Source organism: Stenotrophomonas nitritireducens, assembly GCF_050984405.1.
In the GTDB taxonomy this organism is placed as follows: Bacteria; Pseudomonadota; Gammaproteobacteria; order Xanthomonadales; family Xanthomonadaceae; genus Stenotrophomonas; species Stenotrophomonas nitritireducens_B.
Genome location: NZ_CP158790.1, coordinates 226,380 through 283,287, shown reverse-complemented (window position 1 = coordinate 283,287; position 56,908 = coordinate 226,380). Strand labels below are relative to the sequence as shown.

The 56,908-nt window shown below is 70.1% G+C and carries 47 protein-coding genes (2 of these 47 only partly in view); 33 read left to right on the top strand and 14 right to left on the bottom strand.

Annotated elements, in window-relative coordinates:
* The 3 genes in view from ABTV91_RS01260 to ABTV91_RS01250 are tightly spaced (each overlapping or abutting the next) and all read left to right on the top strand, a layout consistent with a single transcriptional unit that may run on beyond the window.
* Window positions 1–825, top strand: the 3' portion of a protein-coding gene (locus ABTV91_RS01260) for a CaiB/BaiF CoA transferase family protein (RefSeq protein WP_433852839.1). Its footprint begins 432 nt before the window's first position; only the last 825 of its 1,257 coding nucleotides appear in the window; its start codon lies beyond the left edge, outside the window; the stop codon is at window positions 823–825.
* Window positions 822–1,580, top strand: coding sequence for a hypothetical protein (locus ABTV91_RS01255; RefSeq protein ID WP_433852838.1), 759 nt, complete (start codon window positions 822–824; stop codon window positions 1,578–1,580). The genes ABTV91_RS01260 and ABTV91_RS01255 overlap by 4 nt, the downstream gene beginning before the upstream one ends.
* The gene (locus tag ABTV91_RS01250) at window positions 1,567–2,895 is read left to right on the top strand and encodes an MFS transporter (protein WP_433852837.1); all 1,329 of its coding nucleotides are present in this window, start codon (window positions 1,567–1,569) and stop codon (window positions 2,893–2,895) included. Before ABTV91_RS01255 ends, ABTV91_RS01250 begins: the two co-directional genes overlap by 14 nt.
* A 92-nt stretch (window positions 2,896–2,987) precedes the next feature.
* Here the strand turns inward: ABTV91_RS01250 and ABTV91_RS01245 are convergent, their stop codons facing one another.
* From ABTV91_RS01245 to ABTV91_RS01235, 3 genes are all read right to left on the bottom strand, one after another.
* The gene (locus ABTV91_RS01245) at window positions 2,988–3,458 is read right to left on the bottom strand and encodes a hypothetical protein (protein ID WP_433852836.1); all 471 of its coding nucleotides are present in this window, start codon (window positions 3,456–3,458) and stop codon (window positions 2,988–2,990) included.
* Window positions 3,459–3,541: 83 nt separating this feature from the next.
* A complete protein-coding gene (locus ABTV91_RS01240; protein ID WP_433852835.1) occupies window positions 3,542–4,021 on the bottom strand; it encodes a tRNA (cytidine(34)-2'-O)-methyltransferase in 480 nt (159 codons plus the stop codon).
* Window positions 4,022–4,135: 114 nt separating this feature from the next.
* Window positions 4,136–4,531 (bottom strand): hypothetical protein, encoded by a 396-nt coding sequence (locus ABTV91_RS01235; protein ID WP_433852834.1) that lies wholly within the window; start codon window positions 4,529–4,531, stop codon window positions 4,136–4,138.
* A gap of 467 nt (window positions 4,532–4,998) precedes the next feature.
* Between ABTV91_RS01235 and ABTV91_RS01230 the strand changes: the two genes are divergently transcribed.
* The 4 genes from ABTV91_RS01230 (at window position 4,999) to ABTV91_RS01215 (ending at window position 10,891) form a co-directional block, all read left to right on the top strand.
* The gene (locus tag ABTV91_RS01230) at window positions 4,999–7,857 is read left to right on the top strand and encodes a M16 family metallopeptidase (protein WP_433852833.1); all 2,859 of its coding nucleotides are present in this window, start codon (window positions 4,999–5,001) and stop codon (window positions 7,855–7,857) included.
* A gap of 98 nt (window positions 7,858–7,955) precedes the next feature.
* Complete coding sequence (locus ABTV91_RS01225) at window positions 7,956–8,267, top strand: DUF4156 domain-containing protein (RefSeq protein ID WP_433852832.1); 312 nt, start codon at window positions 7,956–7,958, stop codon at window positions 8,265–8,267.
* Between the two features lie 332 nt (window positions 8,268–8,599).
* Window positions 8,600–9,616 carry a 3-oxoacyl-ACP synthase III gene (locus tag ABTV91_RS01220; RefSeq protein ID WP_433852831.1) on the top strand — a complete coding sequence of 339 codons (1,017 nt, stop codon included), beginning with the start codon at window positions 8,600–8,602 and terminating at the stop codon, window positions 9,614–9,616.
* Between the two features lie 180 nt (window positions 9,617–9,796).
* The gene (locus ABTV91_RS01215; RefSeq protein WP_433852830.1) at window positions 9,797–10,891 is read left to right on the top strand and encodes a Fic family protein; all 1,095 of its coding nucleotides are present in this window, start codon (window positions 9,797–9,799) and stop codon (window positions 10,889–10,891) included.
* A gap of 177 nt (window positions 10,892–11,068) precedes the next feature.
* Here the strand turns inward: ABTV91_RS01215 and ABTV91_RS01210 are convergent, their stop codons facing one another.
* Together ABTV91_RS01210 and ABTV91_RS01205 are read right to left on the bottom strand one after the other, a co-directional pair.
* A complete protein-coding gene (locus tag ABTV91_RS01210; RefSeq protein ID WP_433852829.1) occupies window positions 11,069–11,797 on the bottom strand; it encodes a UPF0149 family protein in 729 nt (242 codons plus the stop codon).
* A gap of 154 nt (window positions 11,798–11,951) precedes the next feature.
* Window positions 11,952–12,539 (bottom strand): uracil-DNA glycosylase family protein, encoded by a 588-nt coding sequence (locus tag ABTV91_RS01205; RefSeq protein WP_433852828.1) that lies wholly within the window; start codon window positions 12,537–12,539, stop codon window positions 11,952–11,954.
* Window positions 12,540–12,655: 116 nt separating this feature from the next.
* Between ABTV91_RS01205 and ABTV91_RS01200 the strand changes: the two genes are divergently transcribed.
* Together ABTV91_RS01200 and ABTV91_RS01195 are read left to right on the top strand one after the other, a co-directional pair.
* Window positions 12,656–13,366: a hypothetical protein gene (locus ABTV91_RS01200; RefSeq protein ID WP_433852827.1), complete on the top strand. Its 711-nt coding sequence runs from the start codon at window positions 12,656–12,658 to the stop codon at window positions 13,364–13,366.
* A gap of 130 nt (window positions 13,367–13,496) precedes the next feature.
* Window positions 13,497–14,387, top strand: a complete 891-nt coding sequence (locus tag ABTV91_RS01195; protein WP_433852826.1) for an alpha/beta fold hydrolase — start codon at window positions 13,497–13,499, stop codon at window positions 14,385–14,387.
* A gap of 154 nt (window positions 14,388–14,541) precedes the next feature.
* Here ABTV91_RS01195 and ABTV91_RS01190 read toward each other — a convergent pair whose 3' ends face one another.
* On the bottom strand, window positions 14,542–14,973 hold the full coding sequence (locus ABTV91_RS01190; RefSeq protein ID WP_433852825.1) for a YkgJ family cysteine cluster protein: 432 nt from the start codon (window positions 14,971–14,973) through the stop codon (window positions 14,542–14,544).
* A gap of 101 nt (window positions 14,974–15,074) precedes the next feature.
* Here ABTV91_RS01190 and oleC point away from each other — a divergent pair, with 101 nt between their 5' ends.
* The 4 genes from oleC to ABTV91_RS01170 all read left to right on the top strand — a co-directional run bounded on the left by oleC (window position 15,075) and on the right by ABTV91_RS01170 (window position 18,600).
* A complete protein-coding gene (gene oleC, locus ABTV91_RS01185) occupies window positions 15,075–16,715 on the top strand; it encodes an olefin beta-lactone synthetase (protein ID WP_433852824.1) in 1,641 nt (546 codons plus the stop codon).
* 165 nt (window positions 16,716–16,880) lie between these two features.
* Entirely contained in the window at window positions 16,881–17,420 is a 540-nt protein-coding gene (locus tag ABTV91_RS01180) for an endonuclease domain-containing protein (protein ID WP_433852823.1), read from the top strand.
* The gene (gene oleD / locus ABTV91_RS01175; RefSeq protein ID WP_433852822.1) at window positions 17,344–18,342 is read left to right on the top strand and encodes a 2-alkyl-3-oxoalkanoate reductase; all 999 of its coding nucleotides are present in this window, start codon (window positions 17,344–17,346) and stop codon (window positions 18,340–18,342) included. The genes ABTV91_RS01180 and oleD overlap by 77 nt, the downstream gene beginning before the upstream one ends.
* A gap of 102 nt (window positions 18,343–18,444) precedes the next feature.
* Entirely contained in the window at window positions 18,445–18,600 is a 156-nt protein-coding gene (locus tag ABTV91_RS01170; protein ID WP_082443529.1) for a DUF1328 domain-containing protein, read from the top strand.
* A 60-nt stretch (window positions 18,601–18,660) separates the two neighbouring features.
* Here the strand turns inward: ABTV91_RS01170 and ddlA are convergent, their stop codons facing one another.
* Window positions 18,661–19,764: a D-alanine--D-alanine ligase gene (gene ddlA / locus ABTV91_RS01165; protein WP_433852821.1), complete on the bottom strand. Its 1,104-nt coding sequence runs from the start codon at window positions 19,762–19,764 to the stop codon at window positions 18,661–18,663.
* A 208-nt stretch (window positions 19,765–19,972) separates the two neighbouring features.
* Between ddlA and ABTV91_RS01160 the strand changes: the two genes are divergently transcribed.
* The 4 genes from ABTV91_RS01160 to ABTV91_RS01145 all read left to right on the top strand — a co-directional run bounded on the left by ABTV91_RS01160 (window position 19,973) and on the right by ABTV91_RS01145 (window position 23,816).
* Window positions 19,973–20,620 carry a ubiquinone biosynthesis accessory factor UbiJ gene (locus tag ABTV91_RS01160; protein WP_433852820.1) on the top strand — a complete coding sequence of 216 codons (648 nt, stop codon included), beginning with the start codon at window positions 19,973–19,975 and terminating at the stop codon, window positions 20,618–20,620.
* Window positions 20,617–22,284 (top strand): ubiquinone biosynthesis regulatory protein kinase UbiB, encoded by a 1,668-nt coding sequence (gene ubiB / locus ABTV91_RS01155; RefSeq protein WP_433852819.1) that lies wholly within the window; start codon window positions 20,617–20,619, stop codon window positions 22,282–22,284. Before ABTV91_RS01160 ends, ubiB begins: the two co-directional genes overlap by 4 nt.
* On the top strand, window positions 22,281–22,955 hold the full coding sequence (locus ABTV91_RS01150; RefSeq protein ID WP_433852818.1) for a Qnr family pentapeptide repeat protein: 675 nt from the start codon (window positions 22,281–22,283) through the stop codon (window positions 22,953–22,955). Before ubiB ends, ABTV91_RS01150 begins: the two co-directional genes overlap by 4 nt.
* Before the next feature lie 84 nt (window positions 22,956–23,039).
* Complete coding sequence (locus tag ABTV91_RS01145) at window positions 23,040–23,816, top strand: pseudouridine synthase (protein WP_433852817.1); 777 nt, start codon at window positions 23,040–23,042, stop codon at window positions 23,814–23,816.
* A 24-nt stretch (window positions 23,817–23,840) separates the two neighbouring features.
* On the opposite strand, the gene ABTV91_RS01140 is transcribed toward ABTV91_RS01145, so the two are convergent.
* On the bottom strand, window positions 23,841–25,853 hold the full coding sequence (locus tag ABTV91_RS01140; protein WP_433852816.1) for a winged helix-turn-helix domain-containing protein: 2,013 nt from the start codon (window positions 25,851–25,853) through the stop codon (window positions 23,841–23,843).
* 210 nt (window positions 25,854–26,063) lie between these two features.
* Between ABTV91_RS01140 and ABTV91_RS01135 the strand changes: the two genes are divergently transcribed.
* Window positions 26,064–27,860, top strand: a complete 1,797-nt coding sequence (locus tag ABTV91_RS01135) for a hypothetical protein (protein ID WP_433852815.1) — start codon at window positions 26,064–26,066, stop codon at window positions 27,858–27,860.
* Window positions 27,861–28,050: 190 nt separating this feature from the next.
* Here the strand turns inward: ABTV91_RS01135 and ABTV91_RS01130 are convergent, their stop codons facing one another.
* Complete coding sequence (locus ABTV91_RS01130) at window positions 28,051–28,440, bottom strand: MAPEG family protein (protein ID WP_433852814.1); 390 nt, start codon at window positions 28,438–28,440, stop codon at window positions 28,051–28,053.
* A 113-nt stretch (window positions 28,441–28,553) separates the two neighbouring features.
* Here ABTV91_RS01130 and arfB point away from each other — a divergent pair, with 113 nt between their 5' ends.
* The 10 genes from arfB to ABTV91_RS01080 all read left to right on the top strand — a co-directional run bounded on the left by arfB (window position 28,554) and on the right by ABTV91_RS01080 (window position 42,509).
* A complete protein-coding gene (arfB, locus tag ABTV91_RS01125; RefSeq protein WP_433852813.1) occupies window positions 28,554–28,985 on the top strand; it encodes an alternative ribosome rescue aminoacyl-tRNA hydrolase ArfB in 432 nt (143 codons plus the stop codon).
* 3 nt (window positions 28,986–28,988) lie between these two features.
* The gene (locus tag ABTV91_RS01120; RefSeq protein WP_433852812.1) at window positions 28,989–29,591 is read left to right on the top strand and encodes a 1-acyl-sn-glycerol-3-phosphate acyltransferase; all 603 of its coding nucleotides are present in this window, start codon (window positions 28,989–28,991) and stop codon (window positions 29,589–29,591) included.
* 3 nt (window positions 29,592–29,594) lie between these two features.
* Window positions 29,595–31,031 (top strand): cryptochrome/photolyase family protein, encoded by a 1,437-nt coding sequence (locus tag ABTV91_RS01115; RefSeq protein WP_433852811.1) that lies wholly within the window; start codon window positions 29,595–29,597, stop codon window positions 31,029–31,031.
* Between the two features lie 111 nt (window positions 31,032–31,142).
* On the top strand, window positions 31,143–33,299 hold the full coding sequence (gene dcp / locus ABTV91_RS01110; protein WP_433852810.1) for a peptidyl-dipeptidase Dcp: 2,157 nt from the start codon (window positions 31,143–31,145) through the stop codon (window positions 33,297–33,299).
* 331 nt (window positions 33,300–33,630) lie between these two features.
* Window positions 33,631–34,251, top strand: a complete 621-nt coding sequence (lepB, locus tag ABTV91_RS01105) for a signal peptidase I (RefSeq protein WP_433852809.1) — start codon at window positions 33,631–33,633, stop codon at window positions 34,249–34,251.
* Between the two features lie 224 nt (window positions 34,252–34,475).
* Complete coding sequence (gene lldP / locus ABTV91_RS01100; protein WP_433852808.1) at window positions 34,476–36,131, top strand: L-lactate permease; 1,656 nt, start codon at window positions 34,476–34,478, stop codon at window positions 36,129–36,131.
* Window positions 36,116–36,913, top strand: coding sequence for a transcriptional regulator LldR (gene lldR, locus ABTV91_RS01095; protein ID WP_433852807.1), 798 nt, complete (start codon window positions 36,116–36,118; stop codon window positions 36,911–36,913). Before lldP ends, lldR begins: the two co-directional genes overlap by 16 nt.
* A complete protein-coding gene (lldD, locus tag ABTV91_RS01090; RefSeq protein WP_433852806.1) occupies window positions 36,910–38,052 on the top strand; it encodes an FMN-dependent L-lactate dehydrogenase LldD in 1,143 nt (380 codons plus the stop codon). The genes lldR and lldD overlap by 4 nt, the downstream gene beginning before the upstream one ends.
* A gap of 130 nt (window positions 38,053–38,182) precedes the next feature.
* The gene (gene dld / locus ABTV91_RS01085) at window positions 38,183–39,898 is read left to right on the top strand and encodes a D-lactate dehydrogenase (RefSeq protein ID WP_433852805.1); all 1,716 of its coding nucleotides are present in this window, start codon (window positions 38,183–38,185) and stop codon (window positions 39,896–39,898) included.
* 136 nt (window positions 39,899–40,034) lie between these two features.
* Window positions 40,035–42,509: a putative bifunctional diguanylate cyclase/phosphodiesterase gene (locus tag ABTV91_RS01080; protein WP_433852804.1), complete on the top strand. Its 2,475-nt coding sequence runs from the start codon at window positions 40,035–40,037 to the stop codon at window positions 42,507–42,509.
* 82 nt (window positions 42,510–42,591) lie between these two features.
* On the opposite strand, the gene ABTV91_RS01075 is transcribed toward ABTV91_RS01080, so the two are convergent.
* Window positions 42,592–43,560, bottom strand: a complete 969-nt coding sequence (locus ABTV91_RS01075; protein ID WP_433852803.1) for a LysR family transcriptional regulator — start codon at window positions 43,558–43,560, stop codon at window positions 42,592–42,594.
* Window positions 43,561–43,668: 108 nt separating this feature from the next.
* Between ABTV91_RS01075 and aceB the strand changes: the two genes are divergently transcribed.
* From aceB to ABTV91_RS01055, 4 genes are all read left to right on the top strand, one after another.
* Window positions 43,669–45,306: a malate synthase A gene (aceB, locus tag ABTV91_RS01070; RefSeq protein ID WP_433852802.1), complete on the top strand. Its 1,638-nt coding sequence runs from the start codon at window positions 43,669–43,671 to the stop codon at window positions 45,304–45,306.
* 137 nt (window positions 45,307–45,443) lie between these two features.
* Entirely contained in the window at window positions 45,444–46,775 is a 1,332-nt protein-coding gene (gene aceA, locus ABTV91_RS01065) for an isocitrate lyase (RefSeq protein ID WP_433852801.1), read from the top strand.
* Window positions 46,776–46,956: 181 nt separating this feature from the next.
* Window positions 46,957–48,003, top strand: a complete 1,047-nt coding sequence (locus ABTV91_RS01060; protein WP_433852800.1) for a diguanylate cyclase domain-containing protein — start codon at window positions 46,957–46,959, stop codon at window positions 48,001–48,003.
* 1 nt (window position 48,004) lies between these two features.
* Window positions 48,005–50,578 (top strand): putative peptide modification system cyclase, encoded by a 2,574-nt coding sequence (locus ABTV91_RS01055; RefSeq protein ID WP_433852799.1) that lies wholly within the window; start codon window positions 48,005–48,007, stop codon window positions 50,576–50,578.
* Here ABTV91_RS01055 and ABTV91_RS01050 read toward each other — a convergent pair.
* The gene (locus ABTV91_RS01050; protein ID WP_433852798.1) at window positions 50,519–50,824 is read right to left on the bottom strand and encodes an NHLP-related RiPP peptide; all 306 of its coding nucleotides are present in this window, start codon (window positions 50,822–50,824) and stop codon (window positions 50,519–50,521) included. The two genes, ABTV91_RS01055 and ABTV91_RS01050, sit on opposite strands and share 60 nt — an antisense overlap.
* A 251-nt stretch (window positions 50,825–51,075) precedes the next feature.
* On the opposite strand from ABTV91_RS01050, the gene ABTV91_RS01045 reads away from it, so the two are divergent.
* Complete coding sequence (locus tag ABTV91_RS01045) at window positions 51,076–52,260, top strand: putative peptide maturation dehydrogenase (protein WP_433852797.1); 1,185 nt, start codon at window positions 51,076–51,078, stop codon at window positions 52,258–52,260.
* 28 nt (window positions 52,261–52,288) lie between these two features.
* Here ABTV91_RS01045 and ABTV91_RS01040 read toward each other — a convergent pair whose 3' ends face one another.
* The 3 genes from ABTV91_RS01040 to ABTV91_RS01030 form a co-directional block, all read right to left on the bottom strand.
* The gene (locus ABTV91_RS01040; protein WP_433852796.1) at window positions 52,289–54,262 is read right to left on the bottom strand and encodes an acetyl/propionyl/methylcrotonyl-CoA carboxylase subunit alpha; all 1,974 of its coding nucleotides are present in this window, start codon (window positions 54,260–54,262) and stop codon (window positions 52,289–52,291) included.
* A gap of 355 nt (window positions 54,263–54,617) precedes the next feature.
* On the bottom strand, window positions 54,618–56,228 hold the full coding sequence (locus ABTV91_RS01035) for a carboxyl transferase domain-containing protein (protein ID WP_433852795.1): 1,611 nt from the start codon (window positions 56,226–56,228) through the stop codon (window positions 54,618–54,620).
* A 157-nt stretch (window positions 56,229–56,385) separates the two neighbouring features.
* Window positions 56,386–56,908 carry the 3' portion of an isovaleryl-CoA dehydrogenase gene (locus tag ABTV91_RS01030; protein WP_433852794.1) on the bottom strand. The gene runs 641 nt beyond the window's last position, so 523 of the gene's 1,164 nt are visible here — the last part of the coding sequence; its start codon lies off the right edge, out of view; its stop codon occupies window positions 56,386–56,388.

The following is a 56,908-nucleotide window of genomic DNA, read 5'->3' as shown; positions in this document are numbered from 1 at the left end:
TACGATGCGGCGATCCAGGCCATCGGCGGCCTGATGAGCGTGACCGGTGAGCCGGACGACGCGCCCGGCGGTGGACCGCAGAAGGTAGGCGTGGCCGCCACCGACCTGATGACGGGCATGTACGCGGCCACCGCGATCCTGGCCGCGCTGCGCCATGCCGAGCGCAGCGGACAAGGCCAGCACATCGACCTGGCGCTGCTCGACACGCAGGTGGCCTGGCTGGCCAACCAGGCCTCGAACTGGCTGGTCGGCGGCGTCGTGCCGGAGCGGCAGGGCACCGCGCATCCGAACATCGTGCCGTACCAGGTGATGCCGGCGGCCGACGGGTATTTCATGCTGGCGGTCGGCAACGACGCACAGTTCGCGCGTTTGTGCGGGGTGATCGGCGAGCCGCAGCTGGCGGCCGATCCGCGTTATGCGACCAACGCCGCGCGCGTGGCGCATCGCGCCGAGCTGGTGCCGCTGCTGCAGCAGCGCCTGCGTACGCGCCCGGCCGCGCACTGGCTGGCCGCGCTGGAACAGGTGGGGGTGCCGGCCAACCCGGTCAATCGCATCGACCAGGTATTCGACGATGCACAGGTGCAGGCGCGCGGCCTGCGCATCGAACTGCCGCACGCCAGCGGCGGCACCGTGGCGATGGTGCGCAACCCGCTGAAGTTCTCGGCCACGCCGCTGCGCTACGGGCAGGCGGCGCCGGTGCTGGGGCAGCACACCGCGCAGGTGCTGGAAGAAATGCTGGACATCGATGGCGGCCGGTTGGCCGCGTTGCAGGCCGGGGGCGTGGTGCAGACCGTCCATCCATCCAACGAGGGAGAGACCGAATGAAGCGCATCCTGTTGCCGTTGTTCGCCGTGCTGTGCGCGATGTCGCCATTGGCCGGCGCCGTTGACGAACCGCTCGATGCCCGCCGGATCGTGCAGATGGCCCACGCCGCCGCGGGCGGCGACAGCTGGAAGCGCCCCCGCACCCTGCACCTGACCGGCACGGCCGTGCTGTACGCCGACGGCACCGCCGCCAGTCGCAGGGAGGTGTCGCATTACGAGATGTGGCGCGAGTTCCCGGCCTGGAACCGGGCCGCGCACGGCGCCAACGGCAGGTTCCGGCTCGATGCGCGCAACGGCGATGCCACGCTGTACCAGATCAGCTACGACGGCAAGGACACCTGGAACGACAAGGGCAGGGTGGAGCAGGCCGAGGCCTCGCGCGAATGGAGCGAGAACTTCGGCTTCGGCATCATCCGCTTCGCGCTCGACGACGGTTTCGTGTTGACGCGCATGGCCGACGACCAGGTGGAAGGCCGCGCGGCATGGACGGTCCGCGTCGCCGATCCGGGCGGCGCCACCACGATGTTCTGGATCGACCAGGCCGACCACACCGTGCGCAAGGTCGGCTTCGCCACGCCGCGCGGCTGGCACGAGCGCATCTACAGCGATTTCTACATGGTGCCGCAGCCCCGCTTCCAGCAGCCGGGGCGGGTGCGGCTGTACTACGGCGGCGCGCTGGTCAGCGACATCCGCTGGACGCGCGCGGTGGTGGACGCGCCGATCGCGCACGAGATCTTCGTGCTTGGCGGGCGCTGAGACGGTGACGGCGGGCACCGCACCACGGCAGGGCGCGCGCGCCATCGCCGCGGCGGTGGCCGGCACCGTGTTCGAGTGGTTCGATTTCTTCCTGTACGGCTCGCTGGCGGTGGTGTTCGGCCGCCAGTTCTTTCCGCCGGGACATGAGACGGCAGGGCTGCTGTCCGCCCTGGCGGTGTTCGGTGCCGGCTGGGTGGTGCGGCCGCTGGGTGCGCTGATCTTCGGTCGCCTGGGGGATCGCATCGGCCGCCGCCGCACCTTCCTGGTCACCATCGTGCTGATGGGCATCGCCACGGTCGGCATCGGCGCCTTGCCCACCCATGAAACAGCCGGCCTGCTGGCGCCGGTGCTGCTGGTGGCGTTGCGGCTGTTGCAGGGCATCGCCGTCGGCGGCGAGTTCGGCGGCGCGGCGACCTACGTCGCCGAGCATTCCACGCCGGCGCGGCGCGGGCTCAACACCTCGCTGGTGATGGGCACCGGCACCCTGGGACTGCTGCTGGCGCTGGGCACCATCACGGTCTGCCGCGGGGTGCTGGGCGAGGCCGCATTCGAGCAATGGGGCTGGCGGCTGCCGTTCCTGGCCTCGGTGCTGCTGCTGGCGCTGTCGGTGTACATGCGCCTGCACCTGGCCGAATCGCCGGCGTTCGAAAAGCTGCAGCGTGAGGGCCGGGTGGCGGCCTCGCCGCTGAAGGAGGCCTTCGGCGACCGCAGGCATGTGAAGGCCATGCTGCTGGCGCTGGCGACCATGACCGCGGCGCAGGGCGTGGTCTGGAACGCGGGCCAGTATTTCCCGCTGGTGTTCCTGCAGAAGCCGCTGGGGCTGGACGTGGGCACGGCCGGCGGGCTGATGATGGTCGCGCTGCTGCTGGCGGCGCCGCTGTTTCCACTGGCCGGCTGGCTGTCCGACCGCCTGGGCCGGCGCCCGGTCATCATCACCGGTTTCCTGTTGGCCGCTTCGACGCTGCTGCCGGCGTTCCGCCTGCTCGCTGCCAGCGTGCGGCCGGAGCTGGCCTGGCTGCCCGCGCTCGCGGTGCTGTGGTGGCTGTCGTTGCCGGTGGCGCTGGTCTGCGGCCCGGCTTCTGCCTATCTGGTGGAACTGTTCCCCACCCGCATCCGCTACAGCGCCATCGGCCTGCCCTATCACCTGGGCAACGGCTGGTTCGGCGGCTTCATGCCGTTCGCGACCGCGGCGGTAAGCGCCCACTACCACAGCGATTTCGCCGGGCTGGTCTATCCGACTGCGATGGCGCTGATCTGCGGCCTGCTGGCGTTGTGGCTGATGCCGGAAACGCGGCTGTGGGATATCGACCGATAGCGGCGTCCGGAGAACCGGACCCGGGCCAAGGCGGTACGCCGCATGTCGCCGCCGGGGCAAGCCCGGCGGTGTGGCAGCATCCCGTCGGCGGATCAGGGCCGGTTTTCGGGTTGGCTCAGGCCGGTCTTGCGCATGGCTTCCATGCTCCGCTCGCGCGCGGCGGCGCGTTCGGCCACGGTCATGCAGACGGTCTGGGTGCGGTTGCTGCCGGTCAGCTGCTCGCGACGGCACACCAGGCGGCTGTCCGCGCGTGCCTTGGCGAGCAGGGTGTTCACCAGTTCCTGGTCGTTCACGACTTCCACCTGCGCGGTCGGGTGCAGGCTGGACAGGACCGCGTCGTCGCCGAGCCTGCCGCTGATCCGCGAAAGCGCGTTGACGATCTGCGCGCGGTCGCCCTGGCTCAGCTCACTGTAGGTCTTGTGATCGGCAAGGTCGGCGTGGATGCGCTGGACCTGCGCGGCAATCGGCCTGCTGGTATCCAGGGCCGGCGCCGCCGAGGAGGCATGGACCGGGCCGACGACGGCCAATCCGAACAGGGCTGCAACAACAATGGCTCGAAGCATCGTTCTTCCGTGAGTGGCGCATGGGGTCGCGCGGAGCGCCGAGCATACGGCATCGATCCACCGGCGGACTTTGCGCCTGGAGGTCAGTTCCCGCCGGGAAATCCATGCTGCCGCCAGGCCTCGAACACGACCACGGCGACCGAGTTGGACAGGTTGAGGCTGCGGTTGTCCGGCTGCATCGGCAGGCGCAGGCGGTGGCCGGCGGGCAGGGCGTCGAGCAGTTCCTGCGGCAGGCCGCGCGTCTCCGGTCCGAACAGGAAGGCGTCGCCGTCGGTGAATCCCACCGTGTCGTAGCGCACGCTGGCGCGGGTGCTCATGGCGAACAGGCGGTTGGGCGCGATGCGCGCCAGCGCCGTGTCCAGGTCGGGGTGGACCTGCAGGCGCGCGTATTCGTGGTAATCCAGGCCGGCCCGCTTGAGCTGCCTGTCGCTGAGGTCGAAGCCGAGCGGTTCGATCAGGTGGAGCCGGGCGCCGGTGTTGGCGCAGAGCCGGATCACGTTGCCGGTGTTGGGCGGGATCTCGGGCTGGTACAGCAGTACGTGGAAAACGGGCGGGGCGGTCATCGGCGGAGTTTACGCCGTGGCCGTCGCGCTAGGACCTGTCCGCGCCGCCGTGGCCGGTGGCGGGCGATGCCGCGTGGGACTGCGACGCGGACAGATCCGGATCGGGACGATGGCTCACTTGGCGACCATCCCGTTGGCGACCTGGCCCAGGGTGCCGGTGGCCAGTTCGGTGGCCAGCGCCTGGACCTGCTGCGCATCCGGGCGGACGGTGATGGCCGGCAGCGAGACCATCCACTGGCCGATGCTGGCGCCGATCGCGACCGGGGTATGCGCGGCCAGCTGGGCGGCGGCCTGCTCGGCGGCCAGCTCGACGATCTGGCCGGCGGTCGGGCGCACCTGCACCGACGACAGGGTGGGGATGGCGCTGCTGCGCTCATGTTCGGCCTGGGCCAGCTGGTCGGCGGACGGGCGGACCTGCACGGTTTCCAGGGTGACAATGTCGGCGGCATGCGCGGAAGCGGCGAAGCCGGCGGCGAGGACGATGGCGATGGCGAAGGACTTTGTGTTCATGGCGGGGCCTGTTTGGTGTGTGTGAACGGTGGTGTGGTAGTAAAGTAATACACCAAATCTCGGGATGCAAGGAATTTTTCGCTTTCCTTCGATTTGTTCAGCGTCCAGTCATGAATCATTTGATCGCTCCTGGTCGCAGTTTTAGACGAGCAGGATGCGTGCCAACTCCAGTCGATTGATTGATAAGGATATTTTCTCGGATCGAAGTGTCCGCTGTCCGGACACCCCCGGCTGGAGGCCTGTGTCCGCGGACATCGGACGTGGTGTGCGGCGGTTCCGGCAGGTGGCCGGCCGCCGATGGAAAGGCCTGCGGTGCCGGAATGCGGCCCGTCCGTGCGCGCGTCGCACCCATACAGCGCGCTGCTGGACCCGCGCATGCCCCCCGTCACCCATGACCCATGGCGTATGCCGCCCGATGCGCGCGCGGTTAGGATCGGCGTTCACATTCATTGCTCAAGGAAAGTGGGATGAACGCAGCTGCACCCCGGACCGCCCTTCTCGCCGCCGCGCTCGGCATCGCCCTCGGCGGATTTGCCGGCACGCCGCTGGCCGCCGCGGCGACAGCCCCGGCCGCCGCGCCGTCGGTGGATATTCCGTTCGAGGAGTTCACCCTGCCCAACGGCCTGCGCGTGGTGGTGCACACCGACCGCAAGGCGCCGATCGTGGCGGTCAACATCTGGTACCACGTCGGCGCCAAGGACGAACCGTCCGGCCGCACCGGCTTCGCGCACCTGTTCGAGCACCTGATGTTCCAGGGCAGCGAAAACCACGACGGCGAGTTCTTCGAACCCTTCAAGCAGGTCGGCGCCACCGACCAGAACGGCACCACCAACACCGACCGCACCAACTACTTCCAGAACGTGCCCACCACCGCGCTGGACATGGCGCTGTGGATGGAGTCCGACCGCATGGGCCACCTGCTCGGCGCGATCGACCAGGCCGCGCTCGACGAACAGCGCGGCGTGGTGCAGAACGAAAAGCGCCAGGGCGAGAACCAGCCCTATGGCCAGGTGTGGGACAAGCTGACCCGCGCCCTGTACCCGGCCGGCCACCCGTACCACCACGGAGTGATCGGCTCGATGAACGACCTCAACGCCGCCTCGCTGGACGACGTGAAGACATGGTTCCGCACCTGGTACGGCCCGAACAACGCGGTGCTGGTGCTGGCCGGCGACATCGACGTGGCCACCGCCAAGGAAAAGGTCGCCCGCTACTTCGGCGACATCCCGGCCGGCCCGACCATGGCCCAGCCGAAGGTGGACGTGGCCCAGCGCGCCGCGTCCACCCGCGAGGTGATGACCGACAAGGTGCCGCAGGCGCGCATCTACCGCGCCTGGAACGTGGCCCAGGTCGGCACCACCGACATCGACCAGCTGCAGCTGTTCGCGCAGGTGCTGGGCGGCGCCAAGTCCTCGCGCCTGGACCAGCGCCTGCTGCACCAGGACAAGCTGGTGGACAACATCGGCACCATGGTCGGCCCGTCGCAGCTGGGCTCGAACTTCATCATCATGGCCACGGTCAAGCAGGGCGTGGACCCGGCCAAGGTCGAAGCGGTCATCGACGAGGAGCTGAAGAAGCTGGTCGCCAACGGCCCCAGCGCCGATGAGCTGGCGCGCGCCAAGACCGCGTTCCGCGCCGGCTTCATCCGCGGCATCGAACGCATCGGCGGTTTCGGCGGCAAGGCCGACGCGCTGGCCGAGTGCGCCGTGTACGAAGGCGACCCGGGCTGCTTCCGCACCTCGCTGGCCAACATCCAGAACGCCAGCGCCGCCGACGTGAAGGCGGCCGGCGCGAAGTGGCTGGGCGTGGGCGACCACACCCTGGTGGTCGAGCCGGGCGAGCGCGTGGCGCTGGAGGAACTGCCGTCGGGCAAGCCGGCGCCGTTCGACGTGCCGGCGGTCGACACCAAGTACCGCGCGCTGCCCTCGCAGGTGGACCGCAGCGCCGGCGTGCCCAAGACCGCGGCCTTCCCCGAACTGAAGTTCCCGCAGCTGCAGCGCGCCACGCTGAAGAACGGCACGCAGGTGGTCCTGGCCGAGCGCCACGACATCCCGGTGGTGCAGTTCAGCTACGAGTTCCCGGGCGGCTTCACCGCCGACCAGGGCCGCAAGCCGGGCACCGCCAACTTCACCATGGGCATGCTCGACGAAGGCGCCGGCAAGCTCGGCTCGCTGGCCTTCGCCGATGCCGCCGACGCGCTGGGCGCGCGCATCGGCGCCGGCGCTTCGCTGGACGGCGCCAACGTCTACCTGTCGGCGCTGAAGGAGAACCTGGCGCCGTCGCTGGCCCTGTACGCCGACGTGCTGCGCGCGCCGCGCTTCGACCAGGGCGAGATCGACCGCATCAAGGCCACCTGGATCGCCGGCATCAAGCAGGAGAAGGTCAACCCGAACGCGGTGGCGATGCGCGTGCTGCCGCCGCTGCTGTACGGCAAGGGCCATCCGTACGCGATCCCGTTCACCGGCAGCGGCGACGAAGCCGCGATCCAGGCGCTGGGCCGCGACGACCTGGTGTCCTTCCACAAGGATTGGGTGCGCCCGGAGAACGCCACTCTGGTCGTGGTCGGCGACACCACGCTGAAGGAGATCGTGCCGCTGCTGGAGCGCCAGCTCGGCGACTGGAAGGGCGAAGGCGCGGCGCCGAAGGTGGGGGCGCCGTCCGCGGTCGCCCGTCCCGACAAGGCCCGCGTGTACCTGATCGACCAGCCCGGCGCGGTGCAGGCCAACCTGTTCGCCGGCCAGGTCGTGCCGTCGACGATGGATGCCGGCGCGACCCGCTTCGACATCGCCAACGGCGTGCTGGGCGGCGACTTCACCTCGCGCCTGAACATGAACCTGCGCGAGGACAAGCACTGGTCCTACGGCGCCCGTTCGAGCGCCAGCGGCGCGCTGGGGCAGCGGCCGTGGATGGCGGTGGCGCCGGTGCAGATCGACAAGACCGGCGATGCGATGAAGGAGATGCAGGCCGAGATCAGCCGGTTCGCCAGCGGCCAGCGCCCGCCGACGGCCGAGGAGGTCGCGCGCATCCGCAACATCCAGACGCTGAGCCTGCCGGGCGCGTACGAAACCGCCTCGGCGGTGATGAGCACCATCGGCGGCATCGTGCGCTACCAGCGCCCGGACGACTATGTGTTCAAGCGCAAGGCCGAGATCGAGGCGATGACCCCGGCGCAGGTGGCCGAGGCGGCGAAGACGCTGGACCCGTCGAAGCTGACCTGGGTGGTGGTCGGCGACCTCAAGCAGACCGAGGCGCCGGTGCGCGCGCTGGGCCTGGGCGAGGTGATCGTCATCGACGGCGACGGCAACCCGGTGCCGGCCGGCAAGTAAGGCCTGCCGCGGCTCGCCCTTCGCCGGGCGGGCCGCGGATCATCACCGATTCATCCCTGCACGGCACAATCCGTGCCGATCCCCCAAAGGACCCTCCCATGCGCCTTCTGATCCTGTCCGCCCTGATCGCCAGCACCGCCGCCTGCACCTGGGTGCCGATCGAAAGCGGGGGCAAGGCGGTGCGCGTGCTGCCGGCCGGCCCGGTGGCGCCGGGCTGCGTGGCCAAGGGCGAGATCGTGGTCTCGGTCAAGAGCAAGGTCGGCTTCTACAACCGCAACCCGCTGCGCGTGCAGGAAGAACTGGAAACCCTGGCGCGCAACGAGGCGCCCAGCGCCGGCGCCAACGCCATCCAGGCCCTGGCCCCGCCGGCGGACGGCAGCCAGCGCTACAGCGCCTGGCAGTGCCGCTGACGTCCCTGCGCCTCCGGCTCGGTCTTCGACGGCCTCGCGCCGCCTGACGAAGGTCCGCGAACCGGACGCGCCCCAACACGCCGGCATGGCCTGCATCGGCTGCCGAAGCGCCGAGGTCCTTCGCCGTATCGAACGCCCCGCCCGTTCCGCTGTCCGCGGACCGGGCTTCCAGGAGCGCTCCGGCGGCCGCAACCGCCTTGCCGGCCAAGGCTTTGCTCGGGCGGCGTGACCGTCCGGCGTCCATACGCAGCGGCCGTAAACCGTTAAAGATGCGTCAAGAGGATGCAGCCGCTAGAATGACGCCCCCTTCGCCTGAGTCTTGGCGCCTTCCGATGCCTTTCCAGAATGTCTCGATCGCGGGACTGGCGCATGTCGACGCGCCGCACACCCTGACCTCCAAGGAAATCAACGAGCGGCTGCAGCCGACGCTGGACCGTCTGGGCATCCGTGCGGACATGCTGGGCGATGTCGCCGGCATCCACGCGCGCCGCCTGTGGGACCAGGGTACCCAGGCCTCGGACGCGGCCACCATGGCCGGACGCAAGGCGCTGGAAGACGCCGGCGTATCCGCCGACCGCATCGGCCTGCTGGTCAACACCTCGGTCAGCCGCGACTACCTGGAGCCGTCCACCGCCTCCATCGTTTCCGGCAACCTGGGCATCGGCGACGACTGCGTCACCTTCGACATCGCCAATGCCTGCCTGGCCTTCATCAACGGCATGGACGTGGCCGCGCGCATGATCGAACGCGGCGACATCGACTACGCGCTGATCGTCGACGGCGAAAGCTCCAACCTGGTCTATGAAAAGACCCTGGAGCGCATGATGGCCCCGGACGTCACCGCCCAGCAGCTGCGCGACGAGTTCGCGGCGCTGACCACCGGTTCCGGCGCCGCCGCCATGGTGCTGGCCCGCGCCGAGCTGGTGCCCGACGCGCCGCGCTACAAGGGCGGCGTGACCCGCGCGGCCAACCAGTGGAACAAGCTGTGCGTGGGCAACCTGGACCGCATGGTCACCGACACCCGCCTGCTGCTGATCGAAGGCATCAAGCTGGCCACCAAGACCTTCGAGGCCACCCGCCAGGCGCTGGGCTGGGCGGTGGACGAGATCGACCAGTTCGTCATCCACCAGGTCAGCCAACCGCACACCAATGCCTTCATCAAGGCCTTCGGCATCGACCCGAAGAAGGTGATGACCATCTTCGGCGAGCACGGCAACGTCGGCCCGGCCTCGGTGCCCATCGTGCTGAGCAAGCTGCGCCAGCTGGGCAAGCTCAAGAAGGGCGACCGCGTCGCGCTGATGGGCATTGGTTCGGGCCTGAACTGCACCATGGCCGAGGTGGTCTGGTAAGCAACGACGGAACCGCTTCCTATCGCTTCCGGACGCCCGCGGGTCCTGCCTGCGGGCGTTCGTGTTTCTGGCCCCGGGGCTGGATACATGTAAAGAAAACAGGAAAATTTGTACACGATGAAATGGACGTGTATAAAAAACCCCTGTTTCTTTTAGCCACCGGCTAACGGGGGAATCATGGTGCTGGCACCCCTGTCGCGGATTGATCCTCGCCGTTTTGAAACGGTGCCCGTGTTCCGTGCCTTGGTATCGGCCAACCGTGCGCTGGCCGAACTCAAGGGGTTGGCCGCCAGCATTCCCAACCAGAACATCCTGATCAATACGCTTACCTTGCAGGAAGCGCGTGACAGTTCGGCCATCGAAAACATCGTCACCACCCAGGACGACTTGTATCGTGAGGATGACCCCGCCGAAGCGGTTGGCACTGCCACTAAGGAAGTATTGCGCTACGGTCAGGCACTGCGAGCCGGTCATCGACAGGTACGAGAGAGTGGCCTGCTGACCCTCAACACCGTCCTCGGCATCCAGCAGCAACTGGAATGCAACCAGGCCGGGTTCCGCCGGTTGCCGGGCACGGCGCTGCGCGATGGCGTTGGTCGTGTGGTGTATGAACCGCCACAGGACGCCAATGAAGTGCGTCGGTTGATGGAGGAGCTGGAGCGCTTCATCCATGACGACCCGCCCTGCGCGGTCGATCCATTGGTGAAGATGGCGCTTATCCATCATCAGTTTGAAAGCATCCACCCGTTCTACGACGGCAATGGTCGAACCGGTCGCATCGTCAATGTGCTCTATCTGGTCAAGGAAGGCCTGCTCGATATCCCGGTGCTGTACCTGAGCCGTCATATCGTGCGTACCAAGCCGGACTACTACCGCCTGTTGCAGAGCGTGCGTGACGATGACAACTGGGAGGAGTGGGTGCTGTACATGCTGCGGGCGGTGGAGGTCACCGCCACGGAGACGCTTGGTACGGTCCAGGCGATCAAGACGCTGTTGCAGCAGACCAAGCAACGCATCCGTGGCGAATACAAGTTCTACAGCCAGGACCTGATCAACAACCTGTTCAACCACCCCTATACGCGGGTCGATTTCCTGCGCCGCGATCTCGGCGTTTCCCGCCTTACCGCGACCAAGTACCTCGATACGCTGGCTGCTGACGGCGTGTTGGAAAAAGTACGATCGGGGCGCAACAACTACTACATCAATCACGCCCTGTTCGAACTGCTGGCGCGTGGTGATGATCCCGCCGGAACCGGAACCGGAACCGGAACCTGACGCGAGGCGAGGCGAGGTCTGGGGCGCACTGGACACGGGGCTGGAACGCGCCGGGCGAGCGCGGAATCTACGCGGGGCGGATAGGCTGGGGATGCAAACCCCGGCCCGGTGTTCCGCGTTCGGGCAGGCCGGGGCTCCCTTGCCCGGCATTGGCGGGCAGGGCAGGCCTGCGCCTGCTCAGTTCAGCCCACAGCACTTCTTGTATTTCTTCCCGCTGCCGCAGGGGCAGTCGTCGTTGCGGCCGGGTTCCGCTTCGCGGCGGATCGGCACGCGCGGGGTCAGGGCGTCGACGCGGTGGTGGTTGAGGTCGGCCAGCATCGCCGGCAGCTCCATGCAGATATCCAGGCGTTCGCGGTAGGTGACCCTGGCCGGCGGGGCCTCCGGGTTCTCCGGGTCGATCCGTTCGCCGCTGGCCAGCTGGTCGAGCAGGTCGAAGATCTCCTCGATCCACGCGTGTTCGTCCAGCCAGGTGTCCCATTCGGCTTCATGCAGCATGACCGCGGTGAAGAAGCCCATCGCCCAGTCCCGGCCGACATCGAGCTCGGATTCGGCCAGGGCCTCCTCGGCCTGCTCCGGGTTTTCCGGCAGCCACATCAGCGGCGCGAGGTGGTCGGGAAGGTCCTCCCCTTCGAAGCGCGCGCGTGCGGCGCACATGTTCCAGTGGCCCATCAGCAGCTGCTGGACCTGGAGGGCTTCGTCCTCGTTGTTCCAGCGCGGCGGCTGGCCGCCCCAGACCTGCGGCTGCCATTGGCTGGGCGCCGCCGCCGCCGGCGCCACCACCAGCGCCGAGAGGAAGCCGTCCAGCGCTTCGAGGTTGAGGCCCTTGAACGGCGCCGCGCGCTGCTCGAGCAGGCTGGACAGCCGTTCGATCTGGTTGTCGTCGAGGAAGGAGGGAGGCGTGGACATGGCGGCCGCTGGATGGGTGGGGCGTGCATGGTAGTCGCTGCGGGCCTGGATCCCGCATCCGCGCGGATCGCAGCGGATCAGATCGGCAGCCGCGACGTTCCGCTTTGGCGGTATCCGGCGCTGGCCGGCATGGGGATCGCGGTGCTCGGCCGGCTCAGCCCACCAGCGCGTCGGCCACCCGCGCGCGCAGTACCGGCAGCAGGTCGCTTTCGAACCACGGGTTGCGCGCCAGCCACAGCCGGTTGCGCGGGCTGGGGTGGGGCAGCGGCAGCACGCCGCGCTGCAGGTGCTGGCGCCAGGCCTGCACGGTCCCGGTGAGCGTGCGGCCGCGTCGGTCGCCGAGCAGGCCGGCCTGTGCGTACTGGCCGATCGCCAGCGTCAGCCGCAGTTGCTCCAGCCGCGGCAGCAGCTGCGGGTGCCACGTGGGGGCGCATTCGGGGCGCGGCGGCAGGTCGCCGTTGCTGCCGGTGCCGGGGAAGCAGAAGCCCATCGGCACGATGGCGACCCTGGCGGCGTCGTAGAACGTCGGCCGGTCGATGCCCAGCCAGTCGCGCAGGCGCTCGCCGCTGGGATCGTTGAAGGGAATGCCGCTCTCGTGCACCTTGCGCCCCGGCGCCTGGCTGACGATCAGCAGGCGCGCGCCCGGCGAGGCCTGCAGCACCGGCCGGCAGCCCAGCGGCAACTGCGCCTGGCAGAGCCGGCAGGCGCGGATGCGTGCCATCAGCGCATCGAAGTCGTGCATGTCCTTCTTCCTCTCCCATGGCTGGAAGCGTGCGGGCGGTACGCCTGTGCCTGGATTATGCTCGGAGCGCGAAGCGCGCTTGCCGGCTTCGCGCTATCGAGCCATCAGGGGGCGTCATGGAAAACAGGGACAACGACAAGGGTGCTGCGGTGGAGAAGAGCGATCCGCCGGCACGGCAGGGGATGATCCGGCGCGCGCTGGGCTGGTACTGGGGGCAGCGCGACAGCGCGAGCAAGGGCGAACCGGTCAAGCGCACGCTGGTGGCGCTGGCCCTGCTCGCGGTGGGCGTGGCGGGCAGCGAGGCCTATGGCCATGTGCGCGACAGGTTCCGCGATCCGGACGCCTACCTGGTGCGCATGAAGGAAGACCAGGATGCCGCGTTCAAGAAACTGCAGGACAGCCTCGGCGCGCTCGGCAGTTCGGTGGACGGCGGCGGACGCGCGGCGCTGGCCGAGGTGAAGGGAGCGGTCGGGGAGATGAAGGCGATGAACGCGGGCCTGTTCGCCCAGCTGTCGCTGGCCAGGCAGGAGAACGAGCGGCTGTCGCAGGTGGCCGGCCGCCAGTCGGGGGTCCAGGGCGGCTACGACATCATCCTGTCCGAGAACACCGGGATGGCGCTGGATGCATCCTCGGTGCTGGGCGTGCAGACGATCCGCTCCTCCAGCGCACAGGTCAGCGTCAGCGCGGGTGGGCAGGACGACCAGACCCGATGGCTGAAAAGCGGGGATTCCATCGCCTACCAGAGCGCGGCCGGGCAGAGCTGCCGGGTGATCCTGCTGTCGATCGGGTCCGCCTCGTCGGCGTCGTTCAAGACGAGCTGCGGCTGAGCGGCGCTTCCGAACTGGTCAATCCGGCGGTTTGGCACGACAATCTGCCGCGCCCGCAACGGGCCATCCGTCCATCGTCCGCCGCCGGCAGCGTCCGCGGCGGACGTATCCGATCCAGACAGGTCCGCGCTTGAACTTTCCCGGTTATCCCGCCACCACCCGCCGTTTCGAGGTCCGTCCGGGCCTGTCGATGAACTACATCGACGCAGGCCCGCGCGACGGCGAGGTGGTCGTCATGCTGCACGGCAATCCGTCGTGGAGCTACCTGTGGCGGCACCTGGTCAACGGCTTGAGCGATAAATATCGCTGCATCGTCCCGGACCACATCGGCATGGGCCTGTCCGACAAGCCCGACGACAGCCGCTACGACTACACCCTGCAGTCGCGGGTGGACGACGTCACCGCGCTGCTCGACCACCTGGGCATCACCGGGCCGATCACGCTGGCGGTGCATGACTGGGGCGGCATGATCGGCTTCGGCTGGGCGCTGTCGCACCACGCCCAGGTCAGGCGGCTGGTCATCACCAATACCGCCGCCTTCCCGCTGCCGGCGGAAAAGCCGATGCCGTGGCAGATCGCCATGGGCCGGCACTGGAAGCCGGGCGAATGGTTCATCCGCACCTTCAATGCGTTCTCGGCCGGCGCCTCGTGGCTGGGCGTTTCGCGCCGCATGCCGGCCGACGTGCGCCGCGCCTACGTGGCGCCCTACGACAGCTGGGACAACCGCATAGCCACCATCCGCTTCATGCAGGACATCCCGCTGTCGCCGGCCGACAGGGCCTGGCCGCTGCTGGAGCGTGCCGCCGCGGCGCTGCCGTCCTTCGCCGACCGCCCGGCGTTCATCGCCTGGGGCCTGCGCGACATCTGCTTCGACCACCACTTCCTCACCGGCTTCCGCAAGGCGCTGCCGCAGGCCGAGGTGATGGCCTTCGAGGACGCCAACCACTACGTGCTGGAAGACAAGCACGAGGTGATCGTGCCGGCGGTGCGCGCGTTCCTGGAGCGCAATCCGATCGGCTGAGCCTCGGCTCCGATCCCGTAGGAGCGCACTTCAGTGCGCGATGAGGCTTTGCCGGTGAATCCCCGTCGCGCACTGAAGTGCGCTCCTACCGGCTGGGCGACGCGAAGGGACCGCAGCGGAGTGCAGTCCATGAAGGCGTGGCGCGGTTCCGCGCTTACGCCGCGACGGGGGTGTTCGGCGGGGAGGACGGACTGTTGCCGCTGTCGTCGGGATGGTCGTCGTCGTTGTCCGCCCCGTCGCGCCAGCGCCAGTCGGCCACGGTGAGCGGCGCCATGCCGTGGGCAATGCGCGCGCGGTCGCACTGCGAACTGGCCTTGCCGTACTCCCACGAGGCATCGACCTCGCGGCACACGCTGGGCCGGTTGGGGTGGATGCTGCAGCGCGAATACACGCCGATCTCCGAATCCAGCGCCACGCAGCGGATCGGGTCCGAATAGGTGCCGCGCATGCACAGGCGGTGCGCGTCCAGGCGCTCGGTCAGTTCGTGCGGCACGCCGCCCTCGGTGACCTCGTCCGATTCCATCCAGTGGAAGGCGACGCGGTACTGGGTGCAGCAGGCGCCGCAGGTGAGGCAGGGATGGAGCATGGCGGCCGGCCTTCGGGCGGCGGGATGGGCAGGGGAGGCGGAAAATTTTCCACGCGCCCGGGCCGCGCGCAAGAATTTTCTTCAGCGGCGACAATAGGAAGATGAACGAACCGTGCAACATCGCCGCGCGCCTGCCGCAACTGGCGCGCGAACGGCCCGACCAGGTCGCCATCCGCTGCCCGGGCCGGCCCGGCGCCGGCGGCATGGCCGCCTACGACGTCACCCTGGACTACCGCAGCCTGGACGCGCGCAGCGACGCCATCGCCGCCGGCCTGGCCGCGCATGGCATCGGCCGCGGCGTGCGCACCGTGGTGATGGTGCGCCCGGGGCCGGCGTTCTTCCTGCTGATGTTCGCCCTGTTCAAGATCGGCGCGGTGCCGGTGCTGGTCGACCCCGGCATCGACCGCCGCGCGCTGCGCCAGTGCCTGGACGAGGCGCAGCCGCAGGCCTTCATCGGCATCCCGCTCGCGCACGTGGCGCGGCTGCTGCTGGGCTGGGCGAAATCCGCCACGCGGCTGGTCACGGTCGGCAGCCGCTGGGGCTGGGGCGGCACCACGCTGGCGAAGATCGAGGCCGCCGGGGCCGGTGCCGGCAGCCAGCTGGCCGACACCGCGCCCGACGATGTGGCCGCGATCCTGTTCACCAGCGGCTCCACCGGGGTGCCCAAGGGCGTGGTCTACCGCCACCGCCACTTCGTTGGCCAGGTCGAACTGCTGCGCAACGCCTTCGGCATGGAGGCCGGCGGCGTGGACCTGCCGACCTTCCCGCCGTTCGCGCTGTTCGACCCGGCGCTGGGCCTGACCTCGGTGATCCCGGACATGGACCCGACCCGGCCCGGCAGCGCCGACCCGCGCAAGCTGCACGACGCCATCGCCCGGTTCGGCGTGACCCAGCTGTTCGGCTCGCCGGCGCTGATGCGGGTGCTGGCCGAATACGGCCAGCCGCTGCCGACGGTGACGCGGGTGACCTCGGCCGGCGCGCCGGTACCGCCGCAGACCGTGGCGAAGATGCGCCAGCTGCTGCCGGAGGACGCGCAGTTCTGGACGCCCTACGGCGCCACCGAATGCCTGCCGGTGGCGGTGATCGAGGGCCGCGAACTTGTGGACACCCGCGCGGCGACCGAGGCCGGCGCCGGCACCTGTGTCGGCCGCGTGGTGGCGCCGAACGTGGTGCGCATCATCGCCATCGACGACGCGCCGATCCCTGATTGGAGCGGCGTACGCGAGCTGCCCGCCGGCCAGGTCGGCGAGATCACCGTGGCCGGCCCCACCGCGACCGACAGCTACTACAACCGCCCGCAGGCCACCGCCGCGGCCAAGATCCGCGAAACCCTGGCCGATGGCGGCGCGCGCATCGTGCACCGCATGGGCGACGTCGGCTGGTTCGACGCGCAGGGTCGGCTGTGGTTCTGCGGGCGCAAGACCCAGCGCGTGGAAACCGCCGCCGGCCCGCTGTACACCGAACAGGCCGAGCCGGTGTTCAACACCGTGCCCGGCGTGCGCCGCACCGCGCTGGTCGGTGTGGGCGAACCCGGCCGGCAGCTGCCGGTGCTGTGCTACGAGCGGCTGCCCGGCGCCGACGCGGCGGCGGTCGAACCGCAGCTGCGCGCGCTGGCCGCGCGCCATCCGCACCTGGCCGGCATCGGCCATTACCTGTGCCACCCGGCGTTCCCGGTCGACATCCGCCACAACGCCAAGATCGGCCGCGAGAAACTGGCGTTGTGGGCGGCGGGTCTGGTGTGAGGCAAAAAGCACCCCTCCCCGGCCCTCCCCGCGCTGCGCGCAAGGGAGGGGGTAGGAACAGTACGCGGCGAACTGTGAGCGTTTCTCCCTCCCTTTCGCCGAAGGCGAAGGGGAGGGTCGGGGAGGGGTTAGCTTTTACTCCCGCTTCCCAACGGAAAGGCCATCATGGACGAGCTTCGTCATCGCGCCCGGCAGCTACGCAACAACGCCACCGACGCTGAGCGCCATCTGTGGCGGTATCTGCGCAACCGCCATCTCGGTGGCCATCGTTTCCGGCGGCAGATGCCGATGGTCGGTTACGTGGCGGATTTTGCCTGTCCAAGCTTGAAACTCGTGATCGAGCTGGATGGTGGGCAGCATCTCCAAAACAGCGGATACGACAAGGTGCGTACCGCCATGCTGGAGAGCTTGGGCTACCGGGTGTTGCGCTACTGGAACGATGACGTGCTGATGAGGACGATGGCGGTGCTGGAGGATATCCTGCGTGCGATCGAGCAGGGCAACGGCGCCCCTCCGCTGCCTTCCCCTTGCCTGCGACAACAGGGAGGGGACGTACGCCCTCCCTGCGCGCGTTGCCGGGGGACAAGTCGCGGAGGGGGCCTTCAAGACAGCAGGACGACGAAGACGGATGAAGATTCTTGTAACAGGCGGCGGTGGGTTCCTCGGGCAGGCGCTGTGCCGCGGGCTGGTCGAGCGCGGGCATGACGTGCTCAGTTTCAACCGCGGCCATTACCCGGCCCTGGCCGCGCTGGGCGTGGGCCAGATCCGCGGCGACCTGGCCGACGCCAATGCGGTGCGCCATGCCGCCGCCGGCGTCGACGCGGTGTTCCACAACGCCGCCAAGGCCGGCGCCTGGGGCAGCTACGACAGTTATTTCCAGGCCAACGTGGTGGGCACCCGCAACGTGCTGGACGCCTGCCGCGCGCACGGCATCGGCCGGCTGGTCTACACCTCCACGCCCAGCGTGACCCACCGCGCCACCCATCCGGTGGAAGGGCTGGGCGCGGACGAAGTGCCCTACGGCGAGGACTTCCAGGCGCCGTACGCGGCCACCAAGGCCGTCGCCGAGCAGGAAGTGCTGGCCGCCAACGGCCCGGAGCTGGCGACCGTGGCGCTGCGCCCGCGCCTGATCTGGGGGCCGGGCGACAACCAGCTGGTGCCGCGCCTGGCCGAACGCGCCCGCGCCGGGCGCCTGCGCTTCGTCGGCGACGGCCTGAACAAGGTGGACACCACCTACATCGACAACGCCGCGCAGGCGCACTTCGACGCCTTCGACCACCTGGTGGCGGGCGCGGCCTGCGCCGGCAAGGCCTATTTCATTTCCAACGGCGAGCCGCTGCCGATGCGCGAACTGCTCAACAAACTGCTCGCGGCCATGGGCGCGCCGGCGGTGGAGAAGTCGATCTCGTTCAAGGCCGCCTACCGCATCGGCGCGGTCTGCGAAACACTGTGGCCGCTGCTGCGCCTGCGCGGCGAACCGCCGATGACGCGCTTCCTCGCCGAGCAGTTGTGCACGCCGCACTGGTATTCGATGGAGCCGGCGCGGCGCGATTTCGGCTATGTGCCGAAGGTGTCGATTGAGGAAGGGCTGCGCCGCCTGCGCGCCAGCGCCCAGGCGGCGGGCTGAGGCGCGCCGGCGCCCATCATCTGGCGATCACGTCCCCGTCACCATGCCGCCACCGCGGTTTGCCGAGGATGGAGCCCGAGTTCTCACACACGGGAGATCCCAATGCTCCATTACGCCATCGTCTTCTTCGTCATCGCCATCATCGCCGCGCTGCTGGGCTTTTCCGGCATCGCCGGCGCGGCCAGCAACATCGCCTGGATCCTGTTCGTGGTGTTCCTGATCCTGGCGGTGATCTCGCTGTTCCGCAGGAAGGGATGACGCACGCCAGCGCCGGAGCCGGCAGGCGCATTGCGCCGTCGGCTCCGGCCGGCCACCGGCTCAGCCGCCGGTGATCGAACTGCGCAGCGCCTTGTCGGCGGCGTGGCGCTCCAGCGCCAGCTCCACCAGGCGGGTGATCAGCGCGGTGTAGTCCAGGCCGCTGGCGCCCCACAGCTTGGGGTACATGCTGATGCGGGTGAAGCCGGGCAGGGTGTTGATCTCGTTGATGACCACCTCGCCCGCCGGGGTCAGGAACACGTCCACGCGGGCCATGCCGGCGCAGTCCAGCGCCTGGTAGGCGCGGATGGCGATCTGGCGGATGCGCTCCTGCGCCTCGGCCGGGATGTCGGCCGGAATCACCGTCTCGGCGCCGTTGGCGCTGATGTACTTGGTGTCGTAGGCGTAGAAATCGTCGTGGACCACCACCTCGCCGCAGACGCTGGCTTCGGGGTGGTCGTTGCCCAGCACCGCGCATTCGATCTCACGCCCGACGATGGCTGATTCCACCAGCACCTTGTGGTCGAAGGACAGCGCCAGTGCCATCGCCTGGCGGAACTCGTCCGCATCGCGGACCTTGCTCACGCCCACCGACGAACCCTGGTTGGCCGGCTTGACGAACAGCGGCGTGCCCAGCTGCGCCACCAGCGCGTCGTAATCGGCCTTGGCCGCGGTGACGCGGTTGAAGCACACGCACGGCGCCACCGGCAGGCCGGCATCGCGCAGCAGGCGTTTGGCCACGTCCTTGTCCATCGCCACCGCCGAGCCGAGCACGCCGGAGCCGACGAAGGGCAGGTTGGCCATGCGCAGCAGGCCCTGCAGCGAGCCGTCCTCGCCCAGCGTGCCGTGCACGATCGGGAACACCACGTCGATCTGCGCAAGCGCCGTGGCCGGGTCGCTGGGCACCAGCTGTGCCTGCTCGCGGCCGGGCAGCACCGCCAGCGCGTTGCCGGAGCGGTTCAGCGCGATCTTCGCCGGGTCGCCGGGGTTGAGCAGGAACTGCTGCGGGTCGCTCAGGTGCCAGTGGCCCTGCTTGTCGATGCCGATCAGGCTGACGTCGAAGCGCTCCTTGTCCAGCGCGTCGAGGATGTTCTTCGCCGATTGCAGCGAGACCTCGTGCTCGGCCGAACGACCGCCGAAGATGATGCCGACCCGGGTCTTGCCCATTGCCTGTTGCTCCTGCCGATTGCGCTGATGCGGGTGTGCATAGCATGGGGGAACGGCAGGGAATGGGGAACAGGGAAAGGAGAGGGTGGGTTTGTCGGCGCTCCGTGCGTTCACCTCTCCGCCCGGATGCACGGCAAGGCCCGGCGAACGGGATTCCGTCATTCCCCGTCCCCCATTCCCGCATCTCCGCTTCGGTAGAATGCCGTGCATGCCTGCATCCCCCTTCAAGTTCATCAAGCCGCTGGCCGGCCGCGCGCTGGAAACGGCGCTGAACCGCGCGCTGGCGCTGGACCCCGACACCCGCGCCGCGCTGGCGCCATTGGACGGCCAGCGCATCGCCCTGACCCTGGAATCGCCGTCGCTGGCGCTGCAGATCGGGGTCGACGGGCAGCGCCTGACGGTCGGCCCGGTGGACGCCGCGCAGGAGCCGGACCTGGCCGTGCGCAGCACGCTGGGCGGGGTGCTGGCGCAGCTGCCGTTCCTGGCCAACGCGCGCCGCAGCCCGGGCGCGGCGCCGGCCGGGCGGGTGAAGGTGTCCGGCGATGCCGAACTGGCGCGGCGCCTGCAGCAGCTGGCCACGCGCTTCGACCCGGACTGGCAGCAGCCGTTCGTGGCGGTGTTCGGCGAGGTGCTGGGCGTGCAGGTCGCGCAGACCCTGCGCGCGGCGCTGGCGCAGGCCCGCCGCAGCGCCACCGACCTGGCGCAGACCGCGGCCGAGTACGTGACCGAGGAGTCGCGCGACGTGGTGCCGCGCGCCGAGCTGGACGCCTTCCACGACGACGTCGATGCGATCCGCGACGACGTCGAGCGTCTGGCCGCGCGGGTGGCGCGCCTGCGCAGCGGAGGCCGCGCATGAAGGCGACCCGCGCGATGTTCCGCGCCAGCCGCATCGGCCGGGTGATGCTGCGCTACCGGCTCGACGACCTGTTCGACGGCACCCCTGCCGAACGCTGGCTGCGCATCGCCCGGCCGTTCGTGCCGCGCGCGCGCGGCGATATCGCCTCGCTGCCGCGCGGCGCGCGCCTGCGCCTGGCGCTGCAGGAACTGGGGCCGATCTTCGTCAAGTTCGGGCAGATTCTGTCGACCCGCCGCGACCTGGTGCCGCCGGACGTGGCGGTCGAGCTGACCCTGCTGCAGGACCGGGTCAAGCCGTTCGACGGCGAGCGCGCGCGGCAGATCGTCGAGCAGGCGCTGGGCCTGCCGGTCAGCGAGGCGTTCGCCAGTTTCGATACCGCGCCGCTGGCCTCGGCTTCGATCGCGCAGGTGCATGCAGCCACCCTGCACGACGGCCGCCAGGTGGTGGTCAAGGTGCTGCGCCCGGACATCGAGCGCCAGATCGATGCCGACATCGCCCTGCTCAGGTCGCTGGCCGCGCTGGTCGAGCGCACCCATCCGCGCGCGGACAAGATCCGTCCGCGCGAGGTGGTGGCCGAGATCGAGACCACGCTGGCCGCCGAACTGGACCTGCAGCGCGAGGGCGCCAACGCCAGCGTGCTGCGCCGCTTCTGGCAGGATTCGGACGACCTGTACGTGCCCGAGGTGATCTGGACCCACACCGCCGAGCGCGCGCTGACCCTGGAGCGGGTCTGGGGCATTCCCTCCGACGACATCGCCGCGCTGGACGCGGCCGGCATCGACCGCCGCGCGCTGGCCGCCAAGGGCGTGCGCGTGTTCTACACGCAGGTGTTCCGCGACAACTTCTTCCACGCCGACGCGCACGCCGGCAACATCTGGGTCGATACCGACCCGGCGCGCCGCGACAACCCGCGTTTCATCGCGCTGGACTTCGGCATCATGGGCCAGCTCTCGGAAGAGGACCAGTACTACCTGGCCGAGAATTTCATGGCCATCTTCAACCGCGACTACCGCCGCATCGCCGAACTGCACGTGCAGGCGCGCTGGATGCCGGCCACGGTGCGCATCGACGACCTGGAGGCGGCGGTGCGCGCGGTGTGCGAACCGTACTTCACCCGCCCGCTGTCGCAGATCTCGCTGGCCGAGGTGCTGCTCAAGCTGTTCCGCACCGCGCAGCGCTACCAGCTGACCCTGCAGCCGCAGCTGATCCTGCTGCAGAAGACCCTGCTCAACATCGAGGGCGTCGGCCGCCAGCTCGACCCGCAGATCGACATCTGGGCGGTGGCCAAACCGGTACTCGAGCGCATCCTGCGCGAACGTTACAGCCCGCGCCGCGCGCTGCGGGAACTGCGCCGCCGGCTGCCGGAAATCATGACCCGCACCCCGGACATGCCGGTGCTGGTGCACGCCTGGCTGCGCCAGCAGGTCGAAGGGCAGCATGCGCTGTCGATGCGGTCGCAGGACATCGTCGACCTCGACCAGACCCTGCGGCGCATGCAGCGGCGCGTGGTCACCGCGGTGGCCGGCGCCGGCCTGCTCGTGGTGGCCGCCCTGCTGCACGGCCTGCACGCCGGCGGCCCGCAGTGGGCGACGGTGCCGCTGTGGTCGTGGATCAGCGGCGGCGTGGGCGCGCTGGCGCTGGCCTCGGCGTGGCTGCGGCGATGAGCGCCGGGGCCGCCGCGGCGCCGACGGTCGTCAGCAACGAACGCATCGACAGGGAGCGCTTCACCGGCGCCAGGGTCGCGAACACGCATTTCCGCAACTGCGATTTCTCCGGTACCGACCTGACCGGTACCGAGTTCGTGAACTGCGTCTTCTACGATCCGGACACCCAGGCCGGCTGCCGCTTCAATGGCGCGCAGCTCAAGGAAGCCAGCTTCCGCCAGTGCGACCTGAGCCTGTGCGTATTCGCCTTCGCCAAAGCGCTGGGGCTGGAGATCGCCGAATGCCGGGCGCAGGGCGCGGATTTCTCCAACGCCAGCTTCATGAACCAGATCACCGCGCGCACCGGGTTCTGCAGCGCTTTCATCCGGCAGTCCAACCTGAGCTACGCCGATTTCTCCGGGGTGACGCTGGAGAAATGCGAGCTGCCGGACAACCGCTGGGTCGGCGCCAACGTATCGGGCGCGAACTTCAGCGGGTCGGACCTGTCCGGCGGGGATTTCTCGTCGCTGGACTGGCGTTCGGCCGATTTCACCCATTGCGACCTGACCGGTTCGGAACTGGGCGACCTCGATCTGCGCATGGTCGACCTGGAAGGCGCCAGTCTCGACACCCTGCAGGTCGCGCAGCTGATGCTGCGCATGGGCATCACGGTCGAACCGCTGAAGTCCTGATGCCCACAGCCCCACCGCTCCACCGCGCGGGGCTTCCACGACACGGGCCGGCGCATGGCAGGCCCGAACAGATAAAGCCGAACCATGGACCACGACACGACGACATCGCTGCCCGACCGGACGTTGCCGGTGCTGTACGCCGACGACCGGCTGGCGGTGGTCGACAAGCCGGCCGGGCTGATGGTCCACGACAGCAAGCTGGCGCGCGGCGAGGACGATTTCCTCGCCGACCGCCTGCGCGAACAGCTGGGCCGGCCGATCTTCCTGATCCACCGCCTGGACCGCGCCACCAGCGGCTGCCTGCTGCTGGCCTTCGACCGCGACACCGCCAGCGCGCTGGGCAAGACCCTGATGAGCGGCGATGTCGGCAAGGACTACCTGGCGGTATGCCGCGGCTGGCCCGCGGAAGACGCCTTCACCGTCGACCATGACCTCGACGGCGGCCCCGGCAAGCCGGTGAAGAAGCCGGCCATCACCCACTTCCAGAAACTGCTGACCAGCGAACTGCCGCTGCCGTCGAACGGCTTCCCGACCTCGCGCTACGCGCTGCTGCGCTGCCAGCCGCAGACCGGCCGCTTCCGCCAGATCCGCCGGCACCTGAAGCACGTGTTCCATCACCTGATCGGCGACACCAGCCACGGCGACGGCCGCCACAACCGCACCTTCCGCATGCACGGCGTGCACCGCATGCTGCTGCACGCGCAGCGGCTGTCGTTCCCGCACCCGCAGGACGGGCGCCGCATCGAAGTGCAGGCGCCGCTGGATGCGGAGTTCCGCAAGGCGTTCGCGCTGCTGGGCTGGGACGCGGATCTGCAGGCCGGCGATGCGCGCACGGCGCAGGCCCATTCCGCGCGCGACTGAAGCGCGCGGGGGCGGTTCGCCCCGTCACTGGCACTGGAAATCGTCCGTGCCCACCGCCCGGCAGCCGTCGCCCCAGCGGCCGGTCTGCCGCCAGTAGGCGGCCACGCCGGTTTCCACCAGCAGGCGCTTGAAATCCGGGTGCGCGCGCACGCCCGAATACGGTGAGTTCCACAGCGCCACGTAGGGCTGCTGCGCCATCGTGCCGGTGTCGAAGCCCGGCTGGCTTTCCAGGTCGCGCCGCATCGCCGCCACTGTCAGGTCGGCATCGCCCAGCGCGTCGGCCACGTTGGTCCATACATACGCGGCGCGGGCGCCGCCGCCATAGGTTTCGTCCGCGAGCGCCCTGCGCACCAGCGCCAGCATCGCCGCGCGGTCGTGCAGCGCCGCGCCCAGATCGCGGAAGAACGGCGTGCCGAAGACCGCGTCCTGCTCGTGCAGCAACCTGCGGTGCAGATCGCGCAGTTCGGCCAGGCCGCCGGGCCGCTTGCCGGCCAGCTGGCCGATGAAGGCCACGTAGTCCGGCTCGCGCTGGTTGCCCTGCAGTTCCCGGCCGCGCCGGTATTCGACCTCTGCGTCGGCGGGGCGCCGCGCGGCGGTGTAGTCGTACTGCAGGTCGCGGGAGAGGAACAGCGCCCGCGGCTCCACCGCGCGTATCCGTTCGACCAGCGCCACGGTGTCGTCCAGGTGGCCCACGGCGTAGAGCATGTAGGTGTAGTCCCAGACGCGCTCCTTGACCAGCGGCCCGGATTCGGCGACCTGCCTGGCCAGGGCGATGGCTTCGGCGCGCCGGCCTTCGCGCCACAGCGCGTTGGCGCGGTCGAGCCGGGCCAGCGCGCTGTCCGGCGCGATCGCGGCGATGCGCGCGCGCACCTGCCGCGCTTCGCCGCGCAGCTGCCCGGCCTGCGTGCCGCCGATCTCGTGCGCCACCGCGTCCAGCGAATCGGCCAGCGCCTCCAGGCACAGCGCGCAGCGCGGATCCAGCGCCACCATTTCGCGCGCCAGCTGCAGGCGTTCCTGGTCGTGGGCGAAGTCGAACCGTTCCTCCATCGCGATGCCGCGCCAGCGCAGGTAACGCTCGTAGGCCTCCACGCTGGTGGTGCCGCCCTGTCCGCGGTTGAACGCGGCCACGTCCAGTTTCACGCTGAGTGCCCGTGCGACGTCGCGTGCGATGTCTTCCTGGATCGCGAACACATCGCGCAGTTCGCGCGCGTAGGTCTTGGACCACAGGTGGGCGCCGTCGGCGGCGCGGACGAGCTGCGCGCTGACGCGCAGCGCATCGCCCTCGCGGCGCACGCTGCCTTCCAGCAGGTAGGCGACGCCGAGCTTGCGGCCGATGGAACGCAGGTCCTCGTTCCTGCCCTTGAACGAGAAGCTCGAGGTGCGCCCCACCACCCGCAGCGCCGGCGACTGCGCCAGCTGGTCGAGGATTTCCTCGGCCAGGCCGTCGGCCAGGTAGTCCTGGTCGCGCGCGCGGGAAAGGTCGGCGAACGGCAGTACCGCCAGTGACGGCCGCGTGGTGGCGTCGACCGGCGCGGACGCCGCCGGGTCGTTCCCGCGCGGCAGCCAGGCGAGGGCGGCCACAAGCAGCAGCGCCGCGGCGATGGCGACGAGCCAGGGGACGCGCGCGCGCGATGACCGTGGCGCCGCGGAGTGGGTGGCTGGTGCCGCGGCTCCGGTATCGCTCGCCGGCTCCGCCGTCGCCGGCGGCGGCGCTCCGGATGCGGGCAGGTCGAAGCGGTAACCGACGCCGTACACCGTGTGCAGCAGGCGCGGGTGCAGCGCGTCCTCGCCCAGCGCCTGGCGCAGCAGGCTCATGATCCGGTTGAGCACGCCGGGGGTGACGTGGCGGTGGCCCCAGACCGCGTCCAGGATTTCGTCGCGGGTGAACACCCGGCCGGGCGCGGCGGCCAGCAGCGCCAGCACGGCGAAGGCCTTGGGTTCCAGCGCCCGTTCGTCGCCGCCACGCCACAGCCGCCGGCCCGCGAAGTCGATGACCAGGTCGTCGAAGGCAAGGTGGTCCGGCGCAGGCTGCGGCATACGGTCCCCGGCGGGTGGCCCCGGTCGCGGCGAGTATAGGGCGCAACCCGGGGCGGCCGGTGGCGGCTTGCCCGCCGTTTCCCGGCCATCCTGAGGCTCGCCCAAGGTTGCCCTAAAGATCGGCTGGCGCAGCGGGAGCAGGCTGGTGGCACGCCCTGCGCCATTGCGGGCGCGTCGTTCCGGCCTGCTGACACCTATCGGGGAACCGCCATGAACACCTCTTCGTCCCGCCTCATCCTGTTGTCCGTCGGGTTGGCCGGCGCCTGCGGCTCGGCCAGCCTGCTGGGCTGGCCGGAGGAGGCGCCGCTGGCGTACGACCCCGTGCTCGACCCGCGCGGCGCCCTGTGCGCCGCGCCCGTCGCCGGCCGTCCGGCCCTGCTCGACGCGCTGGTGCTGGCGCAGACCGCCGAAACCCGGCCGTTCCCGGTGCTGCCCATGAAAGCCGCCGACGGCGCGGTGCCGCTGTACGACAACCTCGGCGCGCTGAGCCTGAAGGTCGGCACGCGCAACGCGCGGGCGCAGGCGTACTTCGACCAGGGCCTGCGCTGGGCGTTCGCGTTCAACCACGCCGAGGCGCAGCGCGCGTTCCAGGCCGCGCAGCGGGAAGACCCGGCGCTGGCGATGGCGTACTGGGGCGAGGCCTTCGTCCTGGGGCCGAACATCAACGCGCCGATGCTGCCCGGCGCGGTGGCGCCGGCGTTCGCGGCGCTGTCGCGCGCGCTGGAGCTGGCGCCGGCCGCGCCGGAGAAGGACCGCGCGCTGATCGCGGCGCTGCGGCAGCGCTACTCGGCCGATCCGGCGGCCGAGCGCGCGCCGCTGGACGCGGCCTTCGCCGACGCGATGCGGGCCGTGGCCGCGCGCCATGCGGACGACGACACGGTGCAGGCGCTCTACGCCGAAGCGGTCATGGACACGCAGCCGTGGGACTACTGGGAGGCGGCCGGAACCCGGCCCAAGGGCCGCGCCGGCGAGATGCTGGCGGCGCTGGAGACGGTCCTTTCCCGCAACCCCGACCACCCCGGCGCGATCCACCTCTACCTCCACGCGGTCGAGGCGTCCGCCACGCCCGAACGCGGCCTGCCGCACGCGCGGCGCCTGGCCGCGCTGATGCCCGGCGCCGGGCACATCGTGCACATGCCCGCGCACATCTACTACCGCGTGGGCCTGTTCAAGGAATCGATGGAGATCAACAAGCGCGCGATGGCGGTGGACGAGGCGTACTTCGCGAGCTCGCCATCCGACCCGCTCTACAAGGCCGCCTATTACCCGCACAACATCCACTTCGTGCTGGTGTCCGCGCAGATGGGCGGCGACGGCGCGACCGCCATCACCGCCGCGGACCGGCTGGACGCCGCCTTGGCCGACGAGGTCGTCGCGCAATACCCGCTGCTCGAACCGATCAAGGCCGCGCCCTACCTGGCGCACGCCGTGTTCAGCCCGCCCGCGGACATCCTCGCGCTGCCGGCGCCGCCGGAAAACCAGGTGATCGTGGCGGCGCTGGCGCACTACGCGCGGGCGCTGGCGCATGCCACCCGGCGCGAGTTCGGCGACGCGCAGCGCGAGATCGACGCCATCGCCGGCATCGAGCGCAGCGCCGACTTCCAGCCCTACCTGGACTGGTACATGCCCGGGAAGGAGATCGTGCAGACCGCGCGGCTGGTGGCCGGCGCGCGCCTGGCCGACGCGCGCGGCGACCTGGCGGCGGCGGCGAAAGCGTACGAGGCGGCGGTCGCCGTGGAGGATTCGCTGGCCTACATGGAGCCGCCATACTGGTACTACCCGATCCGCCAGTCGCTGGGTTCGGTGTATCTGCGCCAGGGCCGTCTCGACGCGGCCGAGCGGGTGCTGCGCGAATCGCTGCTGCGCGCGCGCGGCAACGGCTGGGCGCTGGCGGGGCTGGTGGAGGTCTACAGGCGCAAGGGCGACACGGGAGCGGAAAAGGCGGCGCGGCAGGCGTACGACAACGCCTGGTTCGGCGGCAGGGCGCCGGACATCGCGCGGCTGTGAGGCCACAGGTGCGCGGCGCCTTAGCCGAGGCGCCGTCCGTGATCGACACTCCAAGGTCGGGGCGCTGCGGGAACGATGCCGTCCGCAAAGCGGCCGCCCGGCAGTGCCGGCCGCTTCCGGTGCGCTGCAGTGTGGGCCGGTCAGCGGCTGCGCAGGGCGCCGTGCCGGGCCGGGAAAGGCGCGGGCCGGTTCAGCGGCCGGCCGCCAGCGCCGCCAGCACGATCAGCGCGGCCACGCAGGCGAAACCGCCCAGCCACGACAGGCTGCGCAGCAGCGGCTTGTCGCCGACGTAGAGCACGCCGTGCAGCACGCGGAACACCACGAAGGCGATGGAAAGCGCGTTGACCGTCGCCGCCTCCACGCCGGCCAGCTGCGCCAGGACCACGCCGGCGGCGAAGGGCGCGAAGCTCTCGAAGGCGTTCAGGTGCGCCGCGTTGGCGCGCTGCACCAGGTAGTTGTCGCTCTTTGCGACCCACGCGCGCGGGTTGCGGTTGTTGTAACCGGGCCGCGCCTTGGCGACGGCGATCCAGAGGTAAGGCAACAGCGCGGCGATCAACACGCACCAGTAAGCGGTCGACATGGGCAGCTCCCTGCGGAAGGAGCCCGCAGCCTAGCAGCCGCGCCCGCGCGCCGGAAAGGCGCCGCGCTGCCTGCACGCGCGGGCGACGGGCCGGGCCGATACAATCCGCAGCCATGGCCACCCCCTCGCTCGCCGTCGACGCGTCGCTGGCGATCCCGGAAACGGAGATCGTCGAGCGTTTCGTGCGCGCCAGCGGCGCCGGCGGGCAGAACGTCAACAAGGTATCCAGCGCGGTCGAGCTGCGCTTCGACGTCGCCGGTTCGCCGTCGCTGCCCGAGCCGCTGCGCGCGCGCCTGCTGGCGCGGCGCGACCGGCGCCTTACCGACGACGGCGTGCTGGTGATCGACGCGCAGCGTTTCCGCACGCAGGAGCGCAACCGCGCCGACGCGCGCGAGCGCCTGGCCGATTTCATCCGCGCCGGGCTGGCCGTGCCGAAGGCGCGGGTGGCGACCAAGCCGACCTACGGCTCCCGGCTGCGGCGGCTGGACGAGAAGAAGGGGCGGGCGCAGATCAAGCGCGGCCGCTCGCAACGGAACTGGGAGTAGCGCTTGGACAACCCGTCGCCGGTCGTGCCGCCGGTCCCGCCGAACGTGCCCCAGGTGCGCGGCAGCGCCTTCTCCCGCTGGCTCGGGCGCAGCTTCCTGCGCCTGGGCGGCTGGCGCGTGGTCGGGCCGATCCCCGACCTGCGCAGGGCGGTGGTCATCGCCGCGCCGCATTCGTCCAACTGGGACGGCATCTGGGGCCTGGCGGCGAAGATGGCGCTGGGCGTGGAGGCGCGCATCCTCGGCAAGGACAAGCTGTTCTGGTGGCCGCTGGGCGCGGTGCTGCGCCGGCTGGGCGTGGTGCCGCTGGACCGCAGCTCGCCGCAGGGCACGGTGGGGCAGGCGGTGGCGATGATCCAGGGCAGCGAGCGCATCTGGTTCGCGTTGGCGCCGGAAGGCACGCGCAAGCCCGTGAAGGAGTGGAAGAGCGGTTTCATCCGCATCGCACGCATGGCGCAGGTGCCGATCGTGCCGGCCTATTTCCACTACCCGGAAAAGATCATCGGCTTCGGCGCGCCGATCCACACCAGCGGCGACGATGCCGCCGACATGGCCGCGGTACGCCAGTGGTACCGGCCGTGGATCGGCCGCAACCGCGGCACGGTGTAGGCGATGGGCATCGCGCTGATCTGGCTGCGCGACGACCTGCGCCTGGACGACCAGCCGGCGCTGCGCGCGGCGCTGGACCGCGGCCTGCGGCCGCTGCCGGTCTACATCCACGCGCCGGACGAAGAAGGCGCCTGGGCGCCGGGCGCGGCGTCGCTGGCGTGGCGGCGGCGTTCGTTGGCGGCGCTGGCCGACGCGCTGGAGCGTCGCGGTTCGCGGCTGCTGCTGTTGCGCGGACCCACGCTCGCCGCCCTGCAGGCGCTGGCCGCGCGCACCGGCGCCGAAGCGGTGCTGTGGACGCGGCGCTACGAACCGGCCATCGAGCAGCGCGACGCGCAGATCAAGCGCAGCCTGCGCCAGACCGGCCTGCACGCGGAAAGCTTCAACGGCGCGCTGCTGTTCGAGCCCTGGGAACTGGCGACCCGGCAGGGCGACCCGTACCGCGTATTCACGCCGTTCTGGAAATCGGCGCGCGCGCACTGGCGGACGCCGGCCATCTGGAAGGCGCCGGCGCGGCTGCCGGCGCTCGAGGCGGTGGAGATGCCCGCGGGCGAGCGCCTGGACGATCTGTTGCCGGCGCCGCAGCCGGCGTGGGACGCCGGCTTCTGGCAGCGCTTCACGCCCGGCGAAAACGGCGCGCGCGCCGCCCTGCAGGGCTTCCTCGACGGCGCCGTGCACGGCTACGCGCAGGGCCGCGACTTCGCCGCGCAGGCGGGCACCTCGCGGCTGTCGCCGCACCTGCACCACGGCGAGCTGTCGGTGCGGCGCATCGCCGCCGCGGTGCTGGACGCCGGCGATGCCATCGCCGATGCCGACCGCGACCGCTTCCTCGCCGAACTGGGCTGGCGCGAGTTCGCCCATCACGTACTGCACCACTACCCGCGGGTGCCCGACCACAACCTCGACCCGCGCTTCGACGATTTCCCCTGGGCGGCGCCCGACACGGCGCTGCTCGACGCCTGGCGGCGCGGGCGCACCGGCGTGCCCATCGTCGATGCCGGCATGCGCGAGCTGTGGCACACCGGCTGGATGCACAACCGCGTGCGCATGGTGGTGGCCAGCTGGCTGTGCAAGCACCTGCGCCAGCACTGGCGGCACGGCGCGCGCTGGTTCTGGGACACGCTGGTGGATGCCGACCTGGCCAACAACACCCAGGGCTGGCAGTGGACCGCCGGCACCGGCGCCGACGCGGCGCCGTACTTCCGCGTGTTCAATCCGGTCAGCCAGGCGCGGCGGTTCGACCCGGACGGCGCCTACATCGCGCACTGGGTGCCGGAACTGGCGGGCCTGCCGCTGCCGGCGCGCTTCGCGCCGTGGGAGCACGCTGAGCTGGCGCGGCGGCTGGCGCCGGCGTACCCGGCCCGGCCGCAGGTGGACCTGGCCGCCGGCCGCGCCGACGCGCTGGCCGCCTTCGCCACGCTGCGCCGCGGCCGGACGTCCTGACCCAGCCGACAGGCGGCGCGCAGCCACACGCCACCATCGGCACATGCCGGCCGGTGGTGGACGGAGTAGGGTTTGCGCCTGCACGCACCCCGTCCCACAGGAGCACGTTACATGTCGCGCACCGTCATTCTGGCCGCCGCCATCAGCCTTGCGCTGGCGGCCTGTTCCGGCAAGGAGTCCCCCGCCCCCGTGACCACCGATACCCCGACCGCCGGCCAGCCGGCCGATGCCTCGACCAATCCGTTCCTGGCCGCGAGCACGCTGCCGTTCCAGGCGCCGGCGTTCGACAAAATCAAGGACGGCGACTACCTGCCGGCGTTCGAGGAAGGCATGCGCCAGCAGCTGGCCGAGATCGCGCAGATCACCGGCAACGCCGAACCGGCCACCTTCGACAACACCCTGCTGCCGCTGGAGAAGTCCGGCGCCATCCTCGACCGCACCAGCCGCGTGTTCTTCGGCGTGGTCCAGGCCGACACCAATCCCCAGCGGCAGAAGATCCAGGAAGAGGTGATCCCGAAGCTGGCCGCGCACAGCGACGCCATCCACCTGGACGCCAAGCTGTTCGCGCGGGTGAAGGCGGTCTACGACGCGCGCGCCGGCGCCGGGCTCGACCCGGAGCAGCTGCGCGTGGTCGAGGAAACCTACAAGGGCTTCGTCAAGGCCGGCGCCGAGCTCAGCGACGCCGACAAGGAAACGCTGAAGCAGTACAACGCCGAGGAAGCCACCCTCGCCAACGACTTCCACAACAAGCTGGTCGCGGCCACCGCCGCCGGCGCGGTGGTGGTGGACGACAAGGCGAAGCTGGCCGGCCTGTCCGATGGCGACGTCGCCGCCGCCGAGGAAGCGGCCAAGGGCCGCAAGCTCGACGGCAAGTGGGTGCTGGCGCTGCAGAACACCACCCAGCAGCCGGTGCTGATGTCGCTGCAGGACCGCGACCTGCGCGCCAGGGTGCTGGAAGCCTCGGAGACCCGCACCGAACGCGGCGACGGCAACGACACCCGCGCGATCATCCAGCGCCTGGCGCAGCTGCGTGCGGCCAAGGCCAGGCTGCTGGGCTTCCCCAACTACGCCGCCTACAACCTCGGCGACCAGATGGCGCAGACCCCGGCCAACGCGCTCAAGCTGCTGACCGACACGGTGCCGGCCGCGACCGCCAAGGCGCGCGGCGAGCTGGCCGAGATCCAGAAGGTCATCGACGCTCAGAACGGCGGCTTCAAGGCCACGGCTTCGGACTGGGATTTCTACGCCGAGCAGGTGCGCAAGGCCAGGTACGACCTGGACGAAGCGCAGATCAAGCCGTACTTCGAGCTGGACAACGTGCTGCAGAACGGCGTCTTCTTCGCCGCCAACCAGCTCTACGGCCTGACCTTCAAGGAGCGCAAGGACATCCCGGTGTACCACCCGGACGTGCGCGTGTTCGAGGTCAGCGACGCCGACGGCCAGCCGCTGGCGCTGTTCTACGCCGACTACTTCAAGCGCGACAGCAAGTCCGGCGGCGCGTGGATGGATGTGTTCGTCGAGCAGGACGGCCTGGCCGGCACCAGGCCGGTGGTCTACAACGTGTGCAACTTCACCAAGCCCGCCGCCGGCCAGCCGGCGCTGCTGAGCTGGGACGACGTGACCACGATGTTCCATGAGTTCGGCCACGCGCTGCACGGCATGTTCTCCAATACGAAGTACCCGAGCGTGGCCGGCACCGGCGTGCCGCGCGACTTCGTCGAGTTCCCGTCGCAGTTCAACGAGCACTGGGCGTCGGACCCGAAGGTGTTCGCCAACTATGCCAAGCACTACCAGAGCAAGGAGGCGATGCCGCAGGCGCTGGTGGACAAGATCGCCAAGGCCAAGACCTTCAACCAGGGCTACGCCACCACCGAGTACCTGGCCGCGGCACTGCTCGACCTGGCCTGGCACACGCAGGGCGCCGATGCGCCGAAGCAGGACGTGGATGCGTTCGAGGCCGATGCGCTGAAGAAGTACCACGTCGATCTGGCGCAGGTGCCGCCGCGTTACCGCAGCAGCTACTTCGACCACATCTGGGGCGGCGGCTATTCGGCCGGCTACTACGCCTATTTCTGGGCGGAGATGATCGACCACGACGCCTTCGAATGGTTCAAGGAACACGGCGGCCTGACCCGCGAGAACGGCCAGGTGTTCCGCGACAGGATCCTGTCCATCGGCAACACCCGCGACCTGGCCACCGCCTATCGCGAGTTCCGCGGCAAGGACCCGAGCGTGGAGCCGCTGCTGAAGAACCGCGGGCTGAAGTAAGCCGCGAGCGGATGCTGCAGCAGGCCATCGCCGACCTGGCGATCACGGCACGAAGCGGGAGGGGGCGACCCTCCCGCTTTTTTTTTTGCCGCCCTCTTTAGGCGGAGAGGCAACGCCTATCCACGCCGTGGATGCGGGGCTTGCCCCGCATGAAGCTTCACCGACAATGCCCCATGCGGGGCAAGCCCCGTATTTACGGGCCCGGCGCGCGGCGATCGTCATGCCGGACTTGCCCGACATTGCCGATGCGGACATGCCTGCGTCCGCGAGGCCAGGAACTTTCCGCGAAGGCCGGCAGTCGATGTTGGACCTGCCCGTGGAGTGCACCGCCATGACCCGCGACGACCGCGCCGCTTTCGCCCTCCCCGTGCTGGCCTGGCTGCGCCGCGAAGCGCTGCCGCTGGCAGTGATGCTGTTGCTGCTGGGCGCCGCGCGCGACACGCTGGCCAATCATTACCAGGTGCCCAGCGGTTCGATGCAGCCGACGCTGCAGCCCGGTGACCACGTCGTGGTGGACATGCGTGCCTACGGCCTGCGCCTGCCGTTCACCGGCATCCGCCTGCTCGATACCGGCCATCCGCAGCGCGGCGACGTGGCCGTGTTCGATTCGCCGGCCGACGGCACGCGGTTGATCAAGCGGGTGGTGGCGGTGGCCGGCGACCGTGTGGAGCTGCACGGCGGCTACCTGCATATCAACGGCCAGCCGCTGAGTCTGGCGCCGCGGCACGAAGCCTTCGGCGCGAAACGGGTGACGCTGGACCTGGACGCCGGCGGCGGCCCGGACATCGACGGCATCACCGTGCCGGAAGGCAAGCTGCTGGTGCTGGGCGACCATCGCGGCGACAGCTTCGATGGCCGCTTCTTCGGCCTGGTCGATGCCGACACGGTGTACGGCAAGGCGCGCGCGGTGTTCTGGCGCCGTGGCGAGGGCATGGCGTGGCGCGCGCTGTAGCGTCGACGGCATCGCCGCGCGGCGAAATCCCCGCGTGGCCGTGCCGCTTTCTTCAAATTGGTCTGTCCAATATCGCGTAAAGCGCTGTGTTCTAATGCGCTTTCCGCGGGCTGCCTGATTGCATCCGCATCCGCTGGGCCGGTCGCCGCTTTATTGGTAATACCAGTGCGGCGTCGTGGCGCACCTGCCGCGTGCAGGCGCTGTCCGTCCAATGGGGAACCGACATGCAGCCCTGGCAACAACTGTACGACCCGGCCGGCAATATCTGGCTGTCCAGCCTGATCGCGCTGCTGCCCATCGCCTTCTTCTTCGTCGCGCTGGCCGTGCTGCGCATGAAGGGCTGGCTGGCCGGCACGCTCACCGTCGCCATCGCCCTGGGCGTGGCACTGCTGTTCTACCGCATGCCGCCGCTGCAGGCGCTGGGCGCGGCGCTGTACGGCTTCGTCTACGGCCTGTGGCCGATCGCCTGGATCATTCTCGGCGCGGTGTTCCTGTACAAGATCTCGGTGCGGACCGGCCAGTTCGACATCATCCGCGTCTCGATCCTGTCGGTGACCGAGGACCAGCGCCTGCAGATGCTGATGGTCGGCTTCGCCTTCGGCGCGTTCCTGGAAGGCGCGGCCGGTTTCGGCGCGCCGGTGGCGATCACCGCCGCGCTGCTGGTCGGGCTGGGCTTCAAGCCGCTGTACGCGGCGGGCCTGTGCCTGATCGCCAACACCGCGCCGGTGGCGTTCGGCGCGATGGGCATCCCGATCATCGTCGCCGGCCAGGTCACCGGGCTGGACGCGTTCGAGATCGGGCAGATGGCCGGCCGCCAGCTGCCGTTCCTGACCCTGGTCGTGCTGTTCTGGATCATGGCGATCATGGACGGCTGGCGCGGCATCCGCGAGACCTGGCCGGCGGTGCTGGTGGCCGGCGGTTCGTTCGCGCTCGCCCAGTACCTCACCTCCAACTTCATCGGCCCGGAGCTGCCGGACATCACCGCCTCGCTGGCTTCGCTGGTGTGCCTGACCCTGTTCCTGCGCCGCTGGAAACCGCTGCGCATCTTCCGCTTCGAGAACGGCGCTTCCGCCGCCGCCATGCCGGCGGCGGAAGCGCCGCGCTACGGCGTCGGCCAGATCGTCCGCGCGTGGTCGCCGTTCCTGATCCTCACCGCGCTGGTCACGCTGTGGAGCATCAAGCCGTTCAAGGCGCTGTTCACCGCCGGCGGCCCGCTGCAGCACTGGGTGCTGAAACTGCCGGTGCCGGGCCTGGACAGCCTGGTGCGCAAGATGCCGCCGATCGTCGATGCGCCGACCGCCTACGAGGCCGTGTACAAGCTCGACTGGTTCTCGGCCACCGGCACCTCGATCCTGCTGGCGGCGCTGGTCGCGATCCTGGTACTGCGCATGCCGGCGCGGGCCGCGCTGTCCACCTTCGGCGAGACCGTGCGCGAACTGAAGACGCCGATCTACTCTATCGGCATGGTGCTGGCGTTCGCCTTCATCGCCAACTACTCCGGGCTGTCGGCGACGCTGGCGCTGGCCCTGGCGCATACCGGCGACGCCTTCACCTTCTTCTCGCCGTTCCTGGGCTGGCTGGGTGTGTTCCTGACCGGCTCGGACACCTCGTCCAATGCGCTGTTCTCGGCGCTGCAGGCCACCACCGCGCAGCAGATCGGCGTGTCCGACGTGCTGCTGGTGGCGGCCAACACCACCGGCGGCGTGACCGGCAAGATGATCTCGCCGCAGTCCATCGCCATCGCCTGCGCGGCGGTGGGGCTGGCGGGCAGGGAGGCCGACCTGTTCCGGTTCACCGTCCGGCACAGCCTGGCGTTCACGGTGATGGTCGGGCTGATCACCAGCGCGCAGGCCTGGTGGCTGACGTGGATGATTCCGTGAACGCGCCGCGCCGCGAAACCCAGCGGGTATCGGACCGCGTGGCCGCGCAGCTGCGTGCGCTGGTGGAAGAGCGGCAGCTGCAGGCCGGCGACCGCCTGCCGGCCGAACGCACGCTGGCGGTGCAACTGGGTGTGTCGCGCACCGCGCTGCGCGAGGCGATCGCCCAGCTCAGCAGCCATGGCCTGCTGAGCGCGCGCGTCGGCGGCGGCACCTATGTGGCCGAACCGGCGGCGCGCGCGCGGCAGGCCATCGACGAACCGCTGGCGCCCTACCTGCCGCTGTTCCAGGGCGATCCGGAATACCGCTTCGACGTGCTGGAAATCCGCCACGCGCTGGAAGGCGCCGCGGCCTGGCATGCCGCGCTGCGCGCCACGGCCGAGGACCGCGAGCGCATCGCGCGCGCCTTCGCCACCATGATGGATGCGCACGGCAAGGACGATCCCGCCGGCGAAGCCAGCGCCGACGCCGATTTCCACCTGTCCATCGCCGAGGCCTCGCACAACCTGGTGCTGCTGCAGGTGATGCGTGGCCTGTTCGACCTGCTGCAGACCAATATCTCGCAGAGCCGCGAACGGCTGTATACCTCGCCGCGCACGTTCTCGCCGCTGTCCGACCAGCACCGCGAAATGATGGACGCGGTGCTGGCCGGCGACCCCGCACGCGCGCGCGCCGCCGCGCTGGCCCATCTGGAGTTCGTGCACACCACGCTGCGCACGCTCGACGAAAACGAGGCCCGTCGTGCGCGCGCCTCGCGCCTGCCTTCCTCCACGGTCGACCCATGATCATCTCCGCCTCCACCGACTACCGCGCGGCCGCGCAGCGGCGCCTGCCGCCGTTCCTGTTCCACTACATCGACGGCGGCGCGTATGCCGAGCACACGCTCCGGCGCAACGTGTCCGATCTGGCCGACATCGCCCTGCGCCAGCGCGTGCTGCGCGACATGGCCGACCTGAGCCTGGATACCGAGCTGTTCGGCGAGAAACTGGCCATGCCGGTGGCGCTGGCCCCGGTGGGCCTGACCGGCATGTACGCGCGCCGTGGCGAGGTGCAGGCCGCGCGCGCGGCCGACAGCCGCGGCATCCCTTTCACCCTGTCCACGGTGTCGGTGTGCCCGATCGAGGAAGTGGCGCCGGCGATCCGGCGGCCGATGTGGTTCCAGCTGTACGTGCTGCGCGACCGCGGCTTCATGCGCAACGCGCTGGAGCGCGCGCAGGCGGCGGGCGTCACCACCCTGGTGTTCACCGTGGACATGCCGGTGCCGGGCGCGCGCTACCGCGACGCGCATTCGGGCATGAGCGGACCCAACGCGGCGCTGCGCCGTTACCTGCAGGCGGTGACGCATCCGCGCTGGGCGCTCGATGTGGGCCTGCATGGCCGCCCGCACGACCTGGGCAACATCTCCGCCTACCGTGGCCACCCGACCGGACTGGCCGACTACATCGGCTGGCTGGGCAGCAACTTCGATCCGTCGATCTCGTGGAAGGACCTGGAATGGATCCGCGAGTTCTGGAAGGGGCCGATGCTGATCAAGGGCATCCTCGACCCGGACGACGCGCGCGATGCGGTGAAGTTCGGCGCCGACGGCATCGTCGTCTCCAACCACGGCGGCCGCCAGCTCGACGGCGTGCTGTCCACCGCGCGGGCGCTGCCGGCGATCGCCGACGCGGTGCAGGGCGAGCTGAAGATCCTCGCCGATTCGGGCATCCGCAGCGGGCTGGACGTGGTGCGCATGCTCGCGCTCGGCGCCGACACGGTGCTGCTCGGCCGCGCCTTCGTCTATGCGCTGGCCGCGCAGGGCGAGGCGGGCGTCGCCAACCTGCTCGACTTGGTCGCGAAGGAAATGCGCGTGGCGATGACCCTGACCGGCGCGCGCCGCATCGCCGACATCGGCCGCGATGCGCTGGTACGGCTGCCGGCGTGAACCCCGGTCGACCGTGCAGGAGCGGCTTCAGCCGCGATGAGGCTTTACCGGTAAAGCCCCTTCGCGGCTGATGGCCCGAGGCCACCCAGAGCCGCTCCTACGAAAAGCCAAGGCTTCACCAGGAACTCCCATGTCCACGCAACGCTCCCACCACATGCTGCTGACCACCCTGCGCCAGGCCGTCGGCCGTCGCCACGTGCTGACCGGCGACAAGGCCACGCGCCGCTTCCGCAGGGGCTACCGCTTCGGCGAGGGCCCGGTGCTGGCGGTGGTGCGGCCGGGCACGCTGCTGGAACTGTGGCGCGTGCTGGAGGCGGCGGTGCAGGGCGGTGCGGCGATCATCCTGCAGGCCGCCAACACCGGCCTGACCGGCGGCTCCACGCCCGACGGCGACGACTACGGCCGCCCCGTCGTGCTGGTCAGCACGCTGCGCCTGGCCGGCATCCAGCTGCTGGACGGCGGCCGCCAGGTCGTCTGCCTGCCCGGCGCCACGCTCGACCGCCTGGAACAGACGCTGGCGCCGCTCGGCCGCGAGCCGCATTCGGTGATCGGCTCCTCGTGCATCGGCGCCTCGGTGCTGGGCGGCATCTGCAACAATTCCGGCGGCGCGCTGGTGCGGCGCGGGCCGGCGTATACCGAACTGGCGCTGTTCGCGCAGGTCGATGCCGGCGGCCGGCTGCAGCTGGTCAACCATCTCGGCATCGCGCTGGGCGATGGCCCGGAAGAAATCCTGCAGCGCCTGCAGGCCGGCGACTACACGCCAGCTGATATCGGCAGCAGCGATGGCCGCGCCGCGTCCGATCCGCATTACACCGCGCAGGTGCGGGAGGTGGATGCGCCTACGCCGGCGCGCTTCAACGCCGATCCGGCGCGGCACTACGAAGCCTCCGGCTCGGCCGGCAAGCTGGCGGTGTTCGCGGTGCGCCTGGACACCTTTGAAAGGGAAGCGGCCGAGGTCTTCTACATCGGCAGCAACCGCACCGACAGCCTCACCGCGATCCGCCGCCAGCTGCTCACCGGCTTCGAGCGCCTGCCGATCTCCGGCGAATACATCCATCGCGACGCCTACGACATCGGCGAGCGCTACGGCAAGGACGTGTTCCTGCTGATCGACAGGCTCGGCACCGCGCGCGTGCCGGCCGCGTTCGCGTGGAAGAGCCGCGTCGACGGCTGGTGCGAGCGGCTGGGCCTGCGCGGCGCGACCGACCGCGCGCTGCAGGCGCTGGTCGGCCTGCTGCCCGCGCACCTGCCGCCGCGCATGGGCCAGTTCCGCCAGCGCTACGCGCACCACCTGCTGCTGAAGGTCTCCGCGCAGGACGCGGCGGCAACCGAAGCCTGGCTGCAGGGATTCTTCGCCGGCCACGAAGGCGGCTTCTTCCGCTGCACGGCGGAGGAGGGGCGCAAGGCCTTCCTGCACCGCTTCGCCATCGCCAGCGCGGCGGTGCGCTACCGCGAGGCGCACCGCGACACGGTGGAGGACATCGTCGCGCTGGACATCGCGCTGCGCCGCGACGACCGCGACTGGTTCGAGCAGTTGCCCGCCGACCTCGACGCACGCCTGCTGCACAAGCTGTATTACGGCCACTTCCTGTGCCATGTGTTCCACCAGGACTACATCGCGCGCAAGGGCGAGGACCCGCTGGCGATCGAGCACGCGATGTGGGCGCTGCTGGACGCGCGCGGCGCCGAATACCCGGCCGAGCACAATGTCGGCCACCTGTATCCGGCCAAGCCGGCGCTGGCCGATTTCTATCGGCGCCTGGACCCGAGCAACACCTTCAACCCGGGCATCGGCAAGACCAGCCGGCAGCCGGGCTGGACCGGTTGCGACTGCGCGCAACGCTGATGCGGCCGATGGCGCGACGACCGTGCGTGCCGCGATGGGGTGGCTTTCGGGCCATCCCGTTGTCGCGCACAGGGCTTATGCTCGGGCAGGACCCCGCCCGATTGCAGGATGCACCGTGCTCCCAGGTTGTCGTTCCGTGCCCCTGTCGCCGCCCGCCCTGGCAACCCGGTTGAAGGCCGTGGCCTGGCGCTGGCTCGCCGGCCTGTGGCTGGCCGGCGCGTGCGCGACGGCGTGCGCGGGCGACGCGGTGGCCGTGGCGCCGTCCCACCCGCCGCGGGTGCTGGTGCTGCTGTCCTACCACCCCGGCTTCGGCTGGGAGGACCGCATCCTTTCCGGTCTGACCGAATGGGGCGGGGCGACCAGCGACAGGCCGGTGTTCCATGTCGAGTGGATGGACGCCAAGCGTTACCCCGACGCCGGGCAGCGCGAACGCCTGACCCGCTACATGACCGGCAAGTACGCCGGCCAGCGCTTCGACCTGATCGCCACCGTGGACGACGATGCGCTGGCCTTCGTCGTGGCGCAGGCCGGGCTGTTCGGCGATACCCCGGTGGTGTTCAGCGGCATCAACGCCGCGCCGGAGCGCATCGTCGGCACGCGCGCGAACGTCACCGGCATCCTCGAGCGCTTCGACCTCACCCGCACGCTCGACACCGCGCTGGTGCTGCACCCGCGCACCCGGCGCCTGCTGTTCATCACCCCCGACAGCGACAACGGCGCCGCGATGCGGGACACCATCGACGCGGCGCTGGCGCGCCTGCCCGGCCACCCCGCCGCCGAGCACTGGCCGACGCCGCGGCTGGACCAGCTGGCGCCGCGCCTGCCGCGCGTGCCCGAAGGCACGCTGGTCTTCACCCTGGGCAGCATCCCGGTGCGCGACGGCGAACTGCCGCTGGAACCGGAGCTTGTGCCGGCCTACGTGCGCGCCCGCACCGCGCTGCCGGTGTACAGCGACCTGGACATGGCGGTGGGCCACGGCGCGGTCGGCGGCTACCTCAACAGCGGCCTGGAAACGGGCCGCCTGCAGGCGGCGATGGCGCGCCGCATCCTGGCCGGCGAGCCGGCCTCGGCGATTCCGCTGGTGCATGAAACGCCGCTGGCGCTGCTGTTCGACGTCGCCGAGCTGCGCCGCCTGGGCGTGGACGCGCGGCGCCTGCCCGATGGCAGCACCCTGGTCAACGCGCCGCCGTCGATCTTCGCCCGCGAGTACCGCACGCAGCTGTTCTTCATCGTGGTGGTCGTGCTGCTGCTGGTGCTGGTGGTGGCGGTGCTGATGGTGCGCGGGTTCATGCAGGCCGCGCGCCAGCGCGCGCTGCACCACCAGGCCACGCACGACGAACTGACCGGCCTGCACAACCGCAGCGGCCTCGCCGGACTCCTGCACGCGCTGCCGCAGCCCGGCGGCGACGGCGAGCAGGTGGCGCTGGTGATGCTCGGCCTCAACCGCTTCAAGCTGGTCAACGACACCCACGGCCACGCGTTCGGCGACCGCGTGCTCGTGGCCGTGGCCGAGCGCCTGCGGCAGCGCTGCGGGGCACAGCAAGCGCTGGTGCGTTTCAGCGGCGACGCCTTCGTCGTCATGGCGCGGGTGCAGGGCGAGGACGACCTGGCGCGGCTGCGCGGGCTGTGCGACGCGCTGTTCCAGGAGCCTTTCGTGATCAACGGCCGGCGCATCCCGATCACCGCCGCGTTCGGCATGAGCACCGCGCCGCTGCAGGGCCTGGCCGCCGAACGCCTGCTGCGCGAGGCCGACGCGGCGATGTACGAGGCCAAGCGCAACCGCAGTACGGCGGTGGTCGCTTTCGACAGCGCCATCCACGAGCGCGCCGCGCGCCAGTTCCAGATCGAGGCCAGCCTGCCGGAGGCGATCGCGCGCGGCGAGATCGAGGTCTACTACCAGCCCATCCACGACGTGCGCCGCGACTGCATCGCCGGCTTCGAGGCGCTGGCGCGCTGGCGGCACCCGGACCTGGGCTGGATCCCGCCGCCGGAGTTCGTGCAGGCCGCGGTCGAAACCGGCCACGTCGGCGCGCTGACCCAGCGCATCCTGCGCAGCGCCTGCGAGGCGTTCCTGCCGCACCTGGACGCGCCCTGCGAGCCCTACCTGGCGGTGAACGTCTCGGTCAGCGACATCTACGCCAGCGACTTCCCCGCGCAGCTGGCGCAGACCCTGTCCGAGGCCGGCATGCCGCCGCGGCGGCTGGTGCTGGAAGTGACCGAGGACATGCTGCTCGGCGACCAGCAGCATGTCGCCGCCGCGCTGGAACAGCTGCACCGCCAGGGCGTGCGCATCGCCATCGACGATTTCGGCACCGGCTATTCGTCGATGGGTTACCTGTCGCACTACCAGGTCAACCTGATCAAGATCGACCAGTCCTTCGTGCGCCGTATTCTCGACAGCGCCCCGGACCGCAAGATCGTGCGCGCCATCGTGTCCATGGCCGGCGACCTGGAACTGGGGGTGGTGGTCGAAGGCGTGGAAACCGCCGAGCAGATCGAACTGCTGCGCGGCCTGGGCTGCGAACTGCTGCAGGGCTACGCCTTCAGCCGGCCGCGCCCGGCGGCGGAATGGGCGGCCGGCGCGCAGGCCGGTTGCGGCATGCTTCCGTAGGTGCGGGGCTTGCCCCGCACGGGCTTCACCGGGACGGCTTCGTGCGGGGCAAGCCCCGCACCTAGGTCCTCCCTTGGAGGCTTCAGCGCTCCGAATGCCCCGTATCGTCGTACTGGCGCGGCGCGAACAGGTCGGGGCGGATCAGCTCGATGAAGGCGCGCGCCTGCGGCGACAGCACCTTGCCGCGGCGCACCGTCACCCCGTAGCTGCGCTTGGGGAAGTAGCGCGCCATCGGACGGATCGCCAGCCGCTCGCGGTCGGCGTCGTTGAGGCACAGCGCGGTGACGATGGAGATGCCCATGCCCATCGCCACGTACTGCTTGATCACCTCCCAGCCGCCGACTTCCAGCGCCACCGTGTAGGGCACGCGGTGGCGCTGGAACACCAGGTCCACCAGCCGCCAGGTGATCTGCCGCTTCGGCGGCAGGATCAGCGGCCAGGCCGAGAGGTCTTCCAGGGTGAGTTCGCGCCTGCCGGCCAGCGGGTGCCCGCGCGGGGCGATCAGCACCTGCTCGAAGTCGTAGACCGGCGCGTAGCTCAGGTCGCCCGGCACATCCAGCATCGAGCCGACGGCGAGGTCGGCCGCGTCGCTGCGCAGCAGTTCGGTGCCGTCGGCGCTGATCGCGTCCTGCAGCACCAGGCGCACGTCGGGATGGCGCCGGCGGAAGTCCTCGACGATCTTCGGCAACAGGTACAGGATCGTCGACGAATTGGCGGCGACGGTCAGTTCGCCCGCGTCCAGCCCGCGGACCTTGTCGCGGAAACCGGCCTCCAGTCCGTCCAGACTCTCCACCAGCGGCTGCGCCATCTCGTACAGCAGCTGGCCCTCGCGGCTGGGCACCAGGCGCCGGCCGCTGCGTTCGAACAGCACCACGCCCAGCTCCCGTTCCAGCGCCTGCAGCTGCAGGCTCACCGCCGGCTGGCTGACGAACAGCGCCTCCGAGGCACGCGAAACCGAGCCCAGGCGGACCGTCTGGCAGAACGCGCGCAGCGGCTTGAGCCGGTCGGACTTGTAGGAAAAACGAGGACTTGCGGGCTTTTTTCCGGTCATCGGATCTGATTATTAGCACAACTTATGTGGGGTATTGCAAAAACTGTTTTGATAAATAAGTGACCCCGGCGGCACGGTGGACTCCCCCGACACCTGCAGGGTTCCGCCATGTCCGCCGTCGCCGCCGCCATTCCGTCCGCCCCCGCCCGCCCGACCCCGGGCATCACCGTGACCGCCCGCCACGCCGGCCAGCCGGCGCTGCTGCCGGCCGGCGCGCTGGCGCTGCTGGTGTCGCTGCACCGGGCGGTGGAGCCCGAACGGCAGGCGCGGCTGGCGGCCCGGCGCCAGCGCCAGGCCTTCTTCGACCAGGGCGGCCTGCCGGACTTCCGCGCCGATACGGCGCACATCCGCGCCGGCGACTGGACGGTCGCGCCGATCCCGGCCGCGTTGCAGGACCGGCGCGTGGAAATCACCGGCCCGACCGACCCGAAGATGGTGATTAACGCGCTGAACTCCGGCGCCCGGGTGTTCATGGCCGACTTCGAGGATTCGACCTCGCCGACCTGGCGCAACCTGCTGGCCGGCCAGCAGGCGCTGATCGGCGCGGTGCGTGGCGACCTCGAGTACACGGCGCCGGCGGCGGGTGGCCGGCCCGGCAAGCACTACGCGCTGCGTCCGTTCGAGGAGCAGGCGGTGCTGATCGTGCGCCCGCGCGGCTGGCACCTGGACGAGAAGCACGTGCTGGTCGACGGCCAGCCGATCGCCGGCGGCCTGTTCGATGCGGCCGTGTTCGCCTTCCACAACGCCCGCGCGTTGATGCGCCGCGACCGCGGCCCGTACTTCTACCTGCCCAAGCTGCAGTCGATGGAGGAGGCGGCGCTGTGGGAAACCGCGCTGTCGCACATCGAGGGCATGCTCGGCCTGCCGCACGGGCAGATCAAGGTCACGGTGCTGATCGAAACGCTGCCGGCGGTGTTCGAGATGGACGAGATCCTGCACGCGCTGCGCGGGCGCATCGTCGGCCTGAACTGCGGGCGCTGGGATTACATCTTTTCCTACCTGAAGACCTTCCGCCGGCACGCCGGCAAGGTGCTGCCCGAGCGCGGCCAGGTGACCATGACCCAGCCGTTCCTGAAGGCGTATTCGGATCTGCTGATCCAGACCTGCCACCGCCGCGGCGCGCATGCGATGGGCGGCATGGCCGCGCAGATCCCGATCAACCACGACGCGGCCGCCAACGAGCAGGCGATGGCGCGGGTGCGCGCGGACAAACTGCGCGAAGTCAGCGCCGGCCACGACGGCACCTGGGTGGCGCACCCGGCGCTGATCCCAGTGGCGCGCGCGATCTTCGACGAACACATGCCCGGGCCGAACCAGCACCACGTGCTGCGCCGCGACGTGCAGGTCGGCCGCGACGAACTGGTCGCGCCGTGCACCGGCACCATCACCCGCGCCGGCTTCGAGAACAGCGTGGAAGTGTGCGTGCGCTACATGGCCGCCTGGCTGGACGGCAACGGCTGCGTGCCCATCCACAACCTGATGGAGGACGCGGCCACCGCCGAGATCAGCCGCAGCCAGATCTGGCAGTGGCTGCATGCCGGCAACCAGCACCTGGACGACGGCACCGCCATCGACCCTGCGCTGCTGGACAGCACGCTGCGCGCGCTGCCGGCCCGGCTCGGCGACACCGCCGCGCTGCCCGGCGGCAGCCGCATCGCCGAAGCCATCGACCTGCTCGACCAACTCAGCCGCGCCGACGAACTGGCCGAGTTCCTGACCCTGCCGGCGTACCGGCAGATCGACTGACGTTTCCTTCTTTCCTGTCCTTCCTCGTACCTGTCTTCCCTCGTAGGAGCGGCTTCAGCCGCGAAGAAGCTTTCCCGGCAAAGCCCGATCGCGACTGAAGTCGCTCCTACAGGTCACGTTCCCCCAAGGAGTTCCACATGAGCACCCATCAGCAACAGATCGACGCCCTGCAGCACGACTGGGACAGCAATCCGCGCTGGACCGGCATCAAGCGCCCCTACGGCGCCGCCGACGTGGTGCGCCTGCGCGGCACCGTGCAGCCGGAACACACCCTGGCCCGGCGCGGCGCCGAACGCCTGTGGAAACTGGTCAACGGCGAAGCCAGGAAGGGCTACGTCAACGCCTTCGGCGCGATCAGCGCCGGCCAGGCGATGCAGCAGGCCAAGGCCGGGCTGGAAGCGGTGTACCTGTCCGGCTGGCAGGTGGCCGCCGACGGCAACACCTCCGAGACCATGTACCCGGACCAGTCGCTGTACGCCTACGACTCGGTGCCGACCATGGTCCGCCGCATCAACAACACCTTCCAGCGCGCCGACGAGATCCAGTGGAAGAACATCGTCGACGGCAAGCTCAAGGCCGAGGACGCCATCGATTTCTTCCTGCCCATCGTGGCCGACGGCGAGGCCGGCTTCGGCGGCGTGCTCAACGCCTACGAGCTGATGAAGAACATGATCACCGCCGGCGCCGCCGCGGTGCATTTCGAGGACCAGCTGGCGGCGGTGAAGAAGTGCGGCCACATGGGCGGCAAGGTGCTGGTGCCGACCCAGGAGGCGATCCAGAAACTGGTGGCCGCGCGCCTGGCCGCCGACGTGCTGGGCGTGCCGACCGTGGTGCTGGCCCGCACCGACGCCGAGGCCGCCAACCTGCTGACCAGCGACTTCGACCCCAACGACGCGCCCTTCGTCACCGGCGAGCGCACCGCCGAGGGCTTCTACCGGGTGCGCAACGGGCTGGAACAGTCGATCAGCCGCGGCGTGGCCTACGCGCCCTACGCCGACCTGGTGTGGTGCGAGACCGGCACCCCGGACCTGGGCTTCGCCCGCGAGTTCGCCCAGGCCGTGCACGCGGCCAGCCCCGGCAAGCTGCTGTCCTACAACTGCTCGCCCTCGTTCAACTGGAAGAAGAACCTGGACGACCGCACCATCGCCCGCTTCCAGGACGAGCTGGCGGCGCTGGGCTACAAGTACCAGTTCATCACCCTGGCCGGCATCCACATCAACTGGTTCAACACCTTCAGGTTCGCCCGCGACTACGCCCGCGGCGAGGGCATGCGCCACTACGTGGAGCAGGTGCAGGAGCCGGAATTCGCCGCGCGCGGGCAGGGCTATACCTTCGTCTCCCACCAGCAGGAAGTGGGCGCCGGCTATTTCGACGACGTGACCACGGTGATCCAGGGCGGCGCGTCCAGCGTCACCGCGCTGACCGGGTCCACCGAGGAGGCGCAGTTCCAGCCCGGCAAGGCCGCCTGAGCGCCCTTTCTCAATACGCTTTCCACCCCGCGGGTATGGTGCAAGGGCGGCCGCGACGGCCGCCCGTTCCGCGGCTCGGCTGAATGGGTGCGTGCGGGGACTGCGACGTCCCGCACGCTTTGCGCCGGTGCTATCCTTCCGCGCTGGCCCCAGGGGACGACGGGGCGGTGGGGCTGAGGGAATGACCAGCGACAGTGCTGCAATCATGGCCGAAGAGCGCGAACTGGGCGTCGCCCGCATGGCGATGGCCGAAATCGTGCATCCCGTCCTGTCGCCCGACGAATTCGCGCTGTTCTCGCGGTTCGGGCGGCAGCGCCAGGTGGCGGCCGGCGACGTCCTGTTCCGCCGCGGCGATTCGGGCGATGCCATGTTCGTCATCGTCAGCGGCATCGTCGATCTCGATTTCGGCGAGGACCTGGTGGTCAAGTACCTCGGCCCGGGCGAATTCTTCGGCGAACTGGGCCTGCTGATCGGCGACCACCGCCGCGGCGCCGACGCCCGCGCCTCGACGGAACTGAGCCTGCTCGAACTGGCCCACCCCGATTTCCAGAAGCTCGTCGACCACGACCCGGGCCGGGTCGCCTACTTCCTGCGCCGCACGATCATGCGCGTGGTGTCCAACGAACAGATGCTGATCCGGCAGCTGCGCCGTCGCAACCACGACCTGGAAGCGGCGCTGGACAACCTCTACACCACCACCCACCAGCTCAACCACACCGAAGAGCTGGTGCGTACCGACGAACTGACCGGCCTGCACAACCGCCGCGGCCTGACCCTCTACCTGCAGGAATGCCGGCAGCCCGCGCGGAACCCGCCGCAGGGCCTGCTGCTGATCGACTGCGACCGCTTCAAGAGCGTCAACGACGAGCACGGCCACCTGGTGGGCGACCGGGTGCTGCAGGCAGTGGCCAACATCCTGCGTTCGGTGGTGCAGCCCGGCGGGCTGGCCTGTCGCCTGGGCGGCGACGAATTCTGCCTGCTGGTGCAGGACGCCGACGCCGAAGCGCTGGAACACGTGGCCGGCTTCATCCTGCACGCGGTGCACGGCCTGCTGGAACGCTCGCAGCCGGTGCCGCGCGTCTGCCCGGTGAGCATCGGCGCCTGCCTGCTCGACTCCGCGCGCGACTGGAACGACTGGTACGCCCATGCCGACAGCGCCCTGTACGAGGCCAAGCGACGCGGCGGCAACCGGCTGCAATGGCCGGTGGACTGGCTGGGCGCGGGCTGACATGCAGCACGAGCCCGCCGCGCACGACAGGGAAGGAACGGCGGGCGCCCCGGCCCCGCGCGTGCACACGCTGCTGCTGACCGACCTGTGCGATTCGGTCGCGCTGGTGGAACGGCTCGGCGACACCGCGGCGGCGGAACTGTTCCAGGAACACGACCGGCTGGTGCTGCGCCTCCAGCAGCACTGGAAGGGGCGGATGATCGACCGCTCCGACGGCCTGCTGCTGCTGTTCGAACGGCCGGTCAACGGGCTGGGGTTCGCGCTGGACTACCGGCAGGGCCTGGAGGAACTGGCGCGCTCGCGCGGCATCGAACTGCAGGCGCGGACCGGCATGCATGTCGGCGAGGTGCTGACCTGGCACAACAGCGCCGAGGCCGTGCAGGCCGGCGCCAAGCCGATGGAAGTGGAAGGCCTGGCCAAGCCGCTGGCCGCGCGCCTGATGACCCTGGCGCGGCCGGGGCAGATCCTGCTCTCGGCCGTGGCCGAATCGCTGGTGCGCCGCTCGGCGCGCGAGCTGGGCGGGCGCAGCGAGCACCTGCTGTGGAAATCGCACGGACGCTGGCACTTCAAGGGCGTGCCGACCACGCAGGAGGTATTCGAGGTCGGCGAACCGGGCTTCGCGCCGCTGCGCATGCCGCGCAGCACGCCCAAGGCCTGGCGCGACCTGCCGTTGTGGCGGCGCCCGATGGCGCTGGTGGCCGAAGCGGCGCTGCTGGCGGCGCTGGGCGTGGGGGCATGGTTCATCGCGCGCCCGGAGCCGGCTATCGCGTTCACCGAGCGCGACTGGGTGGTGATGGGCGACCTGCGCAACCTGACCGGCAATGCCGTGCTGGACGATTCGATGGCGCAGGCGTTCCGCATCAGCCTCGAGCAGTCGCGCTACATCAACGTGCTCAGCGACATGACCATCAGCGACACCCTGGCGCGGATGAGGAAAGAACGCGGCACGCGCATAGACCGGGCCATCGGCAGCGAGATCGCGATCCGCGATGGCGCGCGGGCCGTCGTCCTGCCCACGCTGGCCGAAGTCGGCGGGCGGTTGAGGGTGACGGTGGAGGTGGTCGATCCGCAGACCCAGGCGACCGTCTATGTGCTGAGCAGGGATGTCAGGCAGATGGACGGACTGCTGGCGTCCATCGACAGCATCGCCGGTTCCGTGCGCGACCACCTTGGCGAATCCTCCGACACGATCCGGACGTTGTCGCAGCCGCTGCCCGAAGTCACCACGGACAGTCTCGATGCATTGAAGCTGTATGCCTCGGGCCTAAAGGCCTACAACCAGCGCCGGATGGAAGACGCGCGCGTGTTGTACCAGAAGGCGGTGGACATCGACCCGCAGTTCGCGCTGGCGCTGCTCGGCATCACCCGCACCTACATGTCGCAAGGCAATGCGGAGAAGGCCGAGCCCTATCTGCGCAGGGCCTTGGCGCTGCGTGGCCACCTGCCGATGCGCGACCGGCTTTACATGGAAGCCCTGGCGGCGGAGTTCGAGCCGCAGCCGATGCGCAATGCGCCGGCGAAATGGCGCCTGCTGGGCGAGGTGTATCCGGACTACGCCGCCGCCCACCAGAACTACGCCTGGGACGAATTCACCAGCGGCAACCTAGACGCGGCGTTGGTGGCGGTCACCGCGGCGACCGCATCGAAAGAGCCGCTGCGTTATATCTCCTGGGAATTGAAGGGCAGGATCCAGCTGGCACAGGAAAAGTACGACGCAGCGATCGCCAGCTTCGAACGGATGGAACGGATTTCCGGGGCGCCGCCAAACCGGCACCATGCGTCCGCCCTGGCCGCGCAGGGCCGGCTGCCTGACGCCTTGCGCGTGCTGGAGGAGAGCGCGGCACGTGAGCCGTCCAATGCGTTGATCCATGTGCAATGGGTGGCGGCGCTGCTGGCGGCCGAGCGGGCCGCGGATGCGGTGCAGGTTGCGGATGCGGGGATCGCCAAGGCGGCGGACGACAGCAATGGGACGCGCCTGTCCCAGCAGTTGGGCGCCCTGGTGGCCCGTTACCGCACCGGCGTGCACCCCGCAGCCGGACCTGCGGATCTGCTCGGGCAGGCTATCCGCATGGCCGAATCCGCAAGTGCCGGCGAACTGGACGACCTGGCGGGCAATGCGCTCGCGGCCGCTCGCCTGCAGCAGCGCTACGCGGGGCGTGCGCTGGATGCTGCGGACGAACAACGCCTGTCGAGGCTGGTGCAGCGCTCGGGCGATCCGGGGAACGAGGCCTTGCATGCGGTCGTTGCCGCCGACCAGTGGCGTCTGCGGGGCGACCCGCAACGAGCTGTGCGGCAGCTGCGGGCGGCCGGCAAAGCCACTGGCCTGACCCAGTGGCACGTCGCAATGCGCGATGGACTGCAGGCCGCCGGCGACGTGCAGGGCAGCCAACGGGAGCAGGACTGGATTTCCGGCCATCCCGGCGCCGCCTGGGGTAACCGGATGGCCGGCGAGGCGTGCCTGGTGATGAACGTGGTGGAGACGCTCGCGGCGGCTGCCGCGAGCGTGGGTACCGCCTCAATCGTTGAAGGCGAAAACGACGGTGTGCGGCTGCCCGCAGGTCAGGCTCTGCATTAGGCGTTCGCGCGCGGCGCGCAGCGCTTCCTTGCTGGCCAGCGTGGTGGTCACGCGCAGGCAGCTTTCGCCGCACAGCGCCTGTGCGGCCTGCTCGGGCGACAGCCCCAGCTGGATCAACGCCTGTTCCGGATCACGCGCGAACAACTCGCGGAAGGCGTCGTCCTCGGACAACAGGTCGAGCAGGCGCGTCGCCATTTCCTGGCTCAACGGCGGGTGTGCGGCATTGCCGTGGTGATGGTGGCTCATGGGGTCCCCTGTGGTGTGCGGCCTCCGCCTGATGCGAAGGGTCCGCCGCGAGCATACAGGCCAAACCTGTCGGATTTGAGGGGCCCGCTGCCGCTGGCAGAATGCTCCGGTACCGTGGCGACGGCCGGCCGTTGCCCGGGCGGGGATTCGCATGCCGGCTGCGTGATGGCGCCGACCGATGATCGGTGCCCTGCACCCGTCGAGCCGCATGGAGTTCCGGCATCCTGCAGAACCAGTCGTGAGGAAACAGCGTGCGAGTACGTCGATGCGGTGCATTGGTCATCGAGCCGTGTGAAGTCCCGTCCCTTGATATCGGCGATCTGCTGGCGGGGGGCGACGGGCTACGCACCCGGTTCGAGATCCGGGTATGGGCGGCGCATCTGGACGAACATCGGCGAGTAAGCCCCGAGCAGGCGCAGTGGCTGCTCCATTGCAGCGCCGAATGCTGGCAGGACATGCCCACGGATGCGGATTCGAGGGCGCTGGCGCTCTCGTTGCTGGAACTGGACCTGCTGGTGGCCGAGGGCGTGCCGGATGGGGCATCGGATCCAGTCCCGGCGCAGCGTTCCGTGTCGCAGGACGACCATTGGTGGCCGCTGGCGGCGATCCACCATCGTCATTCGCGCTGGCAGGGCGTGGACAGCGTGACGGACATGGAGCGGAATCATCTGGTCACGGCCCACGATCTTCGCCGGAGGCTTGGCTCCCCACCGCCCGCCGTGCCGGAACATCCGTCGGTGGACCCGCAGATCGGTCTGCCGGAGGTCCCCATGAGCGAACTGGAGTCACTGGGGCGCAGGCGCGTGACCTGCCGCAATTTCGATGCGGGGCGTTCGGTTTCCATGGCGCAGCTGGCGGCCGTCCTGCAACAGACGTTCCGCGCGCACGGGCAGCTCGAGCCCGCGCCGGACCTGGTGTTCCTGAAGAAGAACGTGCCCTCCGCCGGTGGCCTGCATCCCGTGGAGGCCTGCCTGCTCGTGCAGCGCGTGGAGGGCCTGGCCCCGGGCCTCTATCGCTATCACCCGCTCCGGCATGCGCTGGCGACGTTGGTTCCGCACGAAGCCTTCGATGCGGACATGGCGGGGCGGTTCCTGGCGGGCCAGCACTGGTTCGCCGACGCGGCGGTACTGGTGATTTTCGTCTGCCGCTTCGAACGCAGCCTCTGGAAGTACCGCAACCATCGCAAGGTCTACCGCGCGATGATGCTCGATGCCGGCCACCTGTCGCAGGCGCTGTACATGGCGGCGACCGAATGCGGGCTGGGCGCCTTCGTGACCTCGGCGATCAATGAAATCGACATCGAGAAAGTGCTCGCGCTCGATCCGCTGAAGGAAGGACCGCTGGCCATCTGCGGCATGGGCTGGCGCGCGCAGGAAAGAACGACCGCCGAGCTGGATCCACTTGAGAGCGTCTGGCCCGCACCGAGCGGCGCCTGAGGGGCACCGCACCGGCGGGCACGGTGGATCAGCCCGCCTCGAAATCCACCAGCACGGCGCCATCGCCGACCTGGTCGCCGCTGCGCACGCGGTAGCCGTTGACCACGCCGTCGGCCGGCGCCTGCAGGGTGTGCTCCATCTTCATCGCCTCCATCACCAGCAGTGGCGTGCCGCGCGCGACCTGGCTGCCGGGTTCGACCAGCAGCGCGATGACGCGGCCGGGCATCGGCGCCAGCAGGCTGCCGCCGTGGTCGCCTGGATTGTCCGCATCGGCGACCGGGTCGTGCACCGTGTAGCGGCGCTGATCGGTGTCGCCGAAGACGTACAGCGCATTGCCGTCGTGCAGCATGTCGCCGCGGAGCAGGCGGTCGCCGGCCTGCAGAGCGTAGCTGCCCACGTCCACGTGGCCGTCGATCCGCAACGGTTCGGCTTCACCGTCCCGGACCAGCCAGCCTTCGGCGTCGCGGTGTACCTGCAGTGTGCGTTGCTGCTGCAGGTGTTCCAGCGTGATCGAACGCGCGGCGGGGCCGGTCAGGCGCCAGCTGTCGGCGATGGACCAGGGCGACGCATCGGCCGGCGTGGAGGTGCCTGCCCCGATGGCGAGCACCGCGGCCACGGCCCAGTCGGCGGCACCCGCGGCGTGGTGGCCGATGTCCAGCGCGTCGCGCTCGCGCTCGATCAGGGCGGTGTCCAGATCGGCATGGCGGAAGGACGCGGTCGCCACCAGCCGGTGCAGGAAGGCGGCATTGGTGGTGACGCCGGCCACCTGGCAGCGCGCCAGCGCGCGCTGCATGCGCAGCAGGGCGCGGTCGCGGTCCTCGTCCCAGACGATCAGCTTGGCGATCATCGGGTCGTAATACGGCGTGATCGCATCGCCCTGCTCGACGCCGGCATCCACGCGCACATGGGCATCGGGCGACGGCAGGCGCAGATGGCGCAGGGTGCCGATCGAGGGCAGGAAGCCGCGGTCGGCATCCTCGGCGTACAAGCGCGCCTCGATGGCATGGCCGTGGATGCGCAGTTCGTCCTGCGTCTTCGGCAGCGGCTGGCCGGCGGCGACGCGCAGCTGCCACTCCACCAGGTCGGTGCCGGTGATCATCTCGGTGACCGGGTGTTCGACCTGCAGGCGGGTGTTCATTTCCATGAACCAGAATTCGCCCGAGGGCGCGGCGATGAACTCCACCGTACCGGCGCCGACATAGCCGACCGCGCGTGCGGCATCGGTCGCCGCCTTGCCCATCGCCGCGCGCCGCTCGGGTGTCATGCCCGGCGCGGGCGCTTCCTCCAGCACCTTCTGGTGGCGGCGCTGCACCGAGCAGTCGCGTTCGAACAGGTGGACCACGTTGCCGTCGCTGTCGCCGAACACCTGGATCTCGATGTGGCGCGGCCGCTCGATGTATTTCTCCACCAGCACGTGCGCATTGCCGAACGCCGACTGCGCCTCGCGCTGGCAGCTTGCCAGGGCCGCTTCGAAATCCGCGCTGGCCTCGACCCTGCGCATGCCCTTGCCGCCGCCGCCGGCGCTGGCCTTGATCAGCACCGGATAGCCGATGGCGTCGGCCTGCGCGCGCAGGAACGCCGGCTCCTGGCGCTCGCCGTGGTAGCCGGGCGTCAACGGCACGCCGGCCTGCTGCATCAGCGCCTTGGCCGCGCTCTTGTCGCCCATCGCGTCGATGGCGCTGGCCGGCGGGCCGATGAAGACGATGCCGGCCTCGGCGCAGGCGCGCGCGAACCCGGCGTTCTCGGACAGGAAGCCGTAGCCGGGATGGATCGCCTGCGCGCCGGTGCGGCGCGCGGCGTCGAGAATGGCCTCGCCGCGCAGGTAGCTTTCCGCCGCCGGCGCAGGGCCGATGTGGATCGCCTCGTCGGCCAGGCGGACGTGCCGGGCGTCGCGGTCGGCGTCCGAATACACGGCCACCGTGGCGACGCCCAGGCGGCGGCAGGTGGCGATGACGCGGCAGGCGATTTCGCCGCGATTGGCGATCAGGATCTTGTCGAACATGGCGGTGTCCATGACGTGCTGCGCGACGGCAGCTTGAAGGATTGAAAAGCTTTCGCTCCCCTGTCGGGGAGCGAGCTACTTTTCTTTGCTCGTGCAAAGAAAAGGTAGCCAAAAGAAAGCACGCCCTGCCTTCGCGCCCGATGCGCCGCGCGCATCGGGTCCACTCCGCCGCCGGGATTTTTCGACACGACATCCTTGTCGTGTCGAAAAACGACGTGCATCCATGCACGTCGCCCTTCGGGTCTTGTCCGTCGGCTCCGTCGCTGCGGAAGGGAACCCGGAGAAGCGAAGGCAACAGCAGGAGCCGAAGCAAAGGCGCGGCCTTCCAGTTCGGCATGCCTCATGCTGGCGGCCATCACATCCGGAACACGCCAAACCGCGTGTCCTGCGCCGGCGCATTGAGGCTGGCGGCCAGCGCCAGGCCGAGGACGCGGCGGGTGTCGGCCGGGTCGATCACCCCGTCGTCCCACAGCCGCGCGCTGGCGTAGTAGGGGTGGCCCTGTCGTTCGAACTGCTCGCGGATCGGCGCCTTGAACGCTTCCTCCTCGTCGGCCGGCCATTGCCCGCCCTTGCCTTCGATGCCGTCGCGCTTGACCGTGGCCAGCACGCTGGCGGCCTGCTCGCCGCCCATCACCCCGATGCGCGCGTTCGGCCACATCCACAGGAAGTGCGGCGAATAGGCGCGGCCACACATGCCGTAGTTGCCGGCGCCGAACGAGCCGCCGATCACCACCGTGTACTTGGGCACGCGCGCGTTGGCCACCGCCATCACCAGCTTGGCGCCGTCCTTGGCGATGCCGCCGTGTTCGTATTTGCGGCCGACCATGAAGCCGGTGATGTTCTGCAGGAACACCAGCGGGATGCCGCGCTGGCAGCACAGTTCGATGAAGTGTGCGCCCTTGAGCGCGGATTCGGAGAACAGGATGCCGTTATTGGCGACGATCCCGACCGGGTGGCCGTGCACGTGCGCGAATCCGGTCACCAGGGTGTTGCCGTAGCGCGGCTTGAACTCGTCGAACCGCGAACCATCGACAATGCGCATGATCACCTCGCGCACGTCATAGGGTTTGCGCGTGTCGGTCGGGATCACGCCGTACAGCTCGTGCGCATCGAACAGCGGCGCCTCATCGGCCAGCAGCGCGACGCCCGGCGTGGGCTTGCGCCAATTGAGGCTGGCAATGATGGCGCGCACCCGCGCCAGCGCCTGCAGGTCGTTGTCGGCCATGTGGTCGGCGACGCCGGAGATGCGCGTATGCACGTCGGCGCCGCCCAGTTCCTCGGCGCTGACCACTTCGCCGGTCGCCGCCTTCACCAGCGGCGGGCCGCCGAGGAAGATGGTGCCCTGTTCCTTGACGATGACCGTCTCGTCGCTCATCGCCGGCACGTAGGCGCCGCCGGCGGTGCAACTGCCCATCACGCAGGCGATCTGCGGGATGCCCTGCGCCGACAGATTGGCCTGGTTGTAGAAGATGCGGCCGAAATGGTCGCGGTCCGGGAACACCTCGTCCTGCAGCGGCAGGAAGGCGCCGCCGGAATCGACCAGGTAGATGCAGGGCAGGCGGTTCTGCTGCGCGATCTCCTGCGCGCGCAGGTGCTTCTTCACCGTGACCGGGTAATAGGTGCCGCCCTTGACCGTGGCGTCGTTGGCGACCACGAGGCACTCCACGCCGGCCACGCGGCCGATGCCGGCAACCATGCCGGCGCCCGGTACCGGATCGTCGTACATGCCGTGCGCGGCCAGTGGCGCGATCTCCAGGAACGGGCTGCCGGGATCGAGCAGGGCGTCGATGCGCTCGCGCACCAGCAGCTTGCCGCGCGCGGTGTGCTTGGCCCGCGCCGCGTCGCTGCCGCCGCGCGCGGTGCGCTCCAGCGTCGCGCGCAGGTCATCGACCAGCGCCTGCATCGCCGCGCGGTTGGCTTCGAACGTCTCGCTGCCGGGTTGCAGCTGGGTCTTCAGTACGGTCATGGCGGTGGTTCCTGCTGTTCCCTTCTCCCGTCGGGAGAAGGTGGCGCGAAGCGCCGGATGAGGGTACGGGCGGAGCATTCGTGCAGCCTGACTATTGCGAGGAGCTTCGCTCCGTCCCTCTCCCCAACCCCTCTCCCGCAGGGAGAGGGGCTTTGATTCACGCGGTGCGCTGGAACAACTCACGCCCGATCAGCATGCGCCGGATTTCCGAAGTGCCGGCGCCGATCTCGTACAGCTTGGCGTCTCGCCACAGGCGCCCGGCCGGGTACTCGTTGATGTAGCCATTGCCGCCGAGGATCTGGATCGCCTCGCCGGCGGCCCAGGTGGCCTTCTCGGCCGAATACAGGATCGCGCCGGCCGCGTCCTGGCGGGTGGTGCGGCCCTGGTCGCAGGCGCGCGCCACCGCATACACGTAGGCGCGGCAGGCGTTGAGGCCCACGTACATGTCGGCGAGTTTGGCCTGGATCAGCTGGAACGTACCGATCGCCTCGCCGAACTGGCGGCGTTCGTGCACGTAGGGCAGCACCACGTCCAGCGCCGCGGCCATCAGCCCGAGCGGGCCGCCGGACAGCACCACGCGTTCGTAGTCCAGGCCGGACATCAGCACCTTCACGCCGCCGCCCACTTCGCCCAGCACGTTCTCGGCCGGCACCTCGCAGTCCTGGAACACCAGCTCGCAG

What these genes read in the sequence shown, in the direction of transcription:
- ABTV91_RS01035 (WP_433852795.1), bottom strand. Translation starts at nt 56,228, where the DNA reads ATGACCGTACTGAAGACCCAGCTGCAACCCGGCAGCGAGACGTTCGAA.
- ABTV91_RS01220 (WP_433852831.1), top strand. Translation starts at nt 8,600, where the DNA reads ATGCCTTTCCAGAATGTCTCGATCGCGGGACTGGCGCATGTCGACGCG.
- ABTV91_RS01135 (WP_433852815.1), top strand. Translation starts at nt 26,064, where the DNA reads ATGAACACCTCTTCGTCCCGCCTCATCCTGTTGTCCGTCGGGTTGGCC.
- ABTV91_RS01190 (WP_433852825.1), bottom strand. Translation starts at nt 14,973, where the DNA reads ATGCTCCATCCCTGCCTCACCTGCGGCGCCTGCTGCACCCAGTACCGC.
- ABTV91_RS01140 (WP_433852816.1), bottom strand. Translation starts at nt 25,853, where the DNA reads ATGCCGCAGCCTGCGCCGGACCACCTTGCCTTCGACGACCTGGTCATC.
- ABTV91_RS01205 (WP_433852828.1), bottom strand. Translation starts at nt 12,539, where the DNA reads ATGCACGACTTCGATGCGCTGATGGCACGCATCCGCGCCTGCCGGCTC.
- ABTV91_RS01210 (WP_433852829.1), bottom strand. Translation starts at nt 11,797, where the DNA reads ATGTCCACGCCTCCCTCCTTCCTCGACGACAACCAGATCGAACGGCTG.
- ABTV91_RS01200 (WP_433852827.1), top strand. Translation starts at nt 12,656, where the DNA reads ATGGAAAACAGGGACAACGACAAGGGTGCTGCGGTGGAGAAGAGCGAT.
- lepB (WP_433852809.1), top strand. Translation starts at nt 33,631, where the DNA reads ATGACCCGCGACGACCGCGCCGCTTTCGCCCTCCCCGTGCTGGCCTGG.
- ABTV91_RS01075 (WP_433852803.1), bottom strand. Translation starts at nt 43,560, where the DNA reads ATGACCGGAAAAAAGCCCGCAAGTCCTCGTTTTTCCTACAAGTCCGAC.
- ABTV91_RS01245 (WP_433852836.1), bottom strand. Translation starts at nt 3,458, where the DNA reads ATGCTTCGAGCCATTGTTGTTGCAGCCCTGTTCGGATTGGCCGTCGTC.
- ABTV91_RS01255 (WP_433852838.1), top strand. Translation starts at nt 822, where the DNA reads ATGAAGCGCATCCTGTTGCCGTTGTTCGCCGTGCTGTGCGCGATGTCG.
- dld (WP_433852805.1), top strand. Translation starts at nt 38,183, where the DNA reads ATGTCCACGCAACGCTCCCACCACATGCTGCTGACCACCCTGCGCCAG.
- ABTV91_RS01050 (WP_433852798.1), bottom strand. Translation starts at nt 50,824, where the DNA reads ATGAGCCACCATCACCACGGCAATGCCGCACACCCGCCGTTGAGCCAG.
- oleC (WP_433852824.1), top strand. Translation starts at nt 15,075, where the DNA reads ATGAACGAACCGTGCAACATCGCCGCGCGCCTGCCGCAACTGGCGCGC.
- aceA (WP_433852801.1), top strand. Translation starts at nt 45,444, where the DNA reads ATGAGCACCCATCAGCAACAGATCGACGCCCTGCAGCACGACTGGGAC.
- ABTV91_RS01145 (WP_433852817.1), top strand. Translation starts at nt 23,040, where the DNA reads ATGGACCACGACACGACGACATCGCTGCCCGACCGGACGTTGCCGGTG.
- ABTV91_RS01225 (WP_433852832.1), top strand. Translation starts at nt 7,956, where the DNA reads ATGCGCCTTCTGATCCTGTCCGCCCTGATCGCCAGCACCGCCGCCTGC.
- lldD (WP_433852806.1), top strand. Translation starts at nt 36,910, where the DNA reads ATGATCATCTCCGCCTCCACCGACTACCGCGCGGCCGCGCAGCGGCGC.
- ubiB (WP_433852819.1), top strand. Translation starts at nt 20,617, where the DNA reads ATGAAGGCGACCCGCGCGATGTTCCGCGCCAGCCGCATCGGCCGGGTG.
- ABTV91_RS01150 (WP_433852818.1), top strand. Translation starts at nt 22,281, where the DNA reads ATGAGCGCCGGGGCCGCCGCGGCGCCGACGGTCGTCAGCAACGAACGC.
- ABTV91_RS01115 (WP_433852811.1), top strand. Translation starts at nt 29,595, where the DNA reads ATGGGCATCGCGCTGATCTGGCTGCGCGACGACCTGCGCCTGGACGAC.
- oleD (WP_433852822.1), top strand. Translation starts at nt 17,344, where the DNA reads ATGAAGATTCTTGTAACAGGCGGCGGTGGGTTCCTCGGGCAGGCGCTG.
- ABTV91_RS01240 (WP_433852835.1), bottom strand. Translation starts at nt 4,021, where the DNA reads ATGACCGCCCCGCCCGTTTTCCACGTACTGCTGTACCAGCCCGAGATC.
- ABTV91_RS01160 (WP_433852820.1), top strand. Translation starts at nt 19,973, where the DNA reads ATGCCTGCATCCCCCTTCAAGTTCATCAAGCCGCTGGCCGGCCGCGCG.
- ddlA (WP_433852821.1), bottom strand. Translation starts at nt 19,764, where the DNA reads ATGGGCAAGACCCGGGTCGGCATCATCTTCGGCGGTCGTTCGGCCGAG.
- arfB (WP_433852813.1), top strand. Translation starts at nt 28,554, where the DNA reads ATGGCCACCCCCTCGCTCGCCGTCGACGCGTCGCTGGCGATCCCGGAA.
- ABTV91_RS01230 (WP_433852833.1), top strand. Translation starts at nt 4,999, where the DNA reads ATGAACGCAGCTGCACCCCGGACCGCCCTTCTCGCCGCCGCGCTCGGC.
- lldP (WP_433852808.1), top strand. Translation starts at nt 34,476, where the DNA reads ATGCAGCCCTGGCAACAACTGTACGACCCGGCCGGCAATATCTGGCTG.
- ABTV91_RS01235 (WP_433852834.1), bottom strand. Translation starts at nt 4,531, where the DNA reads ATGAACACAAAGTCCTTCGCCATCGCCATCGTCCTCGCCGCCGGCTTC.
- ABTV91_RS01040 (WP_433852796.1), bottom strand. Translation starts at nt 54,262, where the DNA reads ATGTTCGACAAGATCCTGATCGCCAATCGCGGCGAAATCGCCTGCCGC.
- ABTV91_RS01180 (WP_433852823.1), top strand. Translation starts at nt 16,881, where the DNA reads ATGGACGAGCTTCGTCATCGCGCCCGGCAGCTACGCAACAACGCCACC.
- ABTV91_RS01060 (WP_433852800.1), top strand. Translation starts at nt 46,957, where the DNA reads ATGACCAGCGACAGTGCTGCAATCATGGCCGAAGAGCGCGAACTGGGC.
- ABTV91_RS01130 (WP_433852814.1), bottom strand. Translation starts at nt 28,440, where the DNA reads ATGTCGACCGCTTACTGGTGCGTGTTGATCGCCGCGCTGTTGCCTTAC.
- ABTV91_RS01170 (WP_082443529.1), top strand. Translation starts at nt 18,445, where the DNA reads ATGCTCCATTACGCCATCGTCTTCTTCGTCATCGCCATCATCGCCGCG.
- aceB (WP_433852802.1), top strand. Translation starts at nt 43,669, where the DNA reads ATGTCCGCCGTCGCCGCCGCCATTCCGTCCGCCCCCGCCCGCCCGACC.
- ABTV91_RS01055 (WP_433852799.1), top strand. Translation starts at nt 48,005, where the DNA reads ATGCAGCACGAGCCCGCCGCGCACGACAGGGAAGGAACGGCGGGCGCC.
- dcp (WP_433852810.1), top strand. Translation starts at nt 31,143, where the DNA reads ATGTCGCGCACCGTCATTCTGGCCGCCGCCATCAGCCTTGCGCTGGCG.